The organism is Methylocystis sp. SC2 (assembly GCF_000304315.1).
GTDB lineage: Bacteria > Pseudomonadota > Alphaproteobacteria > Rhizobiales > Beijerinckiaceae > Methylocystis.
Genome location: NC_018485.1, coordinates 3,476,872 through 3,532,950 on the forward strand (window position 1 = coordinate 3,476,872; position 56,079 = coordinate 3,532,950).

Here is a 56,079-nt window from a genome sequence, read left to right on the forward strand (position 1 = left end):
AAAGCGCGCAAACGAATGACGAAAGCCGACCTCGAATGGCTGCGCAAACGACGTGACGCGCTGCCGCCGCTGGGCGAGGACGCCGTCGCTCTCATCCGCAGGATGCGCGACGAAGAAGAATGAGCGTTTATCTTGACGCGAGCGCGATCGTTCCACTGATTCTGCGCGACGCGCATACGCTGAACATGGAGCAATGGCTCGCCAATGCGCGCGAGGAGCTCGTCGTCAGCGACTTCGCCGCACTTGAAGTTGCGGCAGTAATTTCCCGGCAGTTTCGTTCGGCGCGCATGTCCGAACAGCAGGCGTCGCTCGCGCTGGCGTTGCTCGACGATTGGTTAGCTCGAGCATCTACAAGCATTGAAACGGGCGCATCCGACCTCGCGCTCGCGGATCGGTTCGTTCGCGATTTCGCGACCAAACTCGCTGCGCCCGACGCGTTGCATCTCGCGCTCGCCTCGAACCGGGGCTATCGACTGGCGACGTTCGATACGCGGCTGGCGGCTGCGGCGGCGATGAGAGGGGTAAGGGCGATTGCGCTGGAGTGAGTTGGCGCGCCGCTATCCACCGCAAGGGAAGAATTGTCCCGACCCGTTCCGTTCGGACATGTCGATGCTAACCTTATACATCAACAGGGCCGGCAAGGATTTGCCGCAGGCGCGCCGACAGGCGCTGGAGCAGGCGAAGCACGAGCTGCGGAAGGCGTTTAGGCGGACGCCCCATTGAGCGCGCCCGCAGGTTGACGCCTCGATCGAGCGGGTATTACTCTTCTTGGGCGAGTATTACCCTTTGGCGTCATGAGCACAAAAGTCACCATAAAGGGCCAGGTCACCTTGCCAAAGGCCGTACGCGAAGCCGCCGGCATCCGGCCCGGCGACCGCGTCAGCGTGCGCGCAAGGCCGGAGGGCGGCGTGCTGGTGGAGCGAAGCGACACAGGTGAGGCGGACCCCGCGGCGCTGAAGGCGGCGAGGAGCAAGATTGAGCGGGCGCTCGCCGCGCTGGATCGCAAGGGCGTGAAATTTCGAACGACGACTGACGAGTGGATGCGCCTCCTGCGGGGCGACGATTGACACTTGTCGACACCAATATCTTCATCGACCTGCTGACGCACAATCCCGATTGGTTTGATGCGTCGCAGCAGGCGCTCGAACGAAGAATGTCGCTTGGACCGATCTTGATCGTCGACGCCGTCTTTGCGGAACTGGCGACCGGCTTTACGGCCGAAGCCGATTGTTCCGATTTTTTAGGCGCGCTTGGGGTTGAACATTCCACAATGTCGCGTCAAGCCCTCTGGCGCGCCGGGCGGGCGTTTCGCGACTATCGGATGCGCGGCGGCGCCAAGACGAATGTGCTTGCGGATTTCTTTATCGGCGCCCAAGCTGAAACTATACGCGTTCCGCTTCTGACGCGCGATGCGGTGAGATATCGGACATATTTTCCGGAGGTCGAACTGGTGGCGCCGTAGCGTTGTTTCGCCAGAAATTATTTCCTTTTTTGAAGAACGACCATTTTCGAGGCGGCCATGTCGTCCTACCCAATCGCCAAGGCGAAGGAACAATTGTCCCGGCTGATCGACAAGGCCCTGGCGAGCGAGACGGTGAAAATCATCCGCCACAGCAAACCCGTGGTCGAACCACGTCCGAGCCAATCCGTACGCAGGATGCACGACAGGAGCCGTGAGATATTATGCGCGCTAATCACAGGCCAGGAGCTGCGCCGGTTCTCGCGATTCTGTTGATCGCGACGAGCGTTGTCGATGCGATCGCCGAAGGCGCGAATGCGCATCAACTTCAATGTGCGACCGCAGCGGTGATCCATGCGTTGCATGATGCGCCTGCGCGGAAGGACGGCTTGAACCGCTTTATCATCGTGTCGCTGGGGCAGGGCCAGCGATATGTGCAATGCCGGTTTGTTGAACGCGACGCGGGCGCACTGTGCGAAGCATCGAGCGGCGCCTATGGTCCGACTGGCGTCAACCGAATGGTCCTGACCGCCAAGCAGCGTCGCGTCTTGTCGAAACTGGGCTTCGTCAGAAAGGCCGGCAGCAAAAATTATGTGCGCGAATTTTCCATGTCGAGCCGCGCCGATATTGAAGGGCTTGGCTTCTTCATGGTCCAAACTTTGATGGGCGTATACGGCTTGGGACAAGCAGAGAAGTTCATCATTCAGTCGTCGCTGGACAGCCGTGCCGCCATTTCGCGCACATGTCCGGGGGCGCTGCAATTTTTTGCAGACTGACGGCGGGCCGAGATAGACGTCATTTCAGCCGCTCACCGCGCGAACTTCTTATATTTCAGCCGGTGGGGAATGACGCTGTCGATTCCGAGGCGCCGCTTCTTGTCTTCCTCGTAATCGGCGAAATTGCCTTCGAACCATTCGACATGGCTGTCGCCTTCATAGGCGAGAATATGCGTCGCGATGCGGTCGAGGAAGAAGCGGTCATGCGAGATGATGACGGCGCAGCCGGCGAAATCGACGAGCGCCTCTTCGAGCGCGCGCAGCGTGTCGACGTCGAGATCATTGGTCGGCTCGTCGAGCAGCAGCACATTGGCCCCGCTCTTGAGCATCTTGGCGAGGTGCACGCGGTTGCGTTCGCCGCCTGAGAGCTGGCCGACCTTCTTTTGCTGATCGGCGCCCTTGAAATTGAAGGCCGAGCAATAGGCGCGGCTGTTGATCTCGCGCTTGCCCAGATAGATCACCTCATTGCCGTCCGAGATTTCCTCCCAGACGGTCTTATTGGCGTGCAGCGCGTCACGCGACTGGTCGACATAGCCGAGCTGCACGCTGTCGCCGATCTCGATCGTCCCGTTGTCGGGCTTCTCCTGTCCGGTGATCATGCGAAACAGCGTCGTCTTGCCGGCGCCGTTCGGCCCGATCACGCCGACGATGCCGCCGGGCGGCAATTTGAAGGAGAGATCGTCGATCAGGAGCGTGTCGCCATAGCCTTTCGACAGATGTTCGAACTCGATGACATTGTCGCCGAGCCGCTCGGCCACCGGAATGATGATCTGCGCGGTGGTCGGCGCCTTGTCGTTCTGCTTGGCGACGAGCTCCTCATAGCGCTGAATGCGGGCCTTGCTTTTCGCCTGCCGCGCCTTCGGCGAAGCGGCGATCCACTCGCTCTCGGCTTCGAGCGCGCGCTGGCGCGCCTTGTCCTCGGACGATTCCTGAGCCAGTCGCTTCTGCTTCTGCTTCAGCCAGCTGGTGTAATTGCCCTCGTAGGGGATGCCGCGGCCGCGATCGAGCTCCAATATCCAGCCGGTGACATTGTCCAAGAAATAGCGGTCGTGGGTGACGATCAGGATTGCGCCGGGATATTGGCGCAGATGTCCTTCGAGCCAGTTGACGGTTTCAGCGTCGAGATGGTTCGTCGGTTCGTCGAGGAGCAGCATTTCCGGCTGTTCGAGCAGCAATTTGCATAGCGCGACGCGACGCCGCTCGCCGCCCGAAAGCTTGGTGACGTCTGCGTCGTCCGGCGGACAGCCGAGCGCGTCCATCGCCTGGTCGACCTGGCTGTCCAAGTCCCACAGACCTTTGGCCTCGATTTCGTCCTGGAGCTTCGTCATCTCGTCGGCGGTCTCGTCCGAATAATTCATGGCGAGATCGTTGTAACGATCGAGAATGGCCTTCTTGTCGGCCACGCCGAGCATGACATTGCCGCGCACGTCGAGCGTCGGGTCGAGCTGCGGCTCCTGCGGCAGATAGCCGACCCGCGCGCCCTCGGCGACGAAGCCCTCGCCGGAATATTCCTTATCGGCGCCCGCCATGATGCGCAGCAGCGTCGATTTGCCGGAGCCGTTGACGCCGAGGACGCCGATCTTCGCGTCGGGATAAAAGGAGAGATTGATGTTCTCCAAGACCTTCTTGCCGCCCGGATAGGTCTTGCTGAGGCCCTGCATGTGATAGATGAACTGCCGCGCCATATCGCCTCGCAAAGAGAGATTGCGCTGTCTTTAGTGCATTTTCACTCCGGGAGGGAAGCCGTCTGGCACTTCGGCGAGGCAGAAAAATGCCCCCGACGGGCGGTCGGGGGCATTTGTCTCGAAAACGGCTGCGCTCAGGGTCGCATAAAGCTCAGAACCGTGGCGCTAAGGGTGCTGCCCGTGAGCACGATCGTGGAGCCGAGCGCGAGCAGCGCGACCAGGTTCAGGGTCAGATCGGCGGTGTTGCCGGCAAGCGCAAGAATGCCCAGGACGATCGCCGCCAGTCCTGCGAGCGCCTGAATGCCTGCTGAACCCGACGCCATTTCGCTCGCGAGCATCTCGGCGCCGACATGTTGCGATTGTCCGACCGCGGTCTCCATTTGGGCGGAGGCGCGCCGCAGGACGTAGAGGCGCCATACCGCGTTGCTGCTCAGCAACAGAGCGGTGCCATAGCCGATCGCGGCGACCGGAGTCAGGACTGCCGCACTGATTCCAAGGAGCGACAAAACGCCGAGCACGATGCCGGCCGCGCCAACGAGAAAGACGAGCGCGAGGCTATTGCCGCCCATCTGCTCGACGGAAGAGGTTCGAACGCCGCCGGGAAACACGACTTGCGTATATTCCGACAGCATCGCTCCGCCCTGAATTAACAGCGCGACGCCAAACACGATCGTCGCGATCGCGACCATCATGGGGGGCGCAATTCCAACCAAACCGCAAATCACAAGGACGATGGTGGCGACGCCGCCTATGGCGTCAATGAGGCCGCCATAGGCGACCGCATTTTCATGCGATGCGATATCTCGGGTAATGGACATGTGGGACACTCCAGCCGCTAGCCCCCGGTCCGATAGCTAGCGGCGCTTATGCAATGGGCAAGCCTAGCATTTCGGCGGCGGATTGCCTTTTGGCGTCCGCGCGCTCTAGAAGCGGAAACGAAGCAACCGGGCGAGCGTTAATGAATGTTCTTTTGATCGGATCGGGCGGTCGCGAGCATGCGATCTGCAACGCACTAAAGAAAAGCCCGCTGCTGACGCGTCTCTATATCGCGCCAGGCAATCCGGGGACGGGTCGTGTGGGAGATAACGTCGAACTCGACGCCGCCAACCACCCCGCCGTGATCGATTTTTGTCGGGAGGCGGGAATTGCGCTCGTCATTGTCGGGCCGGAGCAGCCGCTGATCGGCGGTCTCGTCGACGAGCTGGAAAAGCAGGGGATCCTCGCCTTCGGGCCGACTCAGGCGGCGGCTCAGCTGGAAGGCTCCAAGGGTTTTACAAAGGATTTGTGTCGCGACTACGGAATCCCAACCGCGCGCTATGCGCGGTTTGCCGCGCTTGAGCCGGCGCTGACCTATCTGCGGGAACATGGCGCGCCGATCGTCGTCAAGGCCGATGGTCTCGCCGCCGGCAAGGGCGTCGTCGTGGCGCAGACGCTGGCGGAAGCGGAGCGCGCCGCGCAGGCGATGTTCGCCGGCGCCTTTGGCCTCTCCGGCGCCGAGGTCGTCATCGAAGAGTATCTCGAAGGCGAAGAGGCGTCGTTCTTTGCAATCTGCGACGGCGTTCGCGCGTTGCCTTTCGCGACGGCGCAGGATCATAAGCGGGTCGGCGAGGGCGACGCCGGGCCGAACACGGGCGGCATGGGCGCCTATTCGCCGGCTTCAGTGATGACGCCAGAAATAGAAGCGCGCGTGATGGCCGAGATCATCGCGCCGACGATGCGCGCCATGCGCGACAAGGGCGCGCCCTTCAAGGGCGTGCTCTACGCCGGACTCATGCTGACGCAGGAGGGGCCAAAGCTCATCGAATATAATTGCCGTTTCGGCGATCCCGAGGCGCAAGTCATTCTGCCCCGTCTCGAGGGCGATCTTCTCGAGCTGATGCTCGACGCCGCGCGGGGCGAATCGCCTCAGCAGCGGCCGCGGTTTTCGCCGCTGGCGGCGCTGACGGTGGTGCTGGCGGCGAGAAACTATCCGGGAACGCCGATGACGGGCTCGGAAATCCGCAATTTGGAGCGCGCCGAAGCCGTCGAGGGCGTCACCGTCACCCACGCCGGCACGCGCGAGGAAGGCGGCCGGCTGCTTGCCGCGGGCGGGCGCGTGCTGAATGTCACCGCGATGGCCGAAAGCGTCGCCGAGGCGAAGGCGCGCGCCTATGCGGCGGTCGATCTCATCGATTGGCCGGGCGGCTTTTGCCGCCGCGACATCGGCTGGCGGGAAGTCGCCCGCGAGGCGAAAAGACGCGGCTCCTCCTGACGGCGGGCGCTCGCTTCTTCAAGAAGCATTCCGAAATTGGCGCCCTTGCCGGATCGCGCGGGGTTGATCACTCTCGCAGGCGTCCTTCTCTCGACGGCAAGTTCGGAGGCGAAGCCGATGGCCAGAATCCCGCCCAATCTGACCGGCGTGCGCGAAACCATGTTGTGGACGCTGCATAATCGGGCGGGCCAAGCCAAGCTTCCCAACGGGATATTGCGCGATCTCAAGGCTGTCGAAATCTATGAGGCGCTTGAGTATGACTATGAGGGCAGCTTTGGAAAAGCCGAGCCTTCCCACGCCTTTCGCGCCGTCTTCTTCGACAACGAGCTTCGCGTCTTTCTCAAGGACCATCCCGACGGCGTCATCGTCAATCTGGGAGAGGGGCTCGAAACACAGCGGTTTCGCGTCGAGGGCGACGAGGCGCTGTGGCTTTGCGTCGATCTGCCCGACGCCATCGCCATACGCGAGCGCTTTATAAAGCCGGACGAGCGCCATCGGCATCTCGCCATGAGCGCGCTCGATCGAGGCTGGTTCGACGCCGTGCCCGAACGCCGCGCGGTTTACATTACCGCGCAGGGACTGCTGATGTATTTCACGCCCGAGGAGGTCAAGCGCCTCATCGGCGACATGGCGGCGCGATTTCCGAAGGCGCGTCTGTGCTTTGATCACATTCCCCAATGGCTGTCGAAGAAGACGCTGAAAGGCTGGAGGAAAGGACGCAATTACGTCACGCCTGAAATGCCTTGGGGAATCAATCACTGCGACATCGAGCCGACCTTGCGCGGATGGGCCGCGGTCGAACGCGCCGAGACCTTTCCGTATAGGTTCGAGTGGGGATGGCAGGGGCGGGTCTTCAACGGCCTGATGAGCGTCGCATGGCTCCGCAATCGCAGTCCCGGCATGACATGCGTGCGTTTTGCGTGAGGCTTCGTCATTCCCGGCAGGCCGGAGGCCTGACCGGGAATCCAGAGCAAATCCAATGACTCAAATTGTGACTCTGGATTCCCGATCGCGCGCGTTGCGCGCGTCGGGAATGATAACGTCGATAGGGCAGGCGCATTTAAATCACATAAATCTTGTCCGGCAGTTCGTCGCCCTGCGCGCCAGGGGGCGCATGTTTCGCCAAGAGTCGCGCGCATTCCCCGATCGCCGAGACAAAACCGTCCGCCGCTCTCTCGCGCCGTATGTCTTTCAGCAGCAGATCCAGCGCGCCTTGCCATTCGTCATTGCTGATCTTTGCGGCGATGGCCTCGTCGGCGACGATGCGCGCGTAACGCTCCGCGAAAGAGACGAATATGAGCACGCCGGTGCGCGCCTTGGTCGCCGAAACGCCGCGCGAGAAAAACTGCTCAATCGCCTCGCGCGCGGCGCGGGCGCGCTTGACGGCGCGCGGCGTCAGGAAAAAGCGCGCCGGTCCCCATGAAACGACGAGCGTCGCGACGATAAAGATGGCGATCTGAGCGGCAAAAATCTCACGAGGCGAAAGTTCGGTGAACAGCAGCATGGGCCATGGCGACGCCAGCGCGACAAATGCGCCCCAGAGCGGCGGCACGTAAGCGTAGTCGGAGGAACGGCGCGCCAGCACGCAGACGATCTCGCCGGAGGTTTTGTCCTCGGCCCGACGAATAGCCTCGGCGATGCGTTCGAAGTCGTCCGCCGTGAGCCGCATCACCAATCCCCCGAAGCGCCGCCGCCGCCGGACGAGCCGCCGCCGCCCGAAAATCCGCCGCCGTCGCCGAAACCGCCTCCCCCTCGCCAGCCGCCGCTGGAATTATCCCCCCAGAAGCCGCCGCTCGGGGGCAAGATGACGGTCGGCGATCCGCCGCGCCTGTAACCCCGGTCGTAGCGTCGCCGGCCGCGCGCGCTGCGCGCCATCCAGACCACGATGAATAGAAACAGGGCGAAAAAAATGAGGGGGGAAAGCTCATCGAAGCTCGTGGTTTGCGGCCCCCGCGCGCGTTTCGTCCATTCGGCGGAATCGCCAGAGAGCACCTCGATGATCCCCTCGACGCCGCGTTCGATCCCCGCGCCGTAGTCTCGCGCCTTGAATCGCGGCGCCACCGCGCTCGTCAAAATGATCTTCGACAGCGCGTCGGTGAGCGTTCCTTCCAGGCCGTAGCCGACCTCGATGCGCATTTTGCGTTCGTTCGGGGCGACCAGAAACAGAACGCCATTGTTCTTTTTCGCCTCGCCAAGCTTCCAGGCGCGAAACAGGCCATTGGCGTAGGTTTCGACGTCCAGGCCGTCCAGCGAATTGACCGAGGCGACGACGAGCTGAATGCCGGATTTGTCCTCGAGCTCCCTCAGCTTTGCCTCGATCGCGCTCTTCGTCGAGGGCGCGATGATATCAGCTTGATCGACAACTCGACCGGTCAGCGGCGGATAATTCGCCGCAAAGGCCAGCGAGGCGATGAAAACGAGGAGCGGCGCGAGCCAGCGCGCGGCGCCCCGCATCGCTATTTGCCTTCGCATCGGGCGCAGCGCCCGGCGATTTCGACGACGCGGGTGCGGGCGCTGAAATTGGCCGCCCCGATAAGCGCCGTAAGTTCGCGGGCGAAGCCTGGCGACGTCGCCTCTTTCACCTCGCCGCATTCCTCGCAAATAATGAAAACGACCGGCTCCTCGGCCTCATGCGCGTGGCCGCAGACGATATAGGCGTTTTTCGACGCAAGCCGGTGCGCAAGGCCGTTGTCCATAAGATAGCCGAGCGCGCGATAGACGGACACGGGCGCGGGGCGCTTGCCCTCTTCGTCGGCCATGAGATCGATCATCTCATAGGCGCCGACCGGCCGGTTCGCTTGCGTGAGAATGTCCAGCGCCCGGCGGCGCGCGGGGGTCAGGCCGGCGACCTTGGGCTGAGGGGGATTTTTCGTCGAACGGCTGCTCATTGCGCCAATTTAGGGGGCTCCGACGTAAAAAACGAGGCTTCAGCGCTTGGCGCAGGCCGCGGCGAATTTCTTGAATTTCTCCGTCGCGTCGGCGAGGGGCGCCGTGCGCTTCGCCCCGCCGACGGCGATGCCGAGCGTTTCCCCGCCGGCCATCGCCGCGAAGATCGGGTCTTTCGCCGGCAGGCGCCCTTCGAAGCTCGGCACGCCGGCTTCTTCATTGGGGACGAGCTTGCCGGCGACCTTCGCCGTCTTTTCGCCGACGGAGAGGATCGCCGTCGCCTTGTCGCCGGCTTTAAGCTTGTCGCTGGTTTCGGCGATCCAGATTTTGACCAAGCCGCTCCCGGGCGCGCAGGTGAAGCTTCCCAGGCTGTCGTCGGACTCCGGCACGCCATAGCCAAGATAGATGCTGTCGGCGTTTTTCTCCTCCAGTCCGCCGAGCGTCCAGACGCGCTGGTCGGTCTGCGCGCAGAGACCCGACAGCCCCAGGAAAGAAAGGACGCCCGCCAGGGCGAATGTTCGCTTCACGCCGTTTCTCCTGCGCGGACATGGGCCGAGTCGCGCCGCCTTGCGCTCGGGCCCGCGGCGCCTATAGTCCGCGCGCAATCGCCCCCGCCGAGCCAGAGCCAAAATGACCCGCCAGAAAAAAGAAATCAAACGCGTCGTCCTCGCCTATTCCGGAGGGCTCGACACCTCGATCATTCTGAAATGGCTCCAGACGACCTATGGCGCGGAAGTCATCACCTTCACCGCCGATCTCGGCCAGGGCGAGGAGCTCGAGCCTGCGCGCGCCAAGGCGCTGCTTCTGGGCGTGAAGCCGGAAAACATCTTCATCGAGGATTTGCGCGAGGAATTCGTGCGCGATTACGTCTTCCCGATGTTTCGCGCCAACGCGCAATATGAGGGGCTTTATCTCCTCGGCACGTCGATCGCGCGCCCGCTCATCGCCAAGAAGCAGATCGAGATTGCCCGCAAGCTCGGCGCCGACGCCGTTTGCCATGGCTCGACCGGCAAGGGCAACGATCAAGTCCGTTACGAACTCGCTTATTATGCGCTCGAGCCCGACATCCATGTGATCGCGCCCTGGCGCGAATGGGAGTTCGCCTCGCGCGGCGATCTCATCGCTTTCGCCGAAAAGAACCAGATACCCATCGCCAAGGACAAGCGCGGCGAAGCGCCGTTCTCCACCGACGCCAATCTTCTGCACACCTCTTCGGAAGGCAAGGTGCTCGAAGACCCAAGTCAGGAGACGCCGGATTACGTCTATTCGCGGACCGGCGATCCCGAAGATGCGCCCAATGAAGCGCAATATGTCACCGTCGACTTCGAAAAGGGCGACGCCGTCGCCGTTGACGGCGTCAAGCTTTCGCCGGCGGCGCTTCTCGCCAAGCTCAACGAGCTGGGGCGGCTCCACGGCATCGGGCGATTGGATCTCGTCGAAAATCGCTTCGTCGGCATGAAGTCGCGCGGCATGTATGAGACGCCCGGCGGCGCCATTCTGCTCGTCGCGCACCGCGGCATCGAAAGCCTGACGCTCGACCGCGGCGCCGCGCATCTCAAAGACGAGCTGATGCCGCGCTACGCCGAACTGATCTATAACGGCTTCTGGTTCGCGCCGGAGCGCGAGATGCTGCAGGCCGCGATCGACAAGAGCCAGGAGCATGTCACGGGCCGGGTCCGCCTCAAGCTCTACAAGGGCTCGGCGACGCTGGTCGGGCGTGAAAGCCCCTGGTCGCTCTACGATCAGGACCTCGTCACTTTCGAAGAAGGCGGAACCTACGACCAGCGCGACGCGGAAGGCTTCATCAAGCTCAACGCCCTGCGGCTGCGCACGCTGGCCAAGCGCGCCGCGCGCGGGGCGAAGCAATAACCGCGCGATCATTTTTTCGCGAAACGCCTGACGCCTCCCTCTCCCGCGCAGCGGGGGAGGGTAAGGGAGGGGAATAAATTCGAGCCGCGCGTAAACCGCATCGCCCCCTCTCCAACTCTCCCCCGCTTTGCGAGAGAGCGCGCGATTGCGCGGCGGAGAAACGCTTGCCGCCGGATCAAGACGCAGCTGCGCCACCTCGGGCGCCCTCGCGCACGCTTACCTCGCTTGCCGATTTGGTTGACTGGCGCCTCTTAAATGAGGTTAACGGCCTCGACGACGTCGCCAAGCGCTACAGCATCGCGATGACGCCGGACGTCGCAGCGCTGATCGACCGCGACGATCCCGATGATCCGATAGCGCGGCAATTTATCCCCGATCTCCGCGAAGCCCAGACGACGGCGCAGGAACTTGCCGATCCGATCGGCGACGACGCGCATTCGCCGCTGCCTGGCCTCGTGCATCGCTATCCCGACCGCGTGCTCTTGAAGTTGCTGTCGGTCTGTCCCGTTTACTGCCGTTTTTGTTTTCGGCGCGAGACGGTGGGGCGCGGCAAGGGCGATCTGCTGCCCGAGCGAGACGTCGTCGCGGCGCTCGATTATGTCGCGCGGCGACCGCAGATTTTTGAAGTGATCCTCACCGGCGGCGATCCCCTGATGCTGTCGGCGCGTCGGCTGGAGTCCGTGTCGCGCCGCCTCGCCGAGATCCCGCATGTGCGGCTGTTGCGCGTCCATACGCGCGCGCCGACGGTCGCGCCCGATCTTGTCACGCGCGATCGCCTCGCGGCGCTGCGCGCAAGCGGCAAGACGCTTTTCGTCGCCCTGCATGTCAATCATGCGCGCGAATTGACCGAACCGGCGCGCGCGGCGATCGCCCAGTTGCGCGCGGCCGGCGCCGTCCTTCTCTCCCAGACCGTGCTGCTCAAGGGCGTCAACGACAGCGGCGACGTGTTGGAGCGGCTGATGCGCGATTTGGCGGGTTTGGGCGTTCGGCCTTATTATCTGCACCATCCAGACCTCGCGCCGGGAACCGCGCATTTTCGACTCAGCCTGGCGGCGGGCAGGCGAATCTATGCGGATCTGTCGCGACGCGTGACCAGCGTTGCGCTGCCGGCCTATGTGCTCGACATCCCCGGCGGGTTCGGCAAGGCGCGGGTCGCCGAGGGCGCCGCCGAACCGGACGGGCAGGGAGGCTGGACCGTGGTCGATCGGAACGGCGACAAGCGGTCCTACCGCGACGAACTCGAACCGCCGCAAGATTGACCTTTCGCCCGCGTGCTCGAAACCGATTTCGGCTCGCTCCACCCAAGGACCGCCTGTGCGCATACTGACGCTCCTGATCGCCATCCTGATTGCGACGCTCGCCCCTGCGGGACCGCGCGCCGACGAAGCCCCTGGCTCGATCGAACAGTTCAACACGCGTCTCGATCGCGCGCGCGCCACGCTGGACGAGGTGCAGAAGGCGCTTGAGCAGCCCGAGCTTTCCGACGCCATGCTGCGCAGTCTGCGCGCGCGTATCGAACCCCTGCCGCACGAACTGGAGGAAACGATCGAAAAGCTGACGCCGCGCCTCGCCGCCATCGATGCGCGGTTGAAGGAGCTTGCGCCCGCCGCCGCAAAACCTCAGGAGCCGCCAAAAGAAGCCCCTAAAGCGCCCGAGAAGCCGGCGGAGTCGAAGCCGATCGGCAAACCCGGTGTAAAGAACGGCGTCGAGAAGCCGCCGCCGGCGAGAGGGCCGCCGGTCCCGGCGCCCGAAGCGACGCCGAACGGGCCCGAATCCGCCGACGCGGCCGCGCGCGTCAGCGCTGACGCCGAACTCCAAGAGCAGCGTCGCCTTTACGACGCGGTGGACGCGACGCTGAAACGGGCGCGCGCCATATTGCTCGAGACGCGGCAGGTCGCCGTGACGATCGTCGCGCGCCAGCGCGGGCTCTTCGCGAAGAATCTCTTTCTGCGCACGAATGGTCTATTCTCGCCTTCGCTGTGGCGCGCCGCGCTCGACGGCGCGCCCGCCGCGATCAGCGATTCAGCGAGCTTTCTTTCCGACCGAACGGCGAATGTCGTCGATCGCGTCAACAATGGCCGACGCGCGCAGTTTTTCGCCGTAATCTTTCTGATCGCAGCGAGCGTCGCCTTGGCGCTCTTCATGGCGCGACGGGTCGCCCGGCGTTCGGAAAACGAGTCCGCTCCGACGACTTTGCGCAGGGCCGCCGCCGCCGGCTGGACGGCGCTCGTCCTGGCGGCCACGCCGGTTGCGGCGGTCGGCGCGTTAAGCCTCGCCTTCGACGCTTATGATCTCATCGACGCAGCGCTCGAACCGATCTGGCGACGCTTTGTCGAGGGCGTGGCGCGCATCGCCTTCGCCTACGCCATCGCGCGCGCGGTTCTGGCGCCCTCGCATCCGAACTGGCGGCTAATTGATCCCGGCGATCGGCTCGCGAAACGTCTCACGCAACTCGTCACGCTGGCGGCGCTCACGCTTTCCGCGGCGCGCTTCCTGGAACAGTTGGAAGAGTCCGTGCAGGGCGGGCTTCCTCTCGTGATCGTGACGCGCGGCCTCGGCGTTATGATCGTCGCGGCGCTCATCGCCATCGCCCTCTTCAGTCTGCCAAGCCGAGTCGACGTCGAAGAGGGCGCCGCCGTCGCCACCCCCGAAGGCCGCGACTGGATGAGCGCCGCGCGCTTCTTCGGCGCTCTTATCGTGCTCGTGCTCGTCGGGGCGTGCGCGGCCGGCTACGTCACTTTCGCCAATTTCGTCATTCTGCAGATCGGCTGGACGGCGGCGGTCCTGGCCATTTTGTATGTGGTCGTCACCCTTTCGCGCGGCGGCATCGAAGCGGCGCTTGCGCCGACGAGCCTCCTCGGTCGCAAAATGATCAGCGGTCTTGGCGTGCGCCGTGAGCAGCTCGCGCCGCTCGCCGTGCTCCTGTCCGGCATTGTCACGCTGCTCTGTTTCCTCGCCGCGGCGTTGGTGGCGCTCGCGCCGCTCGGCTATGAGTCGGGCGATTTCCTGGGCAATATTCGCTCGGCGTTTGTTTCCTTCAAGATCGGCGACGTCACGATCTCTCCTTCGGGGGCGCTCGTGGCGATGCTGCTCTTCGCCGCGGCGCTTGGCGCAACGCAGGGACTGCGGCGCTGGCTCGACACGCGTTTTCTGCCGCTCACCCGGCTCGATCTCGGTCTGCGCAACTCCATCAGCGCGACGCTCGGCTACGCCGGCTTCATTGTCGCGGCGGCGCTCGCACTGTCCTATGTCGGGCTCGGTTTCGAAAAACTCGCGATCGTCGCCGGCGCCCTCTCGGTCGGCATCGGCTTTGGCCTGCAATCGATCGTCAACAATTTCGTCTCCGGCCTCATCCTGCTCTGGGAGCGCGCCATTCGCGTCGGCGATTGGGTCGTGGTCGGCGACGAGCAGGGCTATGTGAAACGCATCAATGTCCGCTCCACTGAGATCGAGACTTTCGATCGCGCGACGATGATCGTGCCGAATTCGAATCTCGTCGCGGGCGTGGTGAAGAACTGGCTGCGCGGCGACAAGGTCGGCCGCATCAAGATCGCCATTTCGCCGCACGCCGGCGTCGATCCGGAAAGAATGCGCGACATTCTTCTTGCGGCGGCGCGCGCGCAGGAAGGCGTTTTGCGGATACCCGCGCCGCAGGTGATGTTCCTCGGCATGGAGGCGAACAGTTTTAAATTCGAGCTTTGGTGCTACGTCGAAGACGTCGAGCAGTCCGCGCGCGTGCGCAGCGACCTGCACTTCGACCTCTATGAGCGCCTCAAGGACGCCGGAATCTCGATCGGTCCTATTGCTGCGCCGCCGCCGCCGACGATCGTCAACATTCCCGAACTCGACAAGCTGGCCGCAGCGGCCGCCGCGAGCGCGCTGGCGATCGAAGCCAATCTGTTGAGCGTCAAGAGCGAAGATGAGCAAACCGAACGGTCCGAGGCCTCGAAAGAGGAGGCCGCGACGTCGGAAGATGCGCAAGCGAAGTAATTCCTCGTCGTTCACTGTTTCTCAAAGATTGAGGCGCGAGATGCGCTGGATGTTTCCGTCGCCTCTTCCTCGCGTCGCCATTCTCCTGGCGTTCGCCGCGCTTGCCGGCTGCAACGCCGCGCCCGAGCCGGCGAGCCCAGCGACGGGGCCGGAACCGCCGATGTATCGCTCTCTGGCGGCGGCCGGCGCGCGCGTCGATGCCGCGACGGCGCGCGACATGATCTCGCTTTATCGACGCAACAGCGGGCTCGGCGCTCTGACGCTGGATGACGGGCTGCAGCGCGTCGCCGAGGCGCAGGCGCGGGACATGGCGCAGAGCGGGGATCTTGCGGCGCGCGGCGAACTCGGGGACCGCCTCGCGGGCGCGGGCGTTCAAACGCCGGCCGCCGTGGAGAATGTATCGGCGGGCTATCGCACGCTGGCGGAGGCTTTTTCAGGCTGGCGCGATTCCGCGCCGCATAATGCGCGCATGCTGGATAAGCGGGTGAAGCGGATGGGCATCGCGACGGCATACGCGGCCGGGGCGAAATATAAGGTCTATTGGGCGCTCGTTCTTGCCGACTGAGCTCAGGCGCGAACCCGGCGCCTGCGCCTGCCGCCGCCCGGCGGCGCGCCGCATGATTCCGGAGCGGGCTTCGCTGCTTCATTGACGAGAGCGTCGTCCGCCCGCACATAGCGCACGCCGAGAAAGAACAGGATCTGTGCGTCGCGCCGCTGCGCGTCGTCGCGTATCGACGCCCCCCTCGTGCGCGGCTGGAAGGCGATGACCTTCCCCATGGCGATTTCTCCGAGCTCGTTCCGCCGACGATGAATCAGTCGTCCCTGACGATTAGGAATTGGCGAGGGTTAATGCTCCGTCAACGACCGGATGCTAAATTTTCTGCGAGTTGCGTATGGGTTCGAGTGGTGAAGCGATGGGCGCCGATAGGGAACAGCGTCGGATGGTCGACGCGTCGCTGCTTCGAGCGGTCGTCGATCAGTTTGTCGAGCGATCGATGCATCCGACGGCCGATCTCCGGCAGTTCGAACAGCTCGCGCTCGGGCTCATCGACATTGTCGATGCAGATACGGTCGCCCGCGTGGCGCTGCCGCTCTGCTTTCATCCCGAAACGCCCGCCTCGATTTTCGCGCGTCTTTTCGACAAGGGCGGCGCTGCGGCCGCGCTCGCCTTTCAATTCGCGCCTAAGCTCGCGCAGCGTGACATGATCGTCACCGCCGAGCAGGGGCCGGCGCAATTCGCGGCGGCCATCGCCCGTCGACGCGACCTCGATCGGGAAACAATGCTGGCGCTTGCGTCGCGTCCAGAGGGCGAGGTGCTTCGCGCGCTCGCCGGCAATCTCGCCGCGCATTTTGATTCAGCGTCCAGGCGCGCGCTGGTCGTGGCGGCGCGCGATGATCTGACGCTCGCGCGCATGTTGCTCGATCGCGACGATCTGGACCTCGATCCAGAACCGCTTTTCCTTGCGGCGAACCGGCTCGAGCGCACGGCCATCGTGCTCAACGCCTGTCGCCAGATATTGGCGAGCGGCGCGACCGAAGCGCCGCTTCGCGCCGACGGCGCTTTCGTCGATAAACTGGAAGCCGCGGCGCAACGCCATGATCGCAAGGCGATGGCCACGCTGCTCTCCGAGGCGCTCGAGTGCCGAAAGGATCGGGCGCGCGCGCTCGTCGTCGATCATCTCGGGGAGGCGCTCGCTCTGGCGCTCAACGCGATCGGCGTCCCGCTCGAATCGGCGACGCGCATCTTTCTTTGCGCCGAACCTGGCGTCGCCCATGACATCGAGGTGGTGCGCGCGTTGCTTGGCGTGATGCGCTCGACGCCGCAGCGGGCGGCGGCGCGCATCGTGGGCGCAATCACCGGCGCGACGCGATCGGAGCGTGAGAATTCTCGCCGCACGGCGCGAGAAGATCCGGGCGCGCTGACGCGCCGCCGCGCGGCGCCGCAGCAGTCATTGGCGCGGCCATCGCGCAAATTCGATCAATCCGCTTAGAGCGCTGCCCGATCGCATGGACTGATGTGATCGATAAGAAATCTCTCAACTCAATATGTTGGAGCCGGCTCATCGAAAAAGTCCGTCAATTTTTCTGGGACCTGCGCTAAGCCGCGAGCTCGACGAACACGCGGCCGTCGGGATCCTCGATCTCGACGATCCAAAGGTCAGGGTCGAACATGATCTCGCGCTTGAGCCTCTGCTCGGCCTCGGCCGGATCGAGCCAGTCGCCCGCATGGACGCGCGCGAACAGCCGATCGACTCCCTCCGGTGGCTCTTCGGTCTGCGGGGCGGGGCCATAGACCGCGGCGCGCCCGTCAAGCCGATCAAGCTTGACAAAAATCGCGCCGGCCTCGGCGGCGCCCCGCCGGCGCAGCATGGCGACCGCGCCTTGCACCTCAGCCCGGCGGATCAGCGCGGAGACGAATATGTCGGACCTCAGTCGCATGAGCCCAAACTAGCGCTTGAGCGGCATGATTGTCGAACGCGCGCGACTCAAGGGAGCGGGAGGCGGGAGCGCGCCGCGAGCTGCTGCAGCAATTTCGGCGTGATCCGGCCTTTGACCGGAAGGCCGGCGTCGCCCTCGAACTTCTCCAAGGCGTGGCGCGTCGCGGCGCTGAGAACGCCGTCGGAGCGCACCACATAGCCGAGCTTCAGGAGCGCGCGCTGCGCATAAAGAACGTTTTTGTCGACAGGCGCAGTCTTGTCGGCGGTGGGCGCCTTGTCCGCCTTGTCGGCTTTGTCGGCCTTGTTGGGTTTGTCGGCGCTCGCCTTCACAGGCGGCGGATCGCCGACGATCAGCAGGCCGATCGCGTCCCGCTTCTTGTCGACGGCGTGCGGCGGCTCCGCTTTCGCCGGCGCGCTCTTGCCCCAATCGGGGCTTTTGGCGACGTCAAGCTTTTCGATCTTGTTGGCGATGGGGTCTTTCGGCGTGGCGTGCGCGGCGACAGTCGCGTCTCGCTCGATTCGTGCGGATTCAGTCACGACCGGTCGTCGCACGGGCGGCGTCGGCGCGCCCGGGACCGCGTTGGAATGCTGAGACGAGAAGAGCGGCGCCGGATGTCGTCCGTCCTGGAGGAACAGCGCGTTCATGGGCACGCCGATCGCGGCCACGGCGGCGATGCCGAGGATAAGCATGACGCCGATCCGCTTCGCGCCGAACACGCGCGCAAGGACTGAGCGACGACCATTGCGCCGTCCCTCGCGCGGCGGGGCGCGATCGGCGGGGGAAGCCTGAAAGCGAGAGGCGTAGAGCGAAGCGTCACGCAATTTTCTTCACCGTTGCTGGATCGACGCCGACGCCGACGGCCGCGCTTGGCGGCGCGCCAAGTCGCGCGATCGTTGCGATTCTTGCCGGAGCGCCGGTAGCGCCGCTGTCACGGCAGTCGAGCGGCAGGCGCACGGAAACCGTCGTGCCGGCCTGCGGTCCGCTTTCGATGGCGATCGAGCCCCCGTGCAGACCCACGAGTCCGCGCACCACGGAAAGTCCGAGGCCCGTCCCCTCATGTCCGCGTTCAAGCGAGGCGCGCGCCTGAAAGAAGGGATCGCCGAGCCGCGCTAGATCGACTGCGTCGATGCCAGCCCCATCGTCGGCGACTGCGACGACGACGTGATTTCCTTCTGCCTGAAGCAACAGCCTGACCGTGCCGCCGCGCGGCGTGAATTTCACTGCGTTTGAGAGCAGGTTGATCAGGATCTGCCTGCAGCCGCGTTTGTCGGCGACGATCTCGCCAGGGGCTTCGTCATATTCGCGCGCGAGCGTCACGCCCGACTGTTCGGCCATCAGCTGCATCATGTCGCAGCACTGATCGGCGAGCGCCCGCAGAGCGAAGGACTCAGCGGCTAGTTGCATGGCGCCGGATTCGATCTTGGACATGTCCAGGATGGAGTTGACGATCTCGAGCAGATGGTGGCCGGAGTCGCTGATGATCGACGCATATTCCCGCTGTTTGGCGGGTTCGGAAGGCGCAATCTCGTCGGTCGCCAACATTTGGGAGAAGCCGATGATGGCGTTGAGCGGCGTGCGCAGCTCGTGGCTGACATTGGCGAGCAGGCGCACGTTGCTGGTTGCGGCGCGCTCGGCCGCCGCGTGAGCCGCCGCAAGCGCAATATCGGCTTCGAGCGTGGCGTTTACGTCTCGCAGGGCGCAGAGGACGGCCTCCGTCGCGCCTTCCTCGCCGTTTGATCGAGCGCGGCGCACGCGCGCCTCGAAGGCGTTGAAAACGGGCGCGACGAATTCACTGGCGGCATTGCTCGCGACGCCGACCTGAACGCGAACGGCTGCGGTCGTCGCCGCCTCGCCGTCGACGGCGTCGGAGACCGCCTTGAGAAAGCTCGGCCGGTCGGCGACGTGAACGCGCTGGAAGAATTCGCGGCCGATCAGATCGCGGTTGAGATCAAAGACGTGGCGCCCATCGCCCAGCACCGCGTTGACGACGCCGGCGCGATCGAGGTGCAGCAGGATGTCGCCAACGGCGCCCGTCAGGAGCATGAGGTCGCGGTCGCTGCGCGCTTCGGCGCGGGCGCGCGCCTGCTCGATCCGGACGGCGCCGAAGACGAGAGCGGCGACATAGAAAAACAGCGGCGCGCCGAGAAGCATGGTCGTCGTCGCATGTTCCGTCAGCAGTTCGCGCGGGCCCCGCAGATTGAGACCGGCGGTCAGCGCAAGGGCGGCGATGGCGACCACTTCGATCACGATGACCGCGCCGACGTCGGGCGTCAGGGCGGCCTCTATGAGCGCAACGAGCAGCAGCGCGACTGAAAAGGCGTCGTCGCCCGGCGTCAGCGCGTGGATGGCCGTCGCCATCGCGAGCCAGCCGCCGATCGAGAGGCTCCGCGCGATGCGCAAATCTCCGGTGCGCGACAACACGATCACGGAGGCGAGCGGGATCTGCGCAAGCAGGAAAAGGACGCAGTCGCTTGTCGTCGGCGCGCCATGGAAGAGGAGGAACAGCGGCGCCGAGAGCAGGACGCAGGCGGCGACGACGAGCCGAGCAATGATGAACGCCCGATGACGCGCCGCTTCCACCGGTCGTCCGGCGACCCGCTCATGCAATGCGGCGTCCACGCAAGACCGGTCGTGGCTGTCGTCGGCGATGCTACTCAAAGGCGTACGCTCCCTATCGGCCATAGCGATAGCAGGGCGTCCTTAAGCAGCCGCTAAGCCGATGCGAAAGCTTCACCCGTCGCTCGGCGACGCATCGACATGGTTTGCATTTTATTGCCGTAACTCTCAGGCAAAGAATCGATGGCGCGTTTACGAAGGCTCAACCCGGCGGCGACATCACTTACAAAGAAAATCGCCTTTCCCTGATGGAGATGAGCGTTGGTTTTTCTCGTCAAATGCGCGATTTGCATTCTCCTCGTCTGCGTCGCTCTGCAATGGCGCGCCGATCGCGCGCCAGTTGCGCCGAAAAGCGCAGCGGTCCGCGCTTCAGCGCCGCAGCACGCGGCTGGCCTCGTACAGGACGCTGTCGACAAAGCCTCCGCGCTGATTCGCGCCGGCGGCGACGCGATTGCCGGCGCCGCGCGCGATAAATGTCTGGCGGCGCCGCGCGACTGCCTCTCGGCGGCGCAGCGCGTGCAGTCCGCCGCCGGTCGCGCGCAATAACGGCCAATCCACGATGGTTGAGTGTGCAATAGCCGCGCTGCTGCGCCGGTTTTGCAGAATCAGATTTTTGACACTAAACATGTTCGCGCTTGGCGCGCGATTTTGAGGCCGAACCGCCACCGAGGCCATTCCGTTTTTGCTCGCGCGACCCGTTCGCACATCGCGAGCCATCCTCTCCCTAAAGGAGGCGGCCATGTCCGAAGAAACTTCATCGCAACCCGAAGATACGGTTTCCCGCTCCGAACTGACCAATCTGCAGGAGCAGCTCAAGGCGACGCGCATGGAGCGCGACCGGCAGATTTTCGAGAAGTCCGAGATCGTCGCGAAGGCGAACGCCTACGCCAAGGAGCGCGACGATGTTCGCGACAGCCTGGCGGCCATGACCGCGGAGCGCGACCGCCTCGCCGCGGAGAACGCCGGGGCGGCGACGAAAGCGCTTGAGACCTCGCGGCAGCTGGACGCCGCCAATCGCCGCGCCGAAGAGGCTGCGGCGGAGGTCGCGCGGCTGCGCCACGCGATCGCCACCGCGCCGTCGTCCGACCCCGCCGTGGTGCTGTGGAGCTTCGTCTCGGAAAAGACCAGGGATGGCGTCGCCTGGGTAAGGGGCAAGTTCCCTGCCGACAGCCCGGCTTTGCCCTGGTTCGACAAGACGGTCTCGCTCGTGACCCAGGTCGGCTGCATGGCCGTGAAGGCGACGGACGCCTTCATCCGCTGGGCCGTGCCCAAGGCCATCGAGCTTTTCAACAAGGGCAAGGCGGAGCTCGAGGCGCGGATGGAGAAGAAATAGCCTTTAAGCAGGCTCGGGCGCGCTCCCTGGCGCGCCCTGCGTTCGAAATGGCGCTGGGCGCGGGCTGACGCGCCCTTTCATTCCTCGGCGGGCGCTGCTATCCCCCGCACATGACCGCCCATAAGATCGAAAACATCCGCAATTTCTCGATTGTCGCGCATATCGACCACGGCAAATCGACCCTGGCCGACAGGCTGATTCAGGAGACAGGGACGCTCGCCGCCCGCGATATGGTCGAGCAGGTGCTCGACTCGATGGATATCGAGCGCGAGCGCGGGATCACCATCAAGGCGCAGACGGTGCGCCTCAACTACAAGGCCAAGGACGGCAAGGATTACGTCCTCAATCTGATGGACACGCCCGGGCATGTCGATTTCGCCTATGAGGTGTCCCGCTCATTGAAGGCCTGCGAAGGCTCGCTGCTGGTCGTCGACGCCTCCCAGGGCGTCGAAGCGCAGACGCTCGCCAATGTCTATCAGGCCATCGACGCCGGCCATGAGATCGTTCCCGTCCTGAATAAGATCGATCTGCCGGCCGCCGAGCCCGATCGGATCAAGGAGCAGATCGAGGAGGTCATCGGGCTCGACGCCTCGGGCGCGGTGCTCATTTCGGCCAAGACCGGCATCGGCATTCCCGACGTGCTCGAGGCGATCGTCACGCGCCTGCCGCCGCCAAATGGCGACGAGACGGCCCCTTTGAAGGCGCTGCTCGTCGACAGCTGGTACGACGCCTATCTCGGCGTCGTCGTGCTGGTGCGAATCTTCGATGGAACCCTGAAGAAGGGCCAGAAGATCAAGATGATGGCGGCCGACGCCCATTACGAAGTGGATAAGATCGGCGTCTTTCGTCCCAAGATGCAGGATGTCGCCGCGCTCGGACCCGGCGAGGTCGGCTTCATCACCGCGCAGATCAAGCAGGTCGCCGATACGCGCGTCGGCGACACGATCACCGACGACAAGAAGCCGACCGCCGAGGCGCTGCCGGGTTTCAAGCCGGCGCAGCCCGTGGTGTTCTGCGGCCTCTTTCCGGTGGACGCCGCCGATTTCGAGGATTTGCGCGCGGCGATCGGCAAGCTGCGTCTCAATGACGCGAGCTTCTCCTATGAGATGGAGACGTCCGCCGCGCTCGGCTTCGGGTTCCGCTGCGGCTTTCTCGGGCTGCTCCATCTCGAAATCATTCAGGAGCGGCTGCAGCGGGAATTCGATCTCGATCTCATCGCGACGGCGCCGTCGGTCATCTACAAAATCACGCTGACGAATGGCGACGAGATCGAGCTGCACAATCCCGCCGACATGCCGGATGTGGTGAAGATCGAGGAGATCAAGGAGCCTTGGATCCGGGCGACGATTTTGACGCCCGACGACTATCTCGGCTCGGTGCTGAAACTCTGTCAGGACCGGCGCGGGGTGCAGGTCGATCTCAACTATGTCGGTAAGCGCGCCATGGCGGTCTATGACCTGCCGCTCAACGAGGTGGTGTTCGATTTCTATGACCGGCTGAAATCGATCTCGAAGGGCTACGCGTCTTTCGACTATCAGATCACCGATTATCGCGCCGGCGATCTCGTCAAGATGAGCATTCTCGTCAACAGCGAGCCGGTCGACGCGCTCTCCATGCTGGTGCATCGCACCCGCGCCGACGGACGCGGCCGGCAGATGTGCGAGAAACTCAAGGAGCTCATCCCGCCGCATATGTTCCAGGTGCCGATTCAGGCGGCGATCGGCGGCAAGATAATCGCCCGCGAAACGGTGCGCGCCTTCCGCAAGGACGTCACCGCGAAATGCTATGGCGGCGACGTGACCCGCAAGCGCAAGCTCCTGGAGAAGCAGAAGGAAGGCAAGAAGAAGATGCGCCAGTTCGGCCGCGTGGAGATTCCGCAGGAGGCGTTCATCGCGGCGCTGAAAATGGAGGAGTAGGGGGTTCCCCGAAGCTCCGGCGCGTCATGCCCGCGCATACGCGAGCATGACGTGTCCTGGCGCAACGTCTCGGAATGATGGCCGGGACAAGCCCGGCTATCATGACATTCTTGCACGCGTACGCAATTGCGTACATACTAAGCCATGCGCACAACCTCTTACAGCGATCTCCGCAAGAATCTCGCCGCCACGCTCGATCGCGTCACGGAAGACCATGAGCCGGTCGTCATCACCCGCGACAAAGGCAAGCCGGCTGCCGTGCTGATCTCGCTCGAAGACTTCGCCTCCTATGAAGAGACGAGCTATCTGCTGCAGAGTCCGCGCAATGCAGAGCGCTTGCGCGCCGCCATCCAGGAGCTCGACGCGGGGCGTGGAAATGAGCGCAAGCTCGTTGAATGAAGCTCGTCTTCTCCGAACAGGCTTGGGCCGATTATCTCTATTGGCAGGGCCAAGATAAAAAGACGCTCGAACGCATCAATACGCTCATCAAAGAATGCGCCCGTACGCCCTTTGAGGGCCTTGGCAAGCCGGAACCCTTACGTGGCGATTTACGCGGCTGGTGGTCGCGCCGCATCGATCGCGAGCATCGCCTCGTTTATCGCGTCGAAGACGGCGCCTTGCTGATTGCTCAGTGCCGCTACCATTACTGACGGCTCACTCCCGCGCCAGCGCGATCATCACTGCGCCAAGCAGCATCACCGCCGCGCCGAGCAATCTGCCGCTCGACTCCTCCTTCAGCACGCGTCCGCTCGCGAGCACGGTAAAGAGCGCCGACAGCCGCTTGATGGCGATGACGTAAGGGGTGAACAGCACGGTGAGCGCCCACATCTGCAGTGTGTTGCCAAAGGCCATCGCCGAACCCGCGCCGATCGCGTAGCGCAGCGCAGACAGGCTTGGCGCGGGCCGGCGCCCGGCAAGCCAGTAGAGCAGGGCGCACAGCGAAATGACGATCGTCACCGCCGCGATCCAGATCAGCGGCGTCGACGCCCTGACGCCGAGCTTGTCGATATTGGCGGTGACGCTCCAGATCACCGCGGTGCCGATCATCATCCGCGCGCCCTTGTCGCGCGCAAAGACATGGAAGTTGAAGCGGCGCCCGTTCGCCCGATCGGCGTCGAGCAGGCCGACGCCGAGCACGGTGAACAGCACGCCGAAGATCCCCATCGGCGGGGCGTGCTCGCCGGTCATGATCGGCGAGGTGAACAGCATCAGCACGGGCGTGAGCAACACGAGCGGCGCCACCAGCGACGCGTCGGACAATCTGAAGGCGCGGATGTACAGCACATAGGCGACGACGTTGAGCGCGCCCGACCAGACGAGCAGCGTCCAGAATCCGGGCCTGGTCAGCGACGCGAGAGTCTCGCGCGGCGCGACGAGAAGCCCCGGATAGAGGACGAAGCAAGCCACGATCAGCAGCAGCGCGCCGGCGACCCATTGCGCGGCGAGGATCGCGCGATCGTCCGCCGTTCGCGTCGCCGCCTTGGTGCCGAGATCGGTGACCGACTGGCAGATGGCGGTGACGAGCGAGGCGAAGAGAGCGAGAAGCGCGAGGTCCATGGCGCGCTATAGCGCATTGACGGCTAGGGTGGGAACGGGCCGCGGAGGCTCCTGTGCCATTCCCGACGCGCGAAGCGCGATCGGAAATCCAGCGCAAGACCAGCGTTCTTGGGGGTTGCTCTTGATTCCCGGTCGGACCTTCAGTCCGCCGGGAATGACGAGCCATGATTGCTCGGAGTCACGCGCCCGGCTTCGTCGCCGTCACCAGCGTGTCGACGCCGTCGCGGAATTCGACGGCGACCGGCGCGAAGCCCGCGGCGCGCAACTGCTCCAGAGCGGGCTCGAAATACATGATGTGCTGGGGCGATTCGTCGCTCAGCAGGTGCACGATCCAGTCTTCGAGCAGATCGAGTCGGTTCATCTTCGTGAAAATCTTGAACCAATCCCGCACCACGGCTTGCGTATCGGCAAGATGCGCTGCCGGATCGTCCATCGCGTAGCGGTCGCCGTTGACGAAAATTCCGCCCGGCTTCAGGACACGGAAAATCTCGCAAACCACGGACTTACGGTAGCCGTCAGGAAAGTTATGCACCGCGTAATTCGAAATGACGACATCCATGCCCGCATCGGGCAATGCGCGGAGCGCCGTCAGCGCATCGGCGTCGATAAATTTGACGCGGCCCGCCAGGGCGTAATCGGCGAGATTGGTCCGCGCCTGATCCAGCATTTCGCCGGCGCTGTCGATCGCGGTGAGCTTGAGGTCGCCCCGCGCCGAGAGCGCCGCCAGCGTGCTGATCCCGGTTCCGCAGCCGATCTCGAAGCCGTCGATAGGCCCTGCCTCGGAACGCCACTCGGCGACCCGCTCGCCGATCTTCTTGGCGAGCGTCGCGGCGTTTGGACACATCAGCCGCAGCACGTCATATTCGGCCGCAAGGGGCCCAGTGAAAGGATTCTCTTGAAGCGCGGACATGCGGCTTTTTTTTCATATCGTGGCAGCCCTCGCAAGTGCGGCTTTTCTTGCGGGCGGCTTTTCTTGCCGGGGTCGCCATGTTAGCGAAACTCCTGAATATCTTGTGAGAAAGCTATGATGCAGGCATTACGCGGCGAGCCCCAGGCGGGCGGCGCAGACGCGACGCTGAGCGACTCATTTGTCGCGCTCGGGCGCGCCGCGCGTGCAGCGGCGCGGGCGGCGGCGCTCGCCTCGACCGACGCCAAGAACAAGGCGCTGCGTGTGGCGGCCGGCGAAATTCGTCGCCAGAGCAACGCCATACTCGCCGCCAATGCGCTCGACGTCGCTGACGCCGAGGCGCGCGGAACGGCGGCGTCTTTCCTCGATCGGCTGACGCTCGATCCCGCCCGCGTCGAGGCGATCGCCCGTGGACTGGAGGAGATCGCCGATCTGCCGGACCCTGTCGGCCGCGTTCTAGCGCGTTTCGATCGCCCGAACGGCCTGAAGATCGAGCGCGTCTCGACGCCGCTCGGCGTCATCGGTGTGATTTATGAAAGCCGGCCGAATGTCACCGCCGACGCCGGCGCTCTGTGTCTGAAGGCAGGCAACGCCGCGATCCTGCGCGGCGGCTCCGAGAGTCTGCGCTCGTCGGCCGCCATTCACGCCTGCCTCGTCGCGGGGCTGAAGGCGGCCGGGCTTCCCGAAGCGGCGATCTCGCTTGTCGCGACGGCGGATCGCGCCGCTGTGGGCGCGATGCTGGCGGGCCTCGACGGCAATATCGACGTGATCGTGCCGCGCGGCGGCAAGAGTCTCGTCGCCCGCGTGCAGCATGAGGCGCGCGTCCCGGTCTTCGCGCATCTCGAAGGCATCGTGCATGTCTTCGTCCATAAGGACGCCGATCTCGACATGGCGAAGCGCGTGCTGCTCAACGCCAAGATGCGCCGCACCGGCATCTGCGGCGCGGCGGAGACGCTGCTGGTCGACAAGGCCTGCGCCGCGACCCATTTGCAGCCGCTCGTCTCCATGCTGATCGATTCAGGCTGCGAAGTGCGCGGCGACGCGGCGGCGCAAGCCGCAGACGCGCGGGTCAAGCCCGCGGCGGAAGACGACTGGCGCGCCGAATATCTCGACGCGATCATCGCGGCGCGGGTCGTCGACGGGTTAGCGGGCGCGATCGAACATATCGAGACCTATGGCTCGCATCACACTGATTGCATCATCACCCGCGACGAAGCAGCGGCGCAGCGCTTTATGAACGAAGTCGACTCGGCGATCGTGCTGCACAACGCCTCGACGCAATTCGCCGACGGCGGCGAATTCGGCTTCGGCGCCGAGATCGGCATCGCCACCGGCCGCATGCATGCGCGCGGACCCGTCGGCGTCGAGCAGCTGACCTCGTTCAAATATCGCGTCTACGGCGACGGCCAGGTGCGAGGGTGAGTGGTCTCTTGGGTGGCGCGTCGCGCGAGCCCTTGAAGCGCCGCTTCTCCCGCTTGCGGGAGAGGGAATGATCCCGCGCCTCCCGCCGCATGCGCTCGGCATGCGCATCGGCCTTTTCGGCGGCTCCTTCGATCCGCCGCATGACGGCCATGCGCTCGTTTCGCGCCTCGCGCTGACGCGGCTAAAACTCGATCGGCTGTGGTGGATCGTCTCGCCCGGCAATCCGCTGAAAGACGCGAGCGAATTGCCGTCGATCGAAGCACGGATCGCCGCGGCGAAAAAAATCCTGCATGATCCGCGCGTCGCCTTCACCGGCTTCGAGGCTGAGATCGGCGCGCGCTTCACCTGCGACACGCTCGATTATCTTCGCCTCCATTGCCCCGGCGTGCGCTTCGTCTGGATCATGGGCGCGGACAATCTGCTGCAGTTTCATCGCTGGCGACGATGGCAGGACATTGCGCGGACGACGCCCATCGCCGTCATCGACCGGCCGGGCGCGACGCTGAAAGCCGCCAACGCAAAGGCGGCGGTCTATTTCAAGAGCGCGAGGATTCCCGAGCGCGAGGCCGGTATGCTCGCCGTGACGCCCCCGCCGGCGATCGTCTACCTGCACGGGCCAAGACTCGAGCGTTCGTCGACCGAATTGCGCGCAGGAACGCGTTCCTGACGCGCTCCGGTCTCTCGAAGGCGCGATTTCGGCCGCGCCAGCTTCGCCTTCGGCGGAAGCGCTGCCGCTACTTTCGCTCGAAGAGCGGCAATATCCAGCGCTTATAGGCCCAGAAGCTCAGAGGAATGCCGACGAAGATCGCGACCCACATCAGCGCCGAATTGTCCGTGCCGTGCTCGTAAAAGCCGCCGCCTTCGGTCACGGACTGCGTATAGGGATTACGCACAAAAAGCGTGATCGCGAATGAGCCGATAAGGATCAGCGCCGTGGCGATGTAAAGGCTGCGCGGAATTACGAACTTCGGCAGCTGCGGCTGCGCCGGCGGCTCTTCGGGCCTGGGCGGCGGTGTTTCCTGCGGCTTGCCCGCGTCTTGGGGTTCTTCGGTCATGGGCTTCTCTCCCGATATTCTGCGCTTGGCCCCAATATAGGGCTGCTTTAGGTCGCCGCGCCATAGACGTCATAGGCCTCGGCGCGCTCGATTTTCGCCGTGACGATGTCGCCCGCGCGCAACGGGCGCCGCGATGCGACGAAGGCCGCGCCGTCGATCTGCGGCGCGTCGGCCTTGGTGCGGCCCTTGGCGAGCGCGCCTGAAGGGCCGCCGCCGGGCTCGTCGATGATGATTGAAAGGCGCTTGCCGACCTTGCGCTTCATCAGCCGCGCGCTGATCGCCTGCTGCTTCGCCATGAAGCGCTTCCAGCGCGTCTCCTTCACCTCGTCGGGCACGGCGGGCAGGCCAAGCGCCTCGGCCGGGGCGCCGGAGACAGGCTCATATTTGAAGGCGCCGGCGCGGTCGATCTCGGCCTCCTCCAGCCAATCGAGAAGATAGTCGAAATCCGCGTCGGTCTCGCCGGGGAAGCCGACGATGAAGGTCGACCGCAGCGCGAGGTCGGGACACGCGTCGCGCCAGGCTCGAATGCGCGCCAGGGTCTTTTCATCATTGGCGGGACGCTTCATGGCCTTCAGCACGTTCGGCGCGGCATGCTGAAAGGGAATGTCGAGATAGGGAAGGATTTTCCCCTCCGCCATCAATGGCATCACCTCGTCGACATGCGGATAGGGATAGACGTAGTGCAGGCGCACCCATAGGCCGAGATCGCCAAGCTCCCGCGCGAGATCGAGAAAGCGCGCGCGCACGCTGCGGTCGCCGAATTTGCTTTCGGCGTAGCGAATGTCGCGGCCATAGGCGCTCGTGTCCTGCGAGATGACGAGCAGCTCCTTGACGCCCGCGCGCGCCAGCTTTTCCGCTTCGCGCAGCACGTCGGCGGCCGGCCGCGAGACAAGCGGCCCGCGCAGATGCGGGATGATGCAGAAGGCGCAGCTGTTGTCGCAGCCTTCCGAGATTTTCAGATAGGCGTAATGGCGCGGCGTGAGCTTCACGCCCTGTTCGGGAAGAAGATCGACGAAGGGGTCATGCGCCGGCGCGGCGGCGCGATGCACTGCTTCGACCACGCTCTCATATTGCTGCGGGCCGGTGATCGCCAGCACTTGCGGGAAGCGCGCCGTAATGGCCTCGGGCTCCGCGCCCATGCAGCCGGTGACGATCACCTTGCCGTTTTCGTTCAGCGCGGCGCCGATCGCTTCGAGCGACTCCGCCTTGGCGCTGTCGAGAAAGCCGCAGGTGTTGACGATGACGACGTCAGCCCCGGCGTGGCTGCGCGACAGCTCGTAACCTTCCGCGCGCAGCCGCGTGACGATCCGTTCGCTATCGACGAGGGCCTTCGGACAGCCGAGCGAGACGAAGGAGACGCGCGGGGCGGCGCTGAACGGCCTCTGTTGTTCCTGCATGGCGCCCCTTGCCACGGGCGGGGCGTCTTTGCAATCGCGGGCTCAGCGTTACGCCGTCAGCGCGCCAATGAGAGCGAAGAGCGCGACGGCGGCAAAGATGATGGCGTGAACCATAAACGCAACTCCGACGGCCCCCCGAATTGGTGTAATTGTGCGCGCTTTAAGAAAGCGTTGAGGGCCCCGTTCAAGGCGAATTTCGGCGCTGGCGCAAAAAAGCCAATAAGTCAGCGACGATGAGGGCCCTTGCCGGAGCTCGAAAAGAAAAATTTGCGCTCGGCCTGAGCCGCTCTTAATGAATAGCGCCTCGCTACGAGCTTCAGCCACGCCGTCTCAAGGAAGCGCCACGTCTTGACGAATTCCATAGTTCTCGGAACCGGGTCTTATGCGCCGCAGCGCGTCATCTCCAACGTCGACCTCGAGAAGATCGTCAGGACGAACAATGAGTGGATCGTCAGCCGCACCGGCATCAAAGAGCGCCGAGTCGCCGCGGATCATGAGGCCACGTCGGATCTGGCCGCGGCCGCCGGGCGCGAGGCGCTGCAATTCGCCGGCGTAAAGCCCGACGACGTCGACATGATCATCGTGTGCACCGTTACAGGCGATGCGCCGACGCCGTCCTGCGCATCTTTTGTTCAGGCGCAGCTCGGCGCGAAGAACGCCTTCGCTTTTGACGTCGGCGCCGCCTGCGCCGGTTCGCTCTACGGTCTCTCGATCGCCGACCAGTTCATCAGAAGCGGCAAGGTCAAGCGCGCGCTGGTGATCGGGGCCGAGACCCTCAGCCGCTTCGTCGATTGGACTAACCGCGAGACCTGCGTGCTGTTTGGCGACGCCGCCGGCGCGATTTTGCTTGGCGCCAGCGAAGAGGAAGGGCGTGGCCTGCTCGCCGCGAGCCTGCGCACCGACGGTTCGATGACGGGCATTCTCGGCATCTATGGCGGCGGCAGCCGCCGCCCGCCTTCCGCGGAAATGCTTGAAGAAAAGGCCGGCAAAATCAAGATGCGCGGGCGCGAGGTCTATAAGGTGGCGACGCGGCTGTTGCCTGAAGTGGTCGGCGACACGCTTGAAGCCGCCGGTCTGACCGCAGCCGACATCAATCACGTCATCGCCCACCAGGCGAATAAGCGCATCATCGAGTCCGCGATGCAGAATCTGGGCGTCCCCTTCGAGAAATGCTGGATCAACATCGACCGCTACGGCAATACGTCGAGCGCCTCGATGCCGATCACGCTCGATGAGGCGAATCGCGCCGGAAGGCTGAAAAAGGGCGACGTCATCGCGATGATGGCGATCGGCGCGGGAATGACCTGGGGCGGCGCAGTGCTGCGCTGGTAGGCTTTCCTTTCGCGGCCGTCCAACTCCAAACTTCGTTGACGCCAAACAGGCCTGCTTGACGCGGGCCTTTTTTCGCCTTGTGCCATCAATCTACTCATGCTACCGTTTTTATAGACTATTGGAGAGGCGTCACCATGAGCGAGAATTTGCAGAAGAGTCTGGGTCTGGGAATTATAGGGGTCGTGGTTGCGCTCACGATGTTGGCGAGCGCGCATTCTCAAGCGGGCCAGACGTTCCTGAACGTCTCCTATGACCCGACGCGCGAACTCTATAAGGCGATTAATCCCGCGTTCGCGGCGGACTGGAAAGCCCGGACCGGCGAAACGATCGAACTTCTGGCGTCGCATGGCGGCTCGGGCGCGCAAGCGCGCGCCGTGATCGAGGGGCTGAACGCCGATGTCGTGACGCTGGCGCTCGCCGCCGACATTGACGCGATCGCCAGCAAGAGCGGCAAAATTCCGGTCGATTGGCAAAAGCGCCGACCGAATAACTCGTCGCCCTATACGTCGACGATCGTGTTTCTCGTCCGCAAGGGCAATCCGAAAGCCGTCAAGGATTGGGACGATCTGGCCAAGCCCGGCGTCGCGGTGATCACGCCCAACCCCAAGACGTCGGGCGGCGCGCGTTGGAATTATCTTGCGGCCTGGGGCTATGGGCTGAAGAAATTCGGCGGCGACGAAGCCAAGACGAAAGATTTCGTCAAGGCGATCTACAAGAACGCCCCGGTCATGGACACGGGCGCGCGAGGCTCGACGATCACCTTCGCCCAGCGCGGCATCGGCGACGTGCTCCTTGCATGGGAGAACGAAGCCTTTCTTGCGCTGAAGGAATTTGGCGCTGACAAGTTCGAGATCGTGACGCCGCCGCAGTCCATTCTGGCGGAGCCGCCGGTCGCCGTCGTTGACGCCAACGCCGACGCCAAAGGCAACAGGCAGCTCGCGGAAGCCTATCTCGACTTCCTCTATTCGCCGCCGGCGCAGGCGATCATTGCGCGCAATTTCTATCGTCCCGTTCATCCGGAATATGCGGCGAAGGACGACGTAAAGAAATTCGCCAAGATCGATTTCATCACCGTGGATAAAAGTTTCGGCGGCTGGGCGGCCGCGCAAAAGAAACATTTCGCCGACGGCGGCATTTTCGACGACATCCAGAAACAAGAGCTGACAAGGTGACCTCCCCAGTCCTTGTCGGCAAAAACGCCCGACGCTTCACGGCGCCGGGCGTCATTCCTGGCTTCGGCCTGACCTTCGGCTATACGCTGATCTATCTTGGCGTGATCGTCCTCTTTCCGCTCGCCACGCTCATCTGGCAGTCATCGGGACTGGGATTTTCCGGGCTCTACGCGATCGCCTCGGAGCCGCGCGTCGCCGCGTCGCTGCGCACGACGTTCTTCATCTCCTTCGCCGCCGCGGTCGTCGATCTGTTCTTTGGCCTCATCGTCGCCTGGGTGCTCACAAGATACGATTTTCCCGGCCGTCGACTGCTCGACGCATTCGTCGATCTGCCCTTCGCGCTGCCGACGGCGGTCGCCGGCATTTCGCTTGCGGCGCTGTATTCGCCGAATGGCTGGTTTGGCGCGCCGCTCGCCGACTACGACATCAAGGTCGCTTACACCCGCTGGGGCATTCTGGTCGCGCTCATCTTCATCGGACTGCCGTTCGTCGTGCGCACCGTGCAGCCGATTATTTCGGAACTTGAAGTGGAGCTGGAAGAGGCTTCCGCCACGCTCGGCGCGGGCAGGCTGCAAACCGTCATCCGTGTGATGCTTCCGCCCCTGGCGCCGGCGTTGCTCACCGGCTTCGCGCTCGCCTTCGCCAGATCCATTGGCGAATATGGGTCGGTGATCTTCATCGCCGGCAATATCGCTTACGTCTCCGAGATCGCGCCGCTGCTCATCGTCGTGAAGCTTGAACAATATGATGTCCCCGGCGCGACCGGGATCGCGACCATCATGCTGGCGATTTCCTTCGCCGCGCTGCTTCTCATCAATCTGGTCCAGGCTTGGAGCCGCAGGAGATTCGGCCATGTCTGAGATCGCGGTCACGTCCAGCGGCCGCGATCGCGGCGTCAAATTCCGGCCGGTCACGCATGACTCGTCGTTTGCGCGCTACGCGCTTATTGCGACCGCGGTGCTGTTTCTCGCCATCTTTCTTTTGGCGCCGCTTGCCATCGTCTTCGTCGAAGCCTTCAGCAAAGGGATCGGACCCTTTCTTATGGCGTTCGATGATCCAGACGCGCGCGCCGCGATCCGTCTGACGCTTCTTGTCGCGGCGATCGCCGTGCCGGCCAATCTTGTGTTCGGACTCGCAGCGTCCTGGTCGATCGCCAAATTTTCCTTTCCCGGCAAGAGCGTTCTCATCACGCTGATTGATCTGCCGTTCTCGGTATCGCCGGTCGTCGCCGGCCTCGTCTATGTGCTGGTGTTCGGCGGCCAGGGCCTCTTTGGCCCGTGGCTCGCGGCCCATGGCGTGCAGATCATTTTTGCCGTGCCCGGCATCGTGCTGGCGACGATCTTCGTCACCTTTCCTTTCGTTGCGCGCGAACTCATTCCGTTGATGGAGGAGCAGGGCAAGATTGAGGAAGAAGCGGCGCTCACGCTCGGGGCCTCCGGCTTCAAGACTTTTCTGACCGTGACGCTGCCCAACATCAAATGGGGCCTGCTGTATGGCTTGCTGCTCTGTAACGCCCGCGCCATGGGCGAGTTCGGCGCCGTTTCGGTCGTATCGGGTCACATACGCGGCTTGACCAATACAATTCCGCTTCAGGTGGAGATACTCTACAATGAGTACAATAATGTCGCCGCTTTCGCGCTCGCGGTTCTTCTTGCAGGCTTGGCGCTTGTCACACTCGGGCTCAAGACGTTCCTCGAATGGCGTCATGCCGACGCGCTCTCCGGACGCGCTCGCCGCCACTGAAGCGAGTAAGCGCGGCGCGTCTATTCGCATTGAGGGAGTCGAGCAGGATTTCGGCGCCTTTCCGGCCTTGCGCGACGTCAGCCTCGAGATTCAGCCTGGAGAACTCGTCGCGCTGCTCGGCCCTTCGGGCTCGGGCAAGACGACGCTGCTGCGTGTGATCGCGGGCCTGAATTCTCCCGATCGCGGGCGCGTTCTGTTCGACGGCGAGAACGCGACCAATCTTCGCGTGCAGGACCGCCATGTGGGCATGGTTTTTCAGAACTATGCGCTCTTCAAACATATGACCGTCGCCGACAATATCGCCTACGGTCTGAGAGTTCGTCCCAGACGCACGCGTCCCTCGCGGGCGGCGATCAAGGCGCGCGCCACGGAGCTTCTGCAGTTCGTGCAGCTCGACGGACTTGGCGGCCGCTATCCGGCGCAGCTTTCCGGCGGCCAGCGACAGCGCGTCGCGCTCGCGCGCGCGCTCGCCATCGAGCCGCGCGTGCTGCTGCTCGATGAACCTTTTGGCGCGCTTGATGCGCGCGTGCGCAAGGATTTGCGCCGCTGGCTGCGCGACATTCATAAGCAGACGGGATTGACGACGGTCTTCGTCACGCATGATCAGGATGAAGCGATGGAGCTTGCGGATCGCGTCGTCGTGCTCAACGAAGGCCGCATCGAACAGATTGGTACGCCTGAAGAACTTTACGACCGCCCGGCTTCGCCGTTCGTCATCTCCTTCGTTGGCGAAGCGGTCGCGTTGCCCGTCACCATCTCCGACGGCCACGTGACGTTCGGCGGCCGCGAATTGCACATCGACACCCACGGCTTGCGCAGCGGACCGGCGAGAGTCTTCTTCCGCCCGGCGGACATCGCCGTCGCGGCTGAAGGGAACGGCGATCTTGAAGGACGCGTCGAGAGCCTGCGGCGCACGCCAGCCGGCGTTCGCGCCACGATCGCCATCGACGGCTATGATCAAACGCTTGAGATCGACTCGCCGCTCGACCGTTCGGCTTCGCTCGGCGGCCGCGTTCCGCTCTCGCTGGCGAAAGCCCGCATCTTTCCGGCGGACGAGAACGGCGACTATGTCAACGCCGGAGACGGCATTTGAGCGCGGCGCCTGCTGACGCGATTGATGAGAAGAACGCCGCCAACGACTGGAATTCGGCGCTCTATCTGAAATTCGAAGCGGAGCGCACGCGCGCCGCCCGCGACCTGCTCGCGCACGTGCCTTATTGCGAGACCCGACGGGTTTTTGACCTTGGATGCGGACCTGGAAACAGCACCCGGCTACTCGCGATGAGCTTTCCCGGCGCTGACATCATCGGAATCGACAAATCCGACAATATGCTAGCGGTCGCTCGCGCGTGCACGCCGACGGCGACGTTTATCAAAGAGGATATCGCGCATTGGCGGCCTTCCGAGCCGGCCGATCTCATCTTCGCCAATGCGGCGCTGCATTTCCTTCCCGATCATCGCGGGTTGATGACCAGGCTCTTGAGTTATTTGCGGCCCGGCGGACGTCTTGCGGTCCAGATGCCGAACAATACGCATGAGCTTTCGCACGCGGCGATGCGTATGGTCGCGGCGGATGGCCCCTGGGCGCCGCGTCTGCTTCCAGTCGCCAAGTCGATCATGGTGCTCGGTCCGCTCGAGGAATATTACAATCTACTCGCGCCGCTCTGCAGCACGATCAACATTTGGCAGACGGTCTATGTCCACCCGCTCGACGGCCCTGACGGCGTGGTCGAGTGGTTCGAAGGATCGGGCCTTCGTCCCTTCCTCGACTTGCTCGATTCAAATGAGCGCGTCGAATTTCTTGCGCGGTACAGAGGGAGGCTCGCACAGGCCTATCCGCGGCAACCGGACGGCAGAGTGCTTCTGCGGTATCCGCGCCTCTTCTTCGCCTTACAGAAATAGGGCGGCGGTCTGGTTTGATCGCCATGGCGGCGTACAATCCGACAAACTGTGACATTACTGCAACGCTTTCGCTCGATATATTTATTTGTCTACTAAATCGATAGACAAACAGATACGCTTTCGGTTTACTGCCTCTTGCGGCTTGGACGGAAAATGTTCGCGGAGGGGCGCCTCGGCGGACGAGAGAGAGCTGGAATGTCGAAGCGAAAATTAAGGCGCGGGCTGCAGTTGCGGCGTTTACTGTGGCTATTTCGCAACAGCGCAAGTCGAAAAATCGAGTTGACTAAAACATGAGCTTAACAGCTCAACCGTGACGGCATACCGATATGTATAGCATTTACATATCGGCCCGTCGCTCAAAGCGCGTCAACCGGAGCTGGGTTAAGCGATACGGGACAAAAGTCGATGTCGATTAGCAAAAACAGAAAGAAGTTGAGGTTAGCCGCGTTTGGCGCCGTTGTCGGCGCCGCCTTTAGCGTTCCCGAAATCGCGGGCGCCGAAGACAAAGCGCCCACTCAGGAGGTTTTGGGAAAAGGGGGTCAGTCGGATAGCGGCGCAAAAACAGCCGCGCCGGAAAAAGCCTCGGTGAAGACGAAGGCCAATGGCGCGGGTGTCGCTGCTGGTCCCGGAGCGCCAGCGGCCCCGCTGGCAAAGAAGAGCTATTACGTGCCGACGCGCGGCTATCGTTTGGAGCCGCAGCCCGACATTCCGCCCTATGTGCGCAATCTGGCGAAGACCTACAAGGAATTCGAAGGCATCGACTGGCTGAACGTCGGTCTCGATTCGCGCGTGCGTTTTGAATATCGCAAGGACGACTATCGGCCGTGGACGAACACGACGACCAATCCGCCGACGTCGCAGCGCAAGTATTTTCCCAATTCGCTTTGGCTGTCGCGCACGCGGGCCTATCTGGGCGTGCAGAACATCCTCGATCCCTTTCGATTCGTTCTCGAATTTCAGGACTCGCGCGCCTACAACAGCATCTATGAATATCAGGGCCAGGAGATCAATCAGACGGAGCTTATTTCGGGCTATGGCGAACTCTTTTTCAAGGACGCCTTCGGCAAGGACGATCTCGGCAATGATCGGCCGCTAACCCTTCGCGCGGGGCGCTTTCACCTCGAGTTGCTCGACAGACGATTGATCGCCGAGAATGAGTTCCGCAACACGACCAACAACTTTGACGGCTTCCGGATCAAAATCGGCAAGAAGGATAATGATTGGGACATCGACAGTTTCCTGATGCGGCCGGTTATTCGTTATCCATATCAGTTCGACCGACCTGATTGGCAGAACTGGATCTACGGCAGCGTGTTCAGCATCCGGCGCTGGTCGGAATATGCGACGATCCAGCCTTATTTTTTAGGCCGCAAGCAATATGGGGATCCGCTCAATGTCTCGAACGCGCTGAAGTTTCATCGCGACACTTATGCGCCCGGCCTGCGCGTCTATGGCGTGATCAACGACTTTGATTACGACTTCGACATCAACAAGCAGTTTGGCGAAACCGGCGAATTCCGCCAGTTGAGGAATGTCCAAAACGCCGTGCAGACGACGGTGCAGCACGACGCCATCGCTTATGCATTCGAGGCGGGCTACACATTTTCAGATCATCCGTGGAAACCGCGGATCAGCGCCAACTACGCCTATGGCTCGGGCAACAAGAGTCCGTTCGACAGCGTCAATCAGACCTTCGACATTTTCTACGGCTTCAATCAGCCCTTCTCGCGCAACGATTATATCGCCTGGAATAACATCAAGGCGCCCAAGGCGCGCATCGAATTTTCGCCGTTCAAGGATCTCCGGATCGATACGGCCTTCAGCGCCTATTGGCTGGCGAGCGCGGCGGCGGCTTGGGACCGGGCCAATCTCCTTGCGCCGCTCGGCAACAGAGGCACGTTCATCGGCACGGAATATGATCTGCGTATTCGCTACAAACTGAATCAGTTCATCAATCTGACGGCGAGCTACGCAAGGTTCTGGCCGGGTTCGTTTACCTCGAGCTTTGCGCCGCCGGTCGCGTTGCAGCCGTTCTTGCCGCAATCTTTTCCCGGACAGACCACGACGACGAATGGCCTGACGGCGCGGCCGACCGACTTCTTTTATCTCGAAGTCTCGGCCAACGCCTTTGGCGACGGCAATCCGATCGCCAAGCCGCCGGGCGCGGATTTTCTCGCGCTCGTTTCGCCTGACGGGCCGCCCCCGCCGCCTGCGCCGCCGCCAAGCTGGCGCGATGTCTACGTCGGCCTCAATGGCGGCGGCGCTTGGTCGAGCCCGCGGTCGATTGTGAATCCCTGGCCTTTCGGCGGCGCAATCGCTAGCCCAGCAGTCGCGGTCAGCGCGACGCCGATCGATCAGACAAACCATCTCGCCGGCTTCCTCGGCGGATTCCAGATCGGCGCCAATTGGAAGTTCGCCGACAGCATCCTCGTCGGCGCCGAGGCGGATCTTCACGGCGTTTCCGGCAATACTGACACGAAATGGCGGGCCGCGTTGACCGCCGCGGGCGGCGACAGCTTCGCCACCTATGCGCAACGCACCGCGACCCTCAACTATCTCGGCACGATCCGCGGTCGATTGGGCTATCTCGTCACCCCGACGCTCGCCCTCTATGGCGCGGGCGGCATGGCCTATGGCGGCGTCGTTTCCAACGCCGCGATCTTCACTCGAAGAATTGGCGGCGCGATTCAGACGCTCGTCAATCCCGTCTATCAGGACAGCTTGATCGGCTGGACGGCGGGCGGCGGCGTCGAATGGATGTTTACGCCCGATTGGAGCGTTAAGATCGACTATCTTCGCTACGATCTCGGGGCCGCTGAAGGGTTCGCTTACGCGGCCCAATCGACCGGCCTTCACGCCTATGGCGCGACAAGCTCGACGCGCTTCAACGGCAATCTCGTGCACGCCGGCGTTAACCGCCACTTCGATCTCATCAGCATCGCAAAAGCAAAATAGGCTCGAGCTGAAGGCCAAGCCCGCGCGAGCAGCGCCAGTGCGCGACTGAAGCGTGCGTGAAGAGCCGCTCCAGTCGCGCTCTCGCCGTCAAATTTGTTCGGCCGGGAACTGCGATTGCGGCTGCACAGTTCAACACTGCGCCTGCCATGGTGGAAGAAAAATTTGGCGAGGTCGCTGAAAGGTCGACACGTGCCGCTGCCCGAACAGCACCTGCAGACCTCCCAAGAGGCGCCTGTGCCTCCGGGCCAAGCCGCTCCGCGCGCGCCGGCAGATTCGGGCGACGTAAAGGGCATCACGAAGCGTGAGATTATCGATATCGAGGAGAGAGCGCAGCCGCGCACGCCCGTCATTTACGAGGTGGTGCGTCGCATGGGCGAAGAAGAACTTGCGCGCCCGGCAGTGTCGCTCTGGTGGTCCGGCGTGGCGGCAGGTCTTTCGATAAGCTTCTCGCTGCTCGCGCAGGCGGTGCTTCAAACGCATCTTCCTGAGAAGAGTTGGACTCCTTTAGTCGTCGCGGCCGGCTACCCAGCCGGCTTTTTGCTGGTCGTTCTCTCGCGCCAGCAGCTCTTCACCGAGAATACGATCACAGCCGTGTTGCCGCTGTTCAAGAGCTTCACCGCGCTGAATCTCGGTCGCGTCATTCGACTATGGAGCGTCGTCTTCGCCGCGAATATGCTCGGCGCTTTCGTCGCCGCTCTGTTCTTTGCGTTCACGCCCGCGCTTTCGGCGGAACTGCGCGACGGCGCCTTCGAGATCAGCCGCCAGATGCTGACGAACAGCCCAGGCGAGATGTTTTTCCGGGGTATTCCTTCCGGCTTCCTGATCGCGGCGATGGTCTGGCTCGTACCCAATGCCGACACGGCCCGATTTCATATGATCAGCCTGTTGACCTATCTCATCGCGGTGGGCGGCTTCACCCATATCGTCGCGGGAGGCGTCGAGGCCTTTCTTCTTGTATTAACGGGCGAACTTACGACGGGGGCGCTGGTTGGCAATTTCATCATGCCCGTCCTGGTCGGCAACATCATCGGCGGAACCGTGCTGTTCGCGCTAATCTCATACGCTCAAGTCATGAGAGAAATCTGAAGGCTGCGAGATTCTCGACAAGACGCGAACGCCTCGCAGGGCGTTGCGCGGATCGACCCGGCGCGTCAAATCGCTCCCGCGCTGTTGCGCGCAAGAGCTGCGCATTTTGCTCCTTCCTAGGAACATTTCTCAAGTTCCAGAGTTTCCTTTGCGCCGTGACAGGCCTGTACGCCGCCGCTGCGCATCGGCAGGGGCGCGTCGCGGCCGATCGCCAGCAATAGCTGAACAGGTGGCCCTGGTAGAAGCTTTCCGTCGCCACGTCTTTTGGTGAAAGGATTGACCGATGGCTCCAGATCCCGATCCCGTGCCAAAAGGAAAAGACCGGCCTCCATCCACAATCGAAGAGCTTGATGTGCTCTGGTTGACGGCGGGACTCAGTTGCGACGGCGACTCGGTCTCAATCACCGCCGCCAGCGAACCAAGCATAGAAGACGTCATTCTCGGAGCGATCCCCGGCCTGCCGAAGGTGCGCTTGCACAATGCAGTGCTCTCCTACGAAGTGGGCGATGACTTCATGAAGGCCTTCCATCAAGGCGCGCGGGGCGAACTCGAAAACTTCGTGCTTGTGGTCGAGGGATCCATCCCGAACGAGAAGCTGAGCGGCGACGGCTATTGGGCGGCGATCGGGACGGACGCCGCGACCGGCCAGCCAATCAGAACCACCGAATGGATCGACCGTTTGGCGCCAAAGGCGCTCGCCGTAATCGGCGCCGGAACTTGCGCCACCTATGGCGGCGTCCATGCGATGAAGGGCAATCCCACCGGCTGCATGGGCCTTCAGGACTATCTGGGCGCCGAGTGGAAATCAAAAGCCGGTCTGCCGATCGTCAATGTACCGGGCTGTCCTGTGCAGCCGGACAATTTCATGGAGACGTTCCTCTATCTGCTGCGCCAGCTCGCCGGTCTCGCGCCGATGATACCTGTCGACAGACACGGCCGCCCGCGCTGGCTGTTTGGTCCGACAGTTCATGAGGGATGCGACCGCGCCGCTTATTACGAAGAGGCCGATTTCGCGCAAGAATATGGCTCTCGGAAGTGCCTGGTGAAGATCGGCTGCTGGGGCCCGGTTGTTCAATGCAACGTGCCCAAGCGCGGTTGGATCGCGGGTCTCGGCGGCTGTCCGAATGTCGGCGGCATCTGCATCGGCTGCACCATGCCGGGCTTTCCCGACAAGTTCATGCCCTTCATGGACGAACCGCCCGGCGCCCGCATCTCATCGGTTCTCATCAAGCCTTACGGCGTGCTGATCCGCAATTTGCGGAAGATCACCAATCACACGCTCAACAAGGAGCCAAGGTGGCGCAACAGGCAGCCGACCTACACAACCGGTTACGAGCCTGATCGGCCGAACAAGACTCATCCACTCTAGTTAAGGGATTCGCGACCATGGTCGACCTCGCAACCCGTCCTGCCGCGCCTCCGCGCGCCAATAAAGCGTCGCCCAATCTCGTCGAGATGAATTGGGATCCGATTACCCGAATCGTCGGCAGTCTCGGAATTTTCACCAAAATCGATTTCGACAACCGCCAGGTCGCCGAATGTCACAGCACGTCGTCGATCTTTCGCGGCTACAGCATTTTCATGAAGGGCAAAGATCCTCGTGATTCCCACTTCATCACCAGCCGCATCTGTGGAATCTGCGGCGACAATCACGCGACGTGCTCCGTCTATGCGCAGAATATGGCCTACGGGATCAAGCCGCCGCCGCTCGCCGACTGGATCATCAATCTGGGCGAAGCCGCGGAATATATGTTCGACCACAACATCTTTCAGGACAATCTCGTCGGGGTCGATTTCTGCGAGCAGATGGTCAAGGAAACCAATCCAAGCGTCTGGGCCAAGGCGCAACGGACTCCGGCGCGGAACGCAGACGCTCACGGCTATCGCACGATCGCCGAGATCATGACCGCGCTCAATCCGTTTTCCGGCGAATTCTACCGTGAGACATTGATTGTGAGCCGCTACACGCGTGAGATGTTCAGCCTGATGGAGGGGCGCCATGTGCACCCCTCCACTCTTTATCCCGGCGGCGTCGGCACCGTGCCGTCGAACCAACTCTTTACCGAATATCTGACGCGACTCGTGCGCTACGCCGAATTCATGAAAAAATGCGTGCCGCTGCACGATGATCTGTTCGACTTCTTTTATGACGCGCTGCCCGGCTACGAGGAGGTTGGACGTCGGCGGATTCTGCTGGGGTGCTGGGGCGCGTTTCAGGATCCGAACCATTGCGACTACAATTACAAGCACATGACCGACTGGGGTCGAAAAATGTTCGTCACTCCAGGCGTTGTCGTCGACGGCAAGCTTGTCACGACCGATCTCGTCGACATCAATCTGCAGATTCGAATCCTGCGCGGGCAGTCCTACTATGATGGGTGGGACGATTGCGAAACCTTCGTCAAGACGGACCCGCTGGGCAATCCGGTCGACCAAAAGCACCCATGGAATCAGACGACGATTCCAAGACCGCAGAAGCGAGATTTCGACAAGAACTATTCCTGGGTGATGTGTCCGCGCTGGCTCGACAAGAGCAGCGGAGATCATCTGCCGCTCGACACCGGCGGCGGCGCCTTCGCGCGTCTGTTCTCCACGGCGCTGGCGGGGCTCGTCGACATGAAAGGCTATGTCAAAGCGACGGGCGACAGCGTGAAGATCAATCTTCCCAAGACGGCGCTCAAGCCTGCGGTCGAGTTTGAATGGAAGGTTCCAAAGTGGAGCAACGCGATCGAACGCGATCGGGCGCGCACCTATTTCCAAGCCTACTGCGCCGCGGCGGCGTATTATTTCCTGGAACAGGCCTTCGGAGAAATACAGGCGGGCCGCACAAAGACCTTTACGCCATTCGAGGTTCCCGATGAGGCGATCGGCTGCGGCTTCCACGAGGCGGTGCGCGGCGTGCTGTCGCATCATCTCGTCATAAGAGACAAGAAGATCGCCAATTACCATCCCTATCCTCCGACGCCGTGGAACGCGACGCCGCGAGATGATTTCGGAACGCCTGGACCTTACGAGGACGCGGTTCAGAATACCCCGATCTTCGAAGAGAACGGTCCGGACAAGTTTAAGGGCATCGACATCATGCGCGCTGTGCGCAGTTTCGATCCTTGTCTGCCATGCGGCGTGCACATGTATGTGGGCGGCGGCAAAACCGTTAAGACCACGCATTCGCCGATGTTCGGCGCGTCGCGAAAGCCGTCGCCATGAATGGAGAGGCGCGCGAGACGGAGACGCTGGAGCAGTCTCTGGTCCGGCTCGAGAAGCTGACGGCCGCGCTAGAGGGAATCGCGGACGGGACGGGGCGGCAGGCGGCGCGTGAGTTGCTGGCGCTCATGCTCGATCTGCACGCGCGTTCGCTCGCGCGACTCAGCGCGATCATTGCGGCGTCGAACGATGGCGCCGCCTTACTCGAGAAGATCGTCGAGGATCGGGACCTTCGGGCGATATTTCTCCTCCACGGGCTGCATCCGCAGAGCGTGGAGGATCGTCTACAGGATGTCATCGCGCGCATGCTGCCGCAGTGGAGCGCACGCGGCCTCCATGTGAGCCTCATGAGCGCGGGTAAAGCCTTTGCGATGGTTCAGCTGCAAAGGAATGGCGTTGCTGAGCCTACCGACCAGCTGCGGCTGGAGATCGAGAACGCGCTCACCGACGCCGCGCCCGACCTCGACGATATTTTGATCGAAATGGACATGACAGCCCTTTACGCAGAGACCGCCGCCTAGCCACAAAGAGGCGCGAGCGCATGGAAAGAATAGAATCGGGAAATTGGGCGTCTCGGCTGCGGCGCTTCGTGCGCGCGAGCGAAGAAGAGCATTGCGAGTTCTGTTCGAAGACGATCGCGTCTCGGCACGCGCATTTGGTCGAACGCGCGACGCGAAAATTCTTTTGCGCTTGTCCCCAATGTGCGTTCCTCTTGGGAGGGGGAGAGCGGTTTGCGGCCTTGCGCTCGCGCGCCGATGCGCTGCGCGACTTCGATCTGAGCGACGACGAATGGGAGGCTTTTCGCATCCCCATCGATCTTGCCTTCGTCTTCCGCAGCACGCCGGCCCAGGGTGCCGTGGCGATCTATCCAGGTCCGGCGGGAGCGATTGAGTCTCCTTTCGCTGCGGATGGCTGGTCGCGACTGATCGCCGCCAATCCGACGCTGGCCGACCTCGATCCCGACGTCGAGGCGCTGCTCGTCAATCGAATGAATGGCGCACGGGAATATTATCTCGTGTCGATTGATCGCTGCTATGCGCTCGTCGGGCTGATCCGAAGGCATTGGCGCGGACTGTCGGGCGGCGCAGAGGTTTGGGAGGCGGTGCGGGACTATTTCGGGACGCTGCGAGACGACGTCGAGACGAAGGACCGGGTTCATGGTTGATCTCGACTTTCGCATTGAAGACGTCAAAGTCGAGAAATATTCGGCGGCGCCGCTGCTGCTGTTCGCGTTGCATGTCGTAAACAAGACTCCGGATCTTCCCATTCTCAACGTGATGTTGAACTGCCAGATCCGCATCGAGCCGGCGCGGCGGCGCTATGAAGGCGATGAGCACGATCGGCTTTCCGATCTTTTCGGTCAGCCGTCGCGCTGGGGCGAGACCTTGCGGAGTTTCCTTTGGACGCATGCGAGCGTTTCCGTTCCCGCCGTCAATCCCGAGCGCATGGTCGATCTGCCGGCGCCTTGCAGCTATGACTTCAACATCGCCGCGACGAAATATTTTCATGGCCTGGAGCAGGGCGACGTTCCGCTCAATTTTCTGTTCTGCGGCTCGGTTTTTTACCGCGACAGCGACGGTCGGCTGCAAATCGAGCAGGTCGCCTGGAGCAAGGAATGCGCCTATCGGCTGCCCTTAGGCGTATGGCGCGCGATGATGGATCATTATTATCCGCAGAGCATGTGGCTCTGCCTGCATCGGAACGCTTTTGACGATCTGGACCGGTACCGGCGCCGGCAAGGACTTCCGACATTCGAACGCGCCTTGCAGGCGCTACTCGAAGCGAACGCGGCGGAGGCGACATGAAACTCGACTCCATCCGAGCGATCGCGAACGCCGTACTTTACGAGGGCTACATCCTTTACCCCTATCGGCCATCGTCAATAAAAAATCGGCAGCGCTGGACGATCGGCGGCGTCTTTCCGAAGGCGTTCGATCAGCAGGGCGACGCCTCGCGCATGGAGACGCAGGTTCTTTTGCGGGGCGGAGCGCAGGCGGCGTTCAAGGTCCATTTTCGCTTCCTGCAGATCATGACGCGCGAGGTCGGACGGCTGGCGACGCCGGCGCAAGAACTTCCAGAGGAGCGCGAAGCGGCGCTGACGCGGGTTGCGCGCTTCAATGTCGACGGTCGGGAGTTGCTGGCCTGGGAGGAGGCGATCGAACGGGAGGTCGCCTTAGGGCCGCTGCGGCCGGCAGATATTGAAGAGCTAGCGACCGTCTTGCCGTTCCGCTTCGAAGGCGCGCGCGAAATTGAGCCGGTGCGCGGCGCCGACGGCCGCATCGCCGCCGTTCTTATTCGCACGTCGCATGAGATACAGGGCGTGGTTGAGGCGAGGGCGGAGAGGCTGGCGCCCGAATTGTGGAGGCTGACGATCGGAATCGACAACGTCACGGCGCTTGCGGGCGCGGATCGTCAAGAACGCGCGGCGGCGCAGCTTCGCGCCTTTGCGTCAACGCATGCAATCCTCACCGTTCAAGATGGCGCGTTCGTCTCATTGCTTGATCCTCCGGACGATCTGCGGGAGGCTGCGGCCCAGTGCCGAAACGTCGGCGCCTTCCCGGTGCTGGTCGGGGGACAGGACAATAGCGCGATGCTCGCGTCGCCAATTATCCTTTATGATCATCCGGGAATCGCGCCGGAAAGTCCCGGAGATCTGTTCGACGGCACCGAGATCGACGAAATCCTGACGCTTCGCATTCTCGCGATGACCGACGCCGAAAAACGCGAGATGGCGTCAGTCGACGCCCGCGCGCGCGCGCTTCTGGAGCGCACGCATGCGTTAACCGCCGAGGACATGGCGCGGCTTCACGGCGTCATGCGCGATCGCCAGTCGCAGCCCAGCCAGATCGAGCCGCCGCCGATGGGCAGGGATCATGAGAAGCCTCGCCTCGTCTCGCTGCTCGATAGAGGATGCAGTCTATGCGTCGGCGCCCGCGTGCGGCTACGCCCAAAATCGGGCGGCGACATCTTGGATATCGCGCTCAAAGACAAGATCGCCGTGGTCGAGGCGATCGAGCGCGACTTCGAGGACCGCATTCATGTCGCGGTGACCTTGATCGACGATCCGGGCCGGGATCTCGGCGCGGCGGGTTTTCCTGGGCATCGGTTCTTTTTCAGCCAGGAGGAGATCGAGCCGATTGCTTTGGGAGACGGGTCATGACCTCGATCCTCGTCGCTTGCGTCGGCAATATCTTTAACGGCGATGACGCCTTTGGGGTCGAAGTGGCGCGCAGACTTTCGCAAGTCAGGCTCCCGGACGGCGTGCAGGTGATTGATTTCGGCATTCGCGGAATCGATCTCACTTATGCGCTGATGGATGGCTATGACGCCGTCATTCTCGTCGACGCGGCGCAGCGTGGGCAAGCGCCGGGCGTTGTCTCAGTGGTCGAGCCCGACCTCATCGAGGCGGGAGACTCCACACCCGAGGATCTGGCGCTTTCGCCGCATGAGCTCGATCCGGCGACGGTTCTTCGTTTGGCTTCGGCGCTCGGCGAAAGTTGCCGGCGCGTGCTGCTGGTCGCGTGCGAACCGCTGACGCTTAGCGGCGACGAAGGCGTCATGGGTTTGAGCGCGCCGGTCACGGCGGCGGTGGCCGTCGCCGCCGAGACGGTCGAAGAGCTGATCGACGGAATGATGGCGGCGTAACAGGGCGCGATGGCGCGCCATATCGGCAAAGGAGAAACGTCATGAGCGGATGGGAGATTACAGGAATCATTCTGGGGGTCATCATCCTCATATTGCTGGCGATCAACGCGAAGGATCTTTGGCGCTATATCAAAATCAGCAACATGTGAGGCTGGCGGCGATCATGAGTTTTGCGGCGGTAGAGCCATCGCAGGCGCTCGAATTTCGGGTGCGCGGCCGCGTTCAGGGCGTCGGCTTTCGCCCGACCGTCTGGCGCATGGCGCGCGAACTCGGGCTTGCCGGCGAGGTTCTCAACGACGCCGAGGGCGTATTGGTGCGCGTCAGCGGCGACCAGTCGCGGATCGCAGCGCTGCTTCGGCGAATCGAACGGAGCCCGCCGCCGCTGGCGCATATCGACAGCATCGAAAGGCGACACTACAGCGGCCACCTGCCGCTAGATTTCCGTATCGCCGAGAGCGTCGGCGGAGCCGCGCGCACCCAGGTGGCGCCGGATGCGGCGCTCTGCGCTGCTTGCGCAGCGGAGCTGCGCGATCCCCGCCAGCGCCGCTATCGCTATCCGTTCACGAATTGCACGCATTGTGGACCGCGTCTCAGCATTGTGACGGCCATTCCCTACGATCGCGCAACGACCACGATGGCGCCCTTCGCTCTGTGCGCGGCCTGCGAGGCGGAATATCGCAATCCGAATGATCGCCGGTTTCACGCAGAAGCGGTGGCCTGCCCGTCCTGCGGGCCGAACGCAGCGCTTGTTGCCTTCGGGCGAGCGGAGGCGCCGCGCGACCGCGACGCCGATGCGGTCGAAATTGCGGCCCGCCTGATCGCACAAGGCGAGATCATCGCCGTCAAAGGACTCGGCGGCTACCATCTCGCCTGCGACGCGACCAGACCGGAGACTGTCGCGCGGCTGCGGCTGATGAAGCGTCGCGACGCAAAACCCTTCGCGCTGATGGCGCGCGATCTTGACGTCGTGCGATGCTACTGTGCGATCGACCCCGTCGAGGAGCGCGCGCTCACGAGCGTCGAGGCGCCGATCATGCTGCTGCGCGCGACGGGTCCTGAGCGCTTGCCAGAGGCCGTTGCGCCCGGACTCGATACGCTCGGTTTCATGCTGCCGACGACGCCGCTGCATTTGTTGTTGATCGATCGGTTCGAATGCCCGCTCGTGATGACGAGCGGCAACATTTCGGACGAACCCGCCGTCGTCGATGACTCGGAGGCGTACCGACAGCTCGCCGAAATCGCTTCCTTCGCCTTGACGCACCATCGCGGCATCGCCAATCGCGTTGACGACTCGGTCGTGCGGGTGATGGGCGGACGTTCGCGCGTGCTTCGCCGAGCGCGAGGTTACGCTCCGGCGCCGTTGCGCTTGCCGAAAGGCTTCGAAGATGCGCCAGAGCTGCTTGCGATGGGCGGGGAGCTCAAATCGACGTTCTGCCTGGTCAAGGATGGACAAGCGATCCTGTCGCAGCATCAGGGCGACCTCGAAAAAGCGGCGACGATTGATGATTATAAAAAGAACCTCGCCCTCTATCGGAGCCTGTTCGATCACAGGCCTTCGGCGATCGTCATTGATCGGCACCCCGACTATCTCTCGTCGAAACTCGGCTGCGCAGAGGCCGAAAGACGCGGCGCGCTGCTCATCGAGGTTCAACATCATCACGCCCATGTCGCCGCCTGTCTTGCTGAAAACCTTCGTCCGCTTGATGCGCCGGCTGTGCTCGGAATCGTGCTCGACGGCCTCGGGTTGGGCGATGACGGCGCAATATGGGGCGGAGAATTTCTGCTCGCCGACTATCTTGGCTATGAGCGGCTGGCGCGTCTGAAGCCGGTCGCCATGCCTGGCGGCGCACAGGCCGTCCGTGAACCCTGGCGAAACCTTTATGCGCATTTTAAAGCAGCGGGCGAGTTCGACGCGACGCCTTTTGCGCCCGGCGATTGGGGCGCCTTGAACGGCAAGCCGCTTGCCACGATCGACCGGATGATCGCGCAAGGCGTCAATTCGCCGTCAGCCTCTTCTTGTGGACGGCTGTTCGACGCGGTCGCCGCCGCGCTCGGCGTCTGCGCCGATCGTCAGGCATATGAAGGCGAGGCGGCCGCGCGGCTTGAGGCGCTTGCAGCGGCGGCGCCAAAGACGACGCGCGGCTATGCGCTTAGGATTAACGAGTCTGAGCTCATCGACATCGATGCGGCGCCGATGTGGCGCGCAATTCGCGACGATCTGCAGCAGAGCGTTTCGGCGCCGACCATTGCGCGCCGGTTTCACCTTGGTCTGGCTCAGTCAATCACTGAAGTCGCCGTGCGGTTGGCTGCGGCGCGACATTTCTCGACGGTGGCGCTGTCGGGCGGCTGCTTCCAAAATCGCCTGCTGTTCGAAAGCGTGCAGGACAGGCTGCGCGATGCTGGGTTCGTGGTGCTGAGCCACGCCGACACGCCCTCTAACGATGGCGGACTCTCGCTCGGTCAGGCCGCCATCGGCGCCGCGTATCTGATGAGAACCGACATGACAAGAGATGGAAAGGACGGCGCATGTGTCTCGGCATTCCCGGCTGCATCGTCAGCATAGACAATGCCGACGATCTCGTCGCGACCGTCGACGTGAGCGGGGTGCGCCGGCAGATCAACATCAGCTGCGTCGTTGACGAGGCGCATCCTGTCGAGTCCTGCGTCGGCGATTGGGTTCTCGTCCATGTCGGTTTCGCGATGAGCCGCATCAATGAGGCGGAGGCGGCTGAAACGCTCAAATTGCTGCGAGAACTTGGCGAACTTCAAGCCGAGCTTGAGACTATGCGATCGGCGGCCGACGCAATCGCGGCGGAGGAATAGAGAATATGACCGGCAAGAGCGCTTTGGAGGTTCTTTATCCCTTCCTGCATGGCAGGGAGCAGGATCCCGGCGCCGTGGACGCCGGCTTGCTTCATTCGATCGACGAGAAAGCGCGCGAGTCGCGCGAGACCAATGCGACCTTCTTCGCCGAACAGGCGCCGGCGCTGCTCGAAGCGGCGAAGGCGCTTGCCGCCGTTTATCGGCGCGGCGGCCGCATGTTCACCATGGGCAATGGCGGCTCAAGCTGCGACGCCTCGCATGTCGCCGTCGAGTTCCTGCATCCGATCACCGCCGGGCGGCCCGCGCTCGCGGCGATAAATCTGACTGCCGATGTCGCGATGACCTCCGCAGTCGGCAATGACGTCGGCTTCGAGCATATCTTCGTGCGCCAGCTTATCGCTCACGCGCGAGCGGGAGATGGACTCCTCGGCCTCTCCACCAGCGGCAATTCGGCCAATCTGATTGCGGCCTTCGTGAAGGCGAGGGAAATGGGCGTGACGACCATTGGCTTTAGCGGCGGCGACGGCGGCAGAATGGCGTCCGGAATCTGCGATCATTGCCTTGTCGCGCCGACGACGTCGGTCCACCGCATCCAGGAATGTCACGTCGCCGCCTATCACATTCTCTGGGACTTGGTTCACACGCTGCTGGCCGACAATCGCGGCTCGGCCATAAGCAGGGATGTCGCGGCATGAGATATGTGGACGAATTTCGCGATCGCTCCAAGGCGGATGTCTTGGTCAAGGAGATCGAGCGGCTGCTCGCTCGAATTGGACGCGACGAACGTCGGCCGTTGCATATTATGGAAGTTTGCGGCGGGCATACGCATTCGATCTTCCGCTATGGCGTCGAGGGCATGCTGCCCAAATCCATCGAGCTGGTGCATGGACCGGGATGTCCCGTGTGTGTGCTGCCGATGGGTCGCGTCGACGATTGCGTCGCCATCGCCGAACGTCCGCAGGTGATCTTCACGACCTTTGGCGACGCCATGCGCGTGCCGGGTTCGCGAAAGAGCCTGCTGCAGGCGAAGGCCGACGGCTGCGACGTGCGCATGGTCTATTCGCCGATGGACGCGCTGGCGCTCGCGCGTAAAAATCCCACGCGGGAGGTGGTGTTTTTCGGCATCGGCTTCGAGACGACCATGCCGTCGACGGCGTTGACGGTGCTGCAGGCGGACCGTGAAGGGATCAAGAACTTTTCCGTCTTCTGCAATCACATCACCATCGTTCCGACGATCAAGGCGATCCTCGACAGTCCGGATCTGCGTCTCGACGGATTTTTGGGGCCGGGCCATGTCTCCATGGTGATCGGCGATGCGCCTTATGAATTCATCGCGCGCTATTACAGGAAGCCGATGGTGATCGCGGGGTTCGAGCCGCTCGACATTTTGCAGTCGATCTGGATGTTGCTGAAGCAAATCGACGAGGGACGCTGCGAGATCGAAAATCAATATGCGCGCGTCGCGCCGCAGGGCGGCAACGCTGTGGCGCTGAAGGCGGTCGCGCAGGTGTATGAACTACGCGAATTTTTCGAATGGCGCGGACTTGGGTCGATCGACCACTCTGGCGTCAAGGTCCGCGAGGCCTATGCGCGTTTCGACGCGGAGCGCAAATTCGCAGTGCCCAATGCGCGGATCGCCGATCCCAAATCCTGTCAGTGCGGCGAAGTCCTCAAGGGGGTCATTAAACCATGGCAGTGTAAGGTTTTCGGCCGCGCCTGCACGCCGGAGACGCCGCTCGGCGCGCTGATGGTGTCGTCCGAAGGCGCCTGCGCGGCCTATTATCAGTACGGCGGCGCGCGCGGCCGCGACGACGGCGCGGAGGCGAGCGCCGCATGAACATGATCTCCTTCCCCTCACGGCGAGCGCGCGGCAAGGTGCATGTGCCGACGGTCACGCTGGCGCATGGCGGCGGCGGCAAGGCGATGAAGGATTTGATCGACGACGTCTTTGTCGCGGCCTTCGACAATCCGATGCTGGCGCCGCTCGACGATTCTGCGCGGATCGATCTTCTGGATCTTGCGCAATATGGCGACCGGCTGGCTTTTACGACCGACTCATTCGTTGTCGACCCATTGGTCTTTCCCGGCGGCGACATCGGCAAGCTTGCGGTCTGCGGCACGGTGAACGACCTCGCGGTAGGTGGCGCGCTTCCCCTCTATCTCTCTTGCGCCGTCATCATCGAGGAGGGCGTCTCGATCGATTTTCTGCGGCAGATCGCAAGGTCTATGGCGGCGACGGCGCAGGAGGCCGGGGTGAAGATCGTCACCGGCGACACCAAGGTCGTAAACAAGGGCGCCTGCGACCAGATGTTCATCACCACGACCGGCGTTGGCGTCGTCGCTGCAGGCGTCGAGCTTGGCGCGCATCGCGCAAGACTGGGCGATGCGGTGCTCGTCAACGGACTTCTCGGCGATCACGGCGCGGCCATTCTCGGGGCGCGCGGCGATATGGCGTTGCAGTCGCCGATCGAAAGCGACTGCGCGCCGCTGCAGGGCCTTATCGCAAGCCTGCTCGATGCGGCGCCGAACACGAGGTTCATGCGCGATCCGACGCGGGGAGGAGTCGCAACCGTGCTCAATGAAATCGCCGAAGCCGCCCAGATTGCCATCGACATTGACGAGGCCGTCACGCCGCTTCGCGATGAGGTGCGCGGTTTTTGTGAAATTCTCGGCCTCGATCCGCTTTATCTCGCCAATGAAGGCAAGATTGTCGCGATTGTCCCGCCCGACGAGGCCGAACCGGCGGTTGAGGCCATGCGGGCGCATCCGCTGGGCCGACAGGCGGCCGTCATCGGCAGCGTCGTCGCGGGCGAGCCGGGTCGCGTCACCATGCGCACGATTTTCGGCGGCCGCCGCATCGTCGACATGCTGGTCGGCGAGCAATTGCCGCGCATCTGCTAAAGGAGCCGACGTGCACGAACTCTCGATCGTTTGCAGCATCGTCGAATTGGCGGCTGAAGCCGCCGAGGGCCGCAGCGTGCGCCGCGTAACGATCGAGATCGGCGCATTGTCGGGGGTCGAGCCGCAAGCTCTCGCCTTCTGTTTTCCGGAAGTCGCCCGCGGCACGTCGCTCGAAAACGCGACGCTGGACATAAGGGAAGTCGACGCAAAGGCGCGCTGCGATGTTTGCGGGACAGAATTTCCCACGCCCGACATTCTCTCGGCGTGTCCATGCGGCTCTCGCCAGTTTCAGCGTCTGCGCGGCGAAGAGCTGAACATCAAAAGCATCGAAGTCGAAGAGGCTGCATAATGTGCACGAGCTGCGGCTGCCAAGGGCAGGGGACCACGATGACCAATCTGCAGACCGGCGCGCGCGCGGAGATCGCGGCGGGGCCGGAGCATGAGGGCGTCGCCCATTCGCATGGGGGCAGCCACGTTCATTCACATGGCGAGCATGATCACGCGCATGATGAGCATCATCATGGACATCATCATCACGGGGATGACCATGCGCACGGTCATGATCACAGCCATGCGCATGCGCACGATCACGGCGATCACGATCATGCTCACGAGGATTCTCACCGACGCCTCGAACTCGAAACGCGCATTCTCGCGAAGAACGACGCGATCGCCGCCAAATGCCGGGCATGGCTCGCGGGCCGTGAGATCGTGGCGCTCAATCTCGTGAGCTCGCCCGGCGCCGGCAAGACGACGCTGCTGGAGCGCGCCATCGCGGACCTCTCAGGCGAACTCCCGCTGTTCGTCATCGAGGGCGATCAGGCGACGGCGAATGACGGCGAACGCATTCGCGCCGCGGGCGCGCCGGTGGTTCAGGTCAACACCGGGACCGGCTGCCATCTCGATGCGGAGATGATCGCGCGCGTTCTTTCCGAACTCAAGCCGAGCGTCGGATCGCTCGTCTTCATCGAGAACGTCGGCAATCTCGTCTGTCCGGCGCTCTTCGACCTTGGCGAGCACGCCAAGGCGGTGATCTTTTCGACGACGGAAGGCGAAGACAAGCCGCTCAAATACCCGCATATGTTCGGCGCCGCGAAGCTCGTCATCTTCAACAAGATCGACCTTCTGCCGCATCTCGATTTCTCGCTGGTGCAGGCGAGGGAGAACGTCCTTCGCGTCAACCCGGATGTTGAGATCGTCGAAGTCTCGGCGAAGACCGGCGCGGGCATGCAGACGCTTTACGCCTGGGTTCGCGCACAGATGAGCGCGGTAAAGGAACAGGCGCTTGTGTAAAGACAGCGGCAAAGGAATTCCTCCTAAATCGCCGCTTCCTTCACGTCGACGCTGACATCCAGATCTTGATCGCCGGCGCCGACAATCACGCCGTCGATCGGCGAAACGTCCGCATAGTCGCGTCCGATGGCGATGGCGATATGGTCATTGCCGACAACAATGGCGTTCGTCGGATCAAGGTCGAAGAAGCCCAGTTCCGGCCCGCACCACACCGAAACCCACGCATGGGTCGAATCGGCGCCTTCCAGCCGCGCCTGGCCTGGGGCCGCGTAGGTTCGAAGATAGCCGCTGACATAGGACGCCGCCAATCCGAGCCCGCGCAAAGCCGCGATCATGATATGCGCGAAATCCTGGCAGACGCCGCGACGGCGTTCGAACGCCTGCGCGATCGGCGTCGCGATATGCGTCGCTTCCGGATCGTAGGCGAAGTCCGCGTGTATGCGCTGCGTCAGTTCAATAGCGCCTTCGAGGATCGGCCGCCCCGGCGAAAAGCTCTCGCGCGCATAATGCGTCGCCGCGTCGAACAGCGGCGCAAAGCGGCTTGCATAAATGTAATGGGCGGGAGAGGAGGCGGCGAGCGATTCGGACGCACAGGCGGCGTTCCTCACGATTTCCCATGCCGGCGTCAGCGCCGGCGCAGGCGGCGGCGCCCGCTCGACCGCGACGCGCGCCGCAAGGGCGATCTGCAGCCTCATGTGAGGCTTGAGGATGCGCGCTTCGCAGACTCGGTTTCCGTGAAAGTCGATCCTCTCGGTGAGGATTTCGGCCGATGGCGACAGCTCAATTCGCTGTGACAGGAGCGTTTGGCCACGATCGTTGCGCGGGATCAGGCGCATCGCGCAGCGCGCCGACGCGACCGGCGCGTCATATCTATAGATCGTGCGGTGAGCGATATCGTAGATCACGCGATCCGCGACGGCTGAGAGTTCGCGGCGCCGTCGGCGTCATGGGTGAAATAGCGCTCGGCGATTTTATCGCCGAGAGACATCAGGCGTTGCTCGAATGCGAGAATCGTGGAGCCGTCCAAGCGGCGCGCATCTTCCGACTCGAGCTCGGCGCGCAGCCTGACGGAGAGTCGCCGCGGCGGCTCCATGACGCCATCGTCGCGCAGAGTCGGCAGCGCCGCGAGATGTTCGTCGATGCGCATCGTCTGGAAAAGGACGGATCGCGGATTGAACGGATCGAGCATGGCCATGTCGAGAACAGGCGCCAGCGCGGCGCCGGCGATGTAGCGGGAGCGATAGGTGATCTGCGAATCGAGCAGATCGAGCAAGGCGTCCAGCGTTTCGACGGTCGCGTCCTCGCCGGCGAACTGCCGGGCGAAGCGGCATGTTCCGATGGCGCGTTCGATTCTGCGGCCGAGATCGATAAAGCTCCAGCCGGCGACGCGGTTGAAATTTTCGTCGATCAGTCCGGACAATGCCGCCAGCGTATGAAGCGAACGCTCCACGAGCTCCAGCGCCTCGGGCTCTGTTATCGCGCCGGCGCCGGCGCGCGTCAGACGCGTTTCGATGCGTCCGATGAGTTGCCAGACATCTTGGGACAAACGCTCGCGCACGATCGAGGCCGCGCGTCTCGCATGGCGCGCGACAGAGAGCGCTGAACCGTAATTGTCGGCGCCGGACGTCGCCGCCCATGCGATCTGCGTCGGGTCCATGTCCGGCATGTCTTCGGGCGCGGCGCCCCAGGCGATCAGCAGTCGCGCAAGCCGTTCGATCGACTGGCGCACTTGCAGATCAATGTGCTGAAGCTCGCCCAGCCGCGCCCCGAGCGAGCGCACGACGCGCAATGTCGCTTCCGCGCGCTCAAGATAGCGTCCCATCCAGAAAAGATTATCGGCGGCGCGGCTCGGCAGATTGCCGAGTGCGCGTACGATCGGCGGATTCTCGTCGGACGGCAACAGCGTCGACCATTCGATCGGACGGCTCATCAACACCCAGACGTCGCTCGATTGCGCGCCGGCGTCCATCGACACGGCGCGCGCGTCGAGCCGGTTGGAGATGCGGCAAAAGCCGCCCGGCATTACCGTCCAACCGTCAGCCGTCGCGGCGGCGTAGACGCGTAAGGCGAAGGGTCTCGGCGTCGGCCGGCCGTCGGCCCAAGCTGGCGTCGTGGAGAGCTTGACCGGTTCCTGAGCGACATAGTCGACGCCGCGCTGATGGATGGCGTCGATCAACCGCGCGCGCTCCTTGCTGGAGAGCGCATGGCCGAGCGCCTCACGACCTTCGCCAAATCCCGGAAGCCTGTCGCTGAACGCCCCGCTGATCGCATAGTCGCTCAAGGCCTCGACGATCTGATTGCGTTCGCTTTCATGTCCGCACCACCACGTCGCGACATTGGGAAGTTTGAGGCCCTCGCCGAGCAGGCGTTGCGACAGCTCCGGCAGGAAGCTCATCAGCGCGCGCGATTCGATGAGCCCGGCGCCAGGCATATTCGCGACGACAACCGCGCCGCGACGGATGGCG

At 63.2% G+C, this 56,079-nt stretch carries 59 protein-coding genes and 1 pseudogene (2 of these 60 cut by a window edge); 42 read left to right on the forward strand and 18 right to left on the reverse strand.

Annotated features, from left to right (window positions below; all coding sequences use genetic code 11):
• The 7 genes and pseudogenes from BN69_RS16810 to BN69_RS16835 form a co-directional block, all read left to right on the forward strand.
• On the forward strand, positions 1-123 hold the 3' end of the coding sequence (locus BN69_RS16810; protein ID WP_244434985.1) for a type II toxin-antitoxin system Phd/YefM family antitoxin. The gene continues 132 nt to the left of window position 1, outside the view; only the last 123 of its 255 coding nucleotides appear in the window; its start codon lies beyond the left edge, outside the window; it ends in the stop codon at positions 121-123.
• Positions 120-545 carry a type II toxin-antitoxin system VapC family toxin gene (locus BN69_RS16815; RefSeq protein WP_014892848.1) on the forward strand — a complete coding sequence of 142 codons (426 nt, stop codon included), beginning with the start codon at positions 120-122 and terminating at the stop codon, positions 543-545. The genes BN69_RS16810 and BN69_RS16815 overlap by 4 nt, the downstream gene beginning before the upstream one ends.
• 40 nt (positions 546-585) lie before the next feature.
• A pseudogene (locus BN69_RS19675) lies at positions 586-723 on the forward strand (DUF3175 domain-containing protein); the annotation flags it as partial.
• Positions 724-794: 71 nt separating this feature from the next.
• Positions 795-1,067, forward strand: a complete 273-nt coding sequence (locus BN69_RS16820) for an AbrB/MazE/SpoVT family DNA-binding domain-containing protein (RefSeq protein WP_014892850.1) — start codon at positions 795-797, stop codon at positions 1,065-1,067.
• Positions 1,064-1,462 carry a type II toxin-antitoxin system VapC family toxin gene (locus BN69_RS16825; protein WP_014892851.1) on the forward strand — a complete coding sequence of 133 codons (399 nt, stop codon included), beginning with the start codon at positions 1,064-1,066 and terminating at the stop codon, positions 1,460-1,462. Before BN69_RS16820 ends, BN69_RS16825 begins: the two co-directional genes overlap by 4 nt.
• Before the next feature lie 57 nt (positions 1,463-1,519).
• Positions 1,520-1,735 carry a type II toxin-antitoxin system Phd/YefM family antitoxin gene (locus tag BN69_RS19900; protein ID WP_014892852.1) on the forward strand — a complete coding sequence of 72 codons (216 nt, stop codon included), beginning with the start codon at positions 1,520-1,522 and terminating at the stop codon, positions 1,733-1,735.
• Entirely contained in the window at positions 1,732-2,235 is a 504-nt protein-coding gene (locus tag BN69_RS16835; RefSeq protein ID WP_014892853.1) for a hypothetical protein, read from the forward strand. The genes BN69_RS19900 and BN69_RS16835 overlap by 4 nt, the downstream gene beginning before the upstream one ends.
• A gap of 32 nt (positions 2,236-2,267) precedes the next feature.
• Here BN69_RS16835 and ettA read toward each other — a convergent pair whose 3' ends face one another.
• The gene (ettA, locus tag BN69_RS16840) at positions 2,268-3,920 is read right to left on the reverse strand and encodes an energy-dependent translational throttle protein EttA (RefSeq protein ID WP_014892854.1); all 1,653 of its coding nucleotides are present in this window, start codon (positions 3,918-3,920) and stop codon (positions 2,268-2,270) included.
• Positions 3,921-4,054: 134 nt separating this feature from the next.
• Positions 4,055-4,738, reverse strand: a complete 684-nt coding sequence (locus BN69_RS16845; protein WP_014892855.1) for a hypothetical protein — start codon at positions 4,736-4,738, stop codon at positions 4,055-4,057.
• Between the two features lie 140 nt (positions 4,739-4,878).
• Here BN69_RS16845 and purD point away from each other — a divergent pair, with 140 nt between their 5' ends.
• Both purD and BN69_RS16855 read left to right on the forward strand, forming a co-directional pair.
• Entirely contained in the window at positions 4,879-6,171 is a 1,293-nt protein-coding gene (gene purD / locus BN69_RS16850) for a phosphoribosylamine--glycine ligase (protein ID WP_014892856.1), read from the forward strand.
• A 117-nt stretch (positions 6,172-6,288) separates the two neighbouring features.
• Positions 6,289-7,095: a class I SAM-dependent methyltransferase gene (locus tag BN69_RS16855; protein WP_014892857.1), complete on the forward strand. Its 807-nt coding sequence runs from the start codon at positions 6,289-6,291 to the stop codon at positions 7,093-7,095.
• A 136-nt stretch (positions 7,096-7,231) separates the two neighbouring features.
• Here the strand turns inward: BN69_RS16855 and BN69_RS16860 are convergent, their stop codons facing one another.
• From BN69_RS16860 to BN69_RS16875, 4 genes are read right to left on the reverse strand one after another with little or no spacing between them, the layout of a single operon-like run.
• Positions 7,232-7,840 (reverse strand): TPM domain-containing protein, encoded by a 609-nt coding sequence (locus tag BN69_RS16860; protein WP_014892858.1) that lies wholly within the window; start codon positions 7,838-7,840, stop codon positions 7,232-7,234.
• Positions 7,840-8,625, reverse strand: coding sequence for a TPM domain-containing protein (locus tag BN69_RS16865; RefSeq protein WP_014892859.1), 786 nt, complete (start codon positions 8,623-8,625; stop codon positions 7,840-7,842). The genes BN69_RS16860 and BN69_RS16865 overlap by 1 nt, the downstream gene beginning before the upstream one ends.
• Before the next feature lie 2 nt (positions 8,626-8,627).
• Positions 8,628-9,059, reverse strand: a complete 432-nt coding sequence (locus tag BN69_RS16870; protein WP_014892860.1) for a transcriptional repressor — start codon at positions 9,057-9,059, stop codon at positions 8,628-8,630.
• Between the two features lie 39 nt (positions 9,060-9,098).
• Positions 9,099-9,584: a hypothetical protein gene (locus tag BN69_RS16875; protein WP_014892861.1), complete on the reverse strand. Its 486-nt coding sequence runs from the start codon at positions 9,582-9,584 to the stop codon at positions 9,099-9,101.
• A 103-nt stretch (positions 9,585-9,687) separates the two neighbouring features.
• Here BN69_RS16875 and BN69_RS16880 point away from each other — a divergent pair, with 103 nt between their 5' ends.
• From BN69_RS16880 to BN69_RS16895, 4 genes are all read left to right on the forward strand, one after another.
• Entirely contained in the window at positions 9,688-10,926 is a 1,239-nt protein-coding gene (locus tag BN69_RS16880) for an argininosuccinate synthase (protein WP_014892862.1), read from the forward strand.
• Between the two features lie 164 nt (positions 10,927-11,090).
• Positions 11,091-12,185, forward strand: coding sequence for a lysine-2,3-aminomutase-like protein (locus BN69_RS16885; RefSeq protein WP_014892863.1), 1,095 nt, complete (start codon positions 11,091-11,093; stop codon positions 12,183-12,185).
• 55 nt (positions 12,186-12,240) lie between these two features.
• Positions 12,241-14,916, forward strand: a complete 2,676-nt coding sequence (locus BN69_RS16890; protein ID WP_014892864.1) for a DUF3772 domain-containing protein — start codon at positions 12,241-12,243, stop codon at positions 14,914-14,916.
• Positions 14,917-14,956: 40 nt separating this feature from the next.
• The gene (locus BN69_RS16895; RefSeq protein WP_014892865.1) at positions 14,957-15,481 is read left to right on the forward strand and encodes a CAP domain-containing protein; all 525 of its coding nucleotides are present in this window, start codon (positions 14,957-14,959) and stop codon (positions 15,479-15,481) included.
• A 2-nt stretch (positions 15,482-15,483) separates the two neighbouring features.
• On the opposite strand, the gene BN69_RS16900 is transcribed toward BN69_RS16895, so the two are convergent.
• Positions 15,484-15,693, reverse strand: coding sequence for a hypothetical protein (locus BN69_RS16900; RefSeq protein WP_014892866.1), 210 nt, complete (start codon positions 15,691-15,693; stop codon positions 15,484-15,486).
• Between the two features lie 164 nt (positions 15,694-15,857).
• Between BN69_RS16900 and BN69_RS16905 the strand changes: the two genes are divergently transcribed.
• Entirely contained in the window at positions 15,858-16,907 is a 1,050-nt protein-coding gene (locus tag BN69_RS16905; RefSeq protein WP_148277159.1) for a DUF2336 domain-containing protein, read from the forward strand.
• 106 nt (positions 16,908-17,013) lie between these two features.
• Here the strand turns inward: BN69_RS16905 and BN69_RS16910 are convergent, their stop codons facing one another.
• The 5 genes from BN69_RS16910 to BN69_RS19520 form a co-directional block, all read right to left on the reverse strand.
• Positions 17,014-17,355: a DUF1491 family protein gene (locus BN69_RS16910; RefSeq protein WP_014892868.1), complete on the reverse strand. Its 342-nt coding sequence runs from the start codon at positions 17,353-17,355 to the stop codon at positions 17,014-17,016.
• Between the two features lie 47 nt (positions 17,356-17,402).
• The gene (locus BN69_RS16915) at positions 17,403-18,176 is read right to left on the reverse strand and encodes a peptidoglycan-binding domain-containing protein (RefSeq protein WP_014892869.1); all 774 of its coding nucleotides are present in this window, start codon (positions 18,174-18,176) and stop codon (positions 17,403-17,405) included.
• Entirely contained in the window at positions 18,169-20,013 is a 1,845-nt protein-coding gene (locus BN69_RS16920) for a sensor histidine kinase (protein ID WP_244434986.1), read from the reverse strand. Before BN69_RS16920 ends, BN69_RS16915 begins: the two co-directional genes overlap by 8 nt.
• A 53-nt stretch (positions 20,014-20,066) precedes the next feature.
• On the reverse strand, positions 20,067-20,264 hold the full coding sequence (locus tag BN69_RS19515; protein ID WP_158491327.1) for a hypothetical protein: 198 nt from the start codon (positions 20,262-20,264) through the stop codon (positions 20,067-20,069).
• Positions 20,265-20,340: 76 nt separating this feature from the next.
• The gene (locus BN69_RS19520; protein WP_158491328.1) at positions 20,341-20,646 is read right to left on the reverse strand and encodes a hypothetical protein; all 306 of its coding nucleotides are present in this window, start codon (positions 20,644-20,646) and stop codon (positions 20,341-20,343) included.
• 64 nt (positions 20,647-20,710) lie between these two features.
• Here BN69_RS19520 and BN69_RS16930 point away from each other — a divergent pair, with 64 nt between their 5' ends.
• The 4 genes from BN69_RS16930 to BN69_RS16945 all read left to right on the forward strand — a co-directional run bounded on the left by BN69_RS16930 (position 20,711) and on the right by BN69_RS16945 (position 23,870).
• Positions 20,711-21,304 carry a hypothetical protein gene (locus tag BN69_RS16930; protein ID WP_014892872.1) on the forward strand — a complete coding sequence of 198 codons (594 nt, stop codon included), beginning with the start codon at positions 20,711-20,713 and terminating at the stop codon, positions 21,302-21,304.
• A 110-nt stretch (positions 21,305-21,414) separates the two neighbouring features.
• The gene (gene lepA / locus BN69_RS16935) at positions 21,415-23,220 is read left to right on the forward strand and encodes a translation elongation factor 4 (RefSeq protein WP_014892873.1); all 1,806 of its coding nucleotides are present in this window, start codon (positions 21,415-21,417) and stop codon (positions 23,218-23,220) included.
• A 144-nt stretch (positions 23,221-23,364) separates the two neighbouring features.
• Positions 23,365-23,619: a type II toxin-antitoxin system Phd/YefM family antitoxin gene (locus BN69_RS16940; protein WP_014892874.1), complete on the forward strand. Its 255-nt coding sequence runs from the start codon at positions 23,365-23,367 to the stop codon at positions 23,617-23,619.
• Positions 23,616-23,870 (forward strand): Txe/YoeB family addiction module toxin, encoded by a 255-nt coding sequence (locus BN69_RS16945; protein WP_014892875.1) that lies wholly within the window; start codon positions 23,616-23,618, stop codon positions 23,868-23,870. Before BN69_RS16940 ends, BN69_RS16945 begins: the two co-directional genes overlap by 4 nt.
• Before the next feature lie 4 nt (positions 23,871-23,874).
• On the opposite strand, the gene BN69_RS16950 is transcribed toward BN69_RS16945, so the two are convergent.
• Positions 23,875-24,777 (reverse strand): DMT family transporter, encoded by a 903-nt coding sequence (locus tag BN69_RS16950; RefSeq protein WP_014892876.1) that lies wholly within the window; start codon positions 24,775-24,777, stop codon positions 23,875-23,877.
• A gap of 178 nt (positions 24,778-24,955) precedes the next feature.
• Positions 24,956-25,687 carry a class I SAM-dependent methyltransferase gene (locus BN69_RS16955; RefSeq protein ID WP_014892877.1) on the reverse strand — a complete coding sequence of 244 codons (732 nt, stop codon included), beginning with the start codon at positions 25,685-25,687 and terminating at the stop codon, positions 24,956-24,958.
• Between the two features lie 117 nt (positions 25,688-25,804).
• Here BN69_RS16955 and BN69_RS16960 point away from each other — a divergent pair, with 117 nt between their 5' ends.
• Positions 25,805-27,106, forward strand: coding sequence for a glutamate-5-semialdehyde dehydrogenase (locus tag BN69_RS16960; protein ID WP_014892878.1), 1,302 nt, complete (start codon positions 25,805-25,807; stop codon positions 27,104-27,106).
• Positions 27,107-27,173: 67 nt separating this feature from the next.
• Complete coding sequence (locus BN69_RS16965; RefSeq protein WP_014892879.1) at positions 27,174-27,773, forward strand: nicotinate-nucleotide adenylyltransferase; 600 nt, start codon at positions 27,174-27,176, stop codon at positions 27,771-27,773.
• A gap of 67 nt (positions 27,774-27,840) precedes the next feature.
• On the opposite strand, the gene BN69_RS16970 is transcribed toward BN69_RS16965, so the two are convergent.
• On the reverse strand, positions 27,841-28,161 hold the full coding sequence (locus tag BN69_RS16970; RefSeq protein WP_014892880.1) for a hypothetical protein: 321 nt from the start codon (positions 28,159-28,161) through the stop codon (positions 27,841-27,843).
• Positions 28,162-28,208: 47 nt separating this feature from the next.
• On the reverse strand, positions 28,209-29,558 hold the full coding sequence (rimO, locus tag BN69_RS16975; protein ID WP_014892881.1) for a 30S ribosomal protein S12 methylthiotransferase RimO: 1,350 nt from the start codon (positions 29,556-29,558) through the stop codon (positions 28,209-28,211).
• A 348-nt stretch (positions 29,559-29,906) separates the two neighbouring features.
• Here rimO and BN69_RS16980 point away from each other — a divergent pair, with 348 nt between their 5' ends.
• The 22 genes from BN69_RS16980 (at position 29,907) to hypB (ending at position 53,614) form a co-directional block, all read left to right on the forward strand.
• Positions 29,907-30,890 carry a beta-ketoacyl-ACP synthase III gene (locus BN69_RS16980; RefSeq protein ID WP_014892883.1) on the forward strand — a complete coding sequence of 328 codons (984 nt, stop codon included), beginning with the start codon at positions 29,907-29,909 and terminating at the stop codon, positions 30,888-30,890.
• A gap of 134 nt (positions 30,891-31,024) precedes the next feature.
• On the forward strand, positions 31,025-32,062 hold the full coding sequence (locus BN69_RS16985) for a sulfate ABC transporter substrate-binding protein (protein WP_014892884.1): 1,038 nt from the start codon (positions 31,025-31,027) through the stop codon (positions 32,060-32,062).
• Entirely contained in the window at positions 32,059-32,922 is an 864-nt protein-coding gene (cysT, locus tag BN69_RS16990; protein WP_014892885.1) for a sulfate ABC transporter permease subunit CysT, read from the forward strand. Before BN69_RS16985 ends, cysT begins: the two co-directional genes overlap by 4 nt.
• The gene (gene cysW / locus BN69_RS16995) at positions 32,915-33,805 is read left to right on the forward strand and encodes a sulfate ABC transporter permease subunit CysW (protein WP_014892886.1); all 891 of its coding nucleotides are present in this window, start codon (positions 32,915-32,917) and stop codon (positions 33,803-33,805) included. Before cysT ends, cysW begins: the two co-directional genes overlap by 8 nt.
• A complete protein-coding gene (locus BN69_RS17000) occupies positions 33,768-34,898 on the forward strand; it encodes a sulfate/molybdate ABC transporter ATP-binding protein (RefSeq protein ID WP_051013353.1) in 1,131 nt (376 codons plus the stop codon). Before cysW ends, BN69_RS17000 begins: the two co-directional genes overlap by 38 nt.
• Positions 34,895-35,707 carry a trans-aconitate 2-methyltransferase gene (gene tam, locus BN69_RS17005; RefSeq protein WP_014892888.1) on the forward strand — a complete coding sequence of 271 codons (813 nt, stop codon included), beginning with the start codon at positions 34,895-34,897 and terminating at the stop codon, positions 35,705-35,707. The genes BN69_RS17000 and tam overlap by 4 nt, the downstream gene beginning before the upstream one ends.
• 405 nt (positions 35,708-36,112) lie before the next feature.
• Positions 36,113-38,662: an alginate export family protein gene (locus tag BN69_RS17010; protein ID WP_014892889.1), complete on the forward strand. Its 2,550-nt coding sequence runs from the start codon at positions 36,113-36,115 to the stop codon at positions 38,660-38,662.
• Positions 38,663-38,851: 189 nt separating this feature from the next.
• The gene (locus BN69_RS17015; protein WP_198408143.1) at positions 38,852-39,748 is read left to right on the forward strand and encodes a formate/nitrite transporter family protein; all 897 of its coding nucleotides are present in this window, start codon (positions 38,852-38,854) and stop codon (positions 39,746-39,748) included.
• A gap of 283 nt (positions 39,749-40,031) precedes the next feature.
• Complete coding sequence (locus tag BN69_RS17020) at positions 40,032-41,117, forward strand: NADH-quinone oxidoreductase subunit B family protein (RefSeq protein ID WP_051013355.1); 1,086 nt, start codon at positions 40,032-40,034, stop codon at positions 41,115-41,117.
• Positions 41,118-41,134: 17 nt separating this feature from the next.
• A complete protein-coding gene (locus tag BN69_RS17025) occupies positions 41,135-42,955 on the forward strand; it encodes a nickel-dependent hydrogenase large subunit (RefSeq protein ID WP_014892893.1) in 1,821 nt (606 codons plus the stop codon).
• Positions 42,952-43,473, forward strand: a complete 522-nt coding sequence (locus BN69_RS17030) for a hypothetical protein (RefSeq protein ID WP_014892894.1) — start codon at positions 42,952-42,954, stop codon at positions 43,471-43,473. The genes BN69_RS17025 and BN69_RS17030 overlap by 4 nt, the downstream gene beginning before the upstream one ends.
• Before the next feature lie 20 nt (positions 43,474-43,493).
• Entirely contained in the window at positions 43,494-44,117 is a 624-nt protein-coding gene (locus BN69_RS17035) for a DUF5947 family protein (RefSeq protein ID WP_014892895.1), read from the forward strand.
• A complete protein-coding gene (locus BN69_RS17040) occupies positions 44,110-44,757 on the forward strand; it encodes a DUF6084 family protein (protein ID WP_014892896.1) in 648 nt (215 codons plus the stop codon). Before BN69_RS17035 ends, BN69_RS17040 begins: the two co-directional genes overlap by 8 nt.
• On the forward strand, positions 44,754-46,112 hold the full coding sequence (locus BN69_RS17045) for a hypothetical protein (protein WP_014892897.1): 1,359 nt from the start codon (positions 44,754-44,756) through the stop codon (positions 46,110-46,112). The genes BN69_RS17040 and BN69_RS17045 overlap by 4 nt, the downstream gene beginning before the upstream one ends.
• Positions 46,109-46,597, forward strand: a complete 489-nt coding sequence (locus BN69_RS17050; RefSeq protein WP_014892898.1) for a hydrogenase maturation protease — start codon at positions 46,109-46,111, stop codon at positions 46,595-46,597. The genes BN69_RS17045 and BN69_RS17050 overlap by 4 nt, the downstream gene beginning before the upstream one ends.
• 163 nt (positions 46,598-46,760) lie before the next feature.
• A complete protein-coding gene (gene hypF / locus BN69_RS17055) occupies positions 46,761-49,160 on the forward strand; it encodes a carbamoyltransferase HypF (RefSeq protein WP_014892899.1) in 2,400 nt (799 codons plus the stop codon).
• Positions 49,124-49,420: a HypC/HybG/HupF family hydrogenase formation chaperone gene (locus BN69_RS17060; RefSeq protein ID WP_041927024.1), complete on the forward strand. Its 297-nt coding sequence runs from the start codon at positions 49,124-49,126 to the stop codon at positions 49,418-49,420. Before hypF ends, BN69_RS17060 begins: the two co-directional genes overlap by 37 nt.
• Before the next feature lie 5 nt (positions 49,421-49,425).
• Complete coding sequence (locus BN69_RS17065; RefSeq protein WP_014892901.1) at positions 49,426-50,115, forward strand: D-sedoheptulose-7-phosphate isomerase; 690 nt, start codon at positions 49,426-49,428, stop codon at positions 50,113-50,115.
• Entirely contained in the window at positions 50,112-51,257 is a 1,146-nt protein-coding gene (hypD, locus tag BN69_RS17070; protein WP_014892902.1) for a hydrogenase formation protein HypD, read from the forward strand. The genes BN69_RS17065 and hypD overlap by 4 nt, the downstream gene beginning before the upstream one ends.
• Positions 51,254-52,321, forward strand: coding sequence for a hydrogenase expression/formation protein HypE (gene hypE / locus BN69_RS17075; protein WP_014892903.1), 1,068 nt, complete (start codon positions 51,254-51,256; stop codon positions 52,319-52,321). The genes hypD and hypE overlap by 4 nt, the downstream gene beginning before the upstream one ends.
• Before the next feature lie 10 nt (positions 52,322-52,331).
• Positions 52,332-52,670 (forward strand): hydrogenase maturation nickel metallochaperone HypA/HybF, encoded by a 339-nt coding sequence (locus BN69_RS17080; RefSeq protein ID WP_014892904.1) that lies wholly within the window; start codon positions 52,332-52,334, stop codon positions 52,668-52,670.
• On the forward strand, positions 52,670-53,614 hold the full coding sequence (gene hypB, locus BN69_RS17085) for a hydrogenase nickel incorporation protein HypB (protein WP_014892905.1): 945 nt from the start codon (positions 52,670-52,672) through the stop codon (positions 53,612-53,614). Before BN69_RS17080 ends, hypB begins: the two co-directional genes overlap by 1 nt.
• Before the next feature lie 23 nt (positions 53,615-53,637).
• On the opposite strand, the gene BN69_RS17090 is transcribed toward hypB, so the two are convergent.
• Positions 53,638-54,519 (reverse strand): transglutaminase family protein, encoded by an 882-nt coding sequence (locus tag BN69_RS17090; protein ID WP_014892906.1) that lies wholly within the window; start codon positions 54,517-54,519, stop codon positions 53,638-53,640.
• Positions 54,516-56,079 carry the 3' portion of a circularly permuted type 2 ATP-grasp protein gene (locus BN69_RS17095; protein ID WP_014892907.1) on the reverse strand. It continues 932 nt past the right edge of the window, so the window shows 1,564 of its 2,496 coding nt (coding positions 933-2,496); its start codon lies off the right edge, out of view; its stop codon occupies positions 54,516-54,518. Before BN69_RS17095 ends, BN69_RS17090 begins: the two co-directional genes overlap by 4 nt.

Bases quoted from the DNA above. Each gene is read 5' to 3' on its own strand.
- BN69_RS16940 (WP_014892874.1), top strand. From the start codon at position 23,365: ATGCGCACAACCTCTTACAGCGATCTCCGCAAGAATCTCGCCGCCACG.
- lepA (WP_014892873.1), top strand. From the start codon at position 21,415: ATGACCGCCCATAAGATCGAAAACATCCGCAATTTCTCGATTGTCGCG.
- BN69_RS16880 (WP_014892862.1), top strand. From the start codon at position 9,688: ATGACCCGCCAGAAAAAAGAAATCAAACGCGTCGTCCTCGCCTATTCC.
- BN69_RS16870 (WP_014892860.1), bottom strand. From the start codon at position 9,059: ATGAGCAGCCGTTCGACGAAAAATCCCCCTCAGCCCAAGGTCGCCGGC.
- BN69_RS16845 (WP_014892855.1), bottom strand. From the start codon at position 4,738: ATGTCCATTACCCGAGATATCGCATCGCATGAAAATGCGGTCGCCTAT.
- hypB (WP_014892905.1), top strand. From the start codon at position 52,670: ATGTGCACGAGCTGCGGCTGCCAAGGGCAGGGGACCACGATGACCAAT.
- BN69_RS16865 (WP_014892859.1), bottom strand. From the start codon at position 8,625: ATGCGGGGCGCCGCGCGCTGGCTCGCGCCGCTCCTCGTTTTCATCGCC.
- BN69_RS17035 (WP_014892895.1), top strand. From the start codon at position 43,494: ATGGAAAGAATAGAATCGGGAAATTGGGCGTCTCGGCTGCGGCGCTTC.
- BN69_RS17065 (WP_014892901.1), top strand. From the start codon at position 49,426: ATGACCGGCAAGAGCGCTTTGGAGGTTCTTTATCCCTTCCTGCATGGC.
- BN69_RS16930 (WP_014892872.1), top strand. From the start codon at position 20,711: ATGTCCGAAGAAACTTCATCGCAACCCGAAGATACGGTTTCCCGCTCC.
- hypD (WP_014892902.1), top strand. From the start codon at position 50,112: ATGAGATATGTGGACGAATTTCGCGATCGCTCCAAGGCGGATGTCTTG.
- purD (WP_014892856.1), top strand. From the start codon at position 4,879: ATGAATGTTCTTTTGATCGGATCGGGCGGTCGCGAGCATGCGATCTGC.
- hypE (WP_014892903.1), top strand. From the start codon at position 51,254: ATGAACATGATCTCCTTCCCCTCACGGCGAGCGCGCGGCAAGGTGCAT.
- BN69_RS16950 (WP_014892876.1), bottom strand. From the start codon at position 24,777: ATGGACCTCGCGCTTCTCGCTCTCTTCGCCTCGCTCGTCACCGCCATC.
- BN69_RS16905 (WP_148277159.1), top strand. From the start codon at position 15,858: ATGGTCGACGCGTCGCTGCTTCGAGCGGTCGTCGATCAGTTTGTCGAG.
- BN69_RS16955 (WP_014892877.1), bottom strand. From the start codon at position 25,687: ATGTCCGCGCTTCAAGAGAATCCTTTCACTGGGCCCCTTGCGGCCGAA.
- BN69_RS19515 (WP_158491327.1), bottom strand. From the start codon at position 20,264: ATGCAAATCGCGCATTTGACGAGAAAAACCAACGCTCATCTCCATCAG.
- BN69_RS16895 (WP_014892865.1), top strand. From the start codon at position 14,957: ATGCGCTGGATGTTTCCGTCGCCTCTTCCTCGCGTCGCCATTCTCCTG.
- BN69_RS17025 (WP_014892893.1), top strand. From the start codon at position 41,135: ATGGTCGACCTCGCAACCCGTCCTGCCGCGCCTCCGCGCGCCAATAAA.
- BN69_RS16855 (WP_014892857.1), top strand. From the start codon at position 6,289: ATGGCCAGAATCCCGCCCAATCTGACCGGCGTGCGCGAAACCATGTTG.
- BN69_RS16815 (WP_014892848.1), top strand. From the start codon at position 120: ATGAGCGTTTATCTTGACGCGAGCGCGATCGTTCCACTGATTCTGCGC.
- BN69_RS17010 (WP_014892889.1), top strand. From the start codon at position 36,113: ATGTCGATTAGCAAAAACAGAAAGAAGTTGAGGTTAGCCGCGTTTGGC.
- BN69_RS16965 (WP_014892879.1), top strand. From the start codon at position 27,174: ATGATCCCGCGCCTCCCGCCGCATGCGCTCGGCATGCGCATCGGCCTT.
- BN69_RS17040 (WP_014892896.1), top strand. From the start codon at position 44,110: ATGGTTGATCTCGACTTTCGCATTGAAGACGTCAAAGTCGAGAAATAT.
- BN69_RS17050 (WP_014892898.1), top strand. From the start codon at position 46,109: ATGACCTCGATCCTCGTCGCTTGCGTCGGCAATATCTTTAACGGCGAT.
- BN69_RS16900 (WP_014892866.1), bottom strand. From the start codon at position 15,693: ATGGGGAAGGTCATCGCCTTCCAGCCGCGCACGAGGGGGGCGTCGATA.
- BN69_RS17020 (WP_051013355.1), top strand. From the start codon at position 40,032: ATGGCTCCAGATCCCGATCCCGTGCCAAAAGGAAAAGACCGGCCTCCA.
- BN69_RS16960 (WP_014892878.1), top strand. From the start codon at position 25,805: ATGCAGGCATTACGCGGCGAGCCCCAGGCGGGCGGCGCAGACGCGACG.
- BN69_RS16820 (WP_014892850.1), top strand. From the start codon at position 795: ATGAGCACAAAAGTCACCATAAAGGGCCAGGTCACCTTGCCAAAGGCC.
- BN69_RS17060 (WP_041927024.1), top strand. From the start codon at position 49,124: ATGTGTCTCGGCATTCCCGGCTGCATCGTCAGCATAGACAATGCCGAC.
- BN69_RS16945 (WP_014892875.1), top strand. From the start codon at position 23,616: ATGAAGCTCGTCTTCTCCGAACAGGCTTGGGCCGATTATCTCTATTGG.
- BN69_RS17030 (WP_014892894.1), top strand. From the start codon at position 42,952: ATGAATGGAGAGGCGCGCGAGACGGAGACGCTGGAGCAGTCTCTGGTC.
- BN69_RS17045 (WP_014892897.1), top strand. From the start codon at position 44,754: ATGAAACTCGACTCCATCCGAGCGATCGCGAACGCCGTACTTTACGAG.
- ettA (WP_014892854.1), bottom strand. From the start codon at position 3,920: ATGGCGCGGCAGTTCATCTATCACATGCAGGGCCTCAGCAAGACCTAT.
- BN69_RS19900 (WP_014892852.1), top strand. From the start codon at position 1,520: ATGTCGTCCTACCCAATCGCCAAGGCGAAGGAACAATTGTCCCGGCTG.
- BN69_RS16860 (WP_014892858.1), bottom strand. From the start codon at position 7,840: ATGCGGCTCACGGCGGACGACTTCGAACGCATCGCCGAGGCTATTCGT.
- BN69_RS16910 (WP_014892868.1), bottom strand. From the start codon at position 17,355: ATGCGACTGAGGTCCGACATATTCGTCTCCGCGCTGATCCGCCGGGCT.
- BN69_RS17000 (WP_051013353.1), top strand. From the start codon at position 33,768: ATGCCGACGCGCTCTCCGGACGCGCTCGCCGCCACTGAAGCGAGTAAG.
- BN69_RS19520 (WP_158491328.1), bottom strand. From the start codon at position 20,646: ATGGCCTCGGTGGCGGTTCGGCCTCAAAATCGCGCGCCAAGCGCGAAC.
- BN69_RS16970 (WP_014892880.1), bottom strand. From the start codon at position 28,161: ATGACCGAAGAACCCCAAGACGCGGGCAAGCCGCAGGAAACACCGCCG.
- rimO (WP_014892881.1), bottom strand. From the start codon at position 29,558: ATGCAGGAACAACAGAGGCCGTTCAGCGCCGCCCCGCGCGTCTCCTTC.
- cysW (WP_014892886.1), top strand. From the start codon at position 32,915: ATGTCTGAGATCGCGGTCACGTCCAGCGGCCGCGATCGCGGCGTCAAA.
- BN69_RS16985 (WP_014892884.1), top strand. From the start codon at position 31,025: ATGAGCGAGAATTTGCAGAAGAGTCTGGGTCTGGGAATTATAGGGGTC.
- hypF (WP_014892899.1), top strand. From the start codon at position 46,761: ATGAGTTTTGCGGCGGTAGAGCCATCGCAGGCGCTCGAATTTCGGGTG.